Origin of the sequence: Neoalteromonas flava, from assembly GCF_002807685.1 — a bacterium.
GTDB lineage: Bacteria > Pseudomonadota > Gammaproteobacteria > Enterobacterales > Alteromonadaceae > Alteromonas_E > Alteromonas_E flava.
Genome location: NZ_PEAX01000003.1, coordinates 576,715 through 634,385, shown reverse-complemented (window position 1 = coordinate 634,385; position 57,671 = coordinate 576,715). Strand labels below are relative to the sequence as shown.

Below are 57,671 nucleotides of genomic sequence, written 5' to 3'. Positions count from 1 at the left end.
CCAGTTTTCGCCGTTAATTTGCACTGGTCAGAGTTGCTTCGTTGCTGTTAAAATAAAACCGCTGAACTGTCAGTACACTCAAACCTAAACTCCCATTTTGGTACACACACAATGAAACAAATGAACAAAGCTCGACTAGCGCTCGCAGTATGCTGTGCGCTCGGTACGTCAAGTGTTGTCGCTCAGACCGCAGAAGAAAAAGAGAATGCGGTACTTGAAAAAATTACCGTAACAGCACAAAAACGTACTCAATCCATCCAAGAAGTTCCTATTTCCATAGCAACCCTTAACGGTGAGCGCTTTGAATCATTATTTTCTGGCGGTGAAGATATCTTAGCACTGGCAGTAAGAGTTCCAGGACTTTATGCCGAGTCATCAAACGGTCGAGTAGCACCGCGTTTCTATATGCGTGGCCTCGGGAATACCGACTTTGACCTTGCTGCATCACAACCAGTATCCATCGTAATGGATGATGTAGTAATGGAAAACGTTGTACTAAAAAGCTTCCCATTGTTCGATATGCAACAAGTAGAAGTGATCCGTGGCCCTCAAGGGACCTTGTTCGGACGTAACACAACTGCAGGTATCGTAAAGTTTGATACGGTTAAACCAACGCAAGATTTTGATGGTTACACGAAACTAGGTTTCGGCTCTTATGGCACGATTAATTTTGAAGCGGCTGTCGGTGGCGGATTAACTGACGACCTATCTGGACGTATTTCTGTATTATCGCAAGACCGCGATGATTACATTGATAACGCATATACCAATCAAAAAGACGCGCTGGGTGGCTTCGATGAAAAAGCCTATCGCGCACAATTACTTTACTCACCTAACGATGACTTTTCTGCTCTTCTCAACGTCCATGGACGCAATCTTGAGGGGACTGCATCGATTTTCAGAGCCAACATCTTTACTAAAGGCTCAAACGATTTAAACCAAAATTATGATCGTGACGTGGTCTGGTACAACGGTGATCTGACCGGTGATGGCACTGACAATAACCCACAAGAGTATCGTAACTTTGGTACATCATTAAAACTGGATTACGACTTTGGTGATTTCACTGTGACTTCGATTACTGCACTTGAGACCGCTGAAGGCTACAGCCTTGGTGATATTGATGGCGGCGTTGCGTTGTTTGCACCAGCCGATATCAATGGTGATGGCAGCGAAGAGTTAAGTTATCCGGGCTTTATCCCCTTTGACGCGGTTACCCAAGATGATCTAAATGATCTGGAACAGATGACCCAAGAAATTCGCTTTGCTAGTGATACCTCTGATGCACTAAGTTGGCAAGCCGGTTTGTTCTTGTTTGATTCATCATTTAGCGTTACCAGTACTGATGGCTACTTTGGTGCCACTACAGTAACGCATGAAAACACAACATGGGCGGTGTTTGCACAAACCTCTTACCAAGTTAACGAAAAGCTAAATATTACTGGTGGTGTGCGATATACACACGATGAAAAATCACTATTTATTGGCGCGCAAAACGTCAATGGTTTTGCCTTAGTTACCGGTGACGCTACCATACAAGATTATGACGACATTAATGTTGACGATGGACAAATGAGTTTTGAGCTTAGTGCGAACTATAACGTAACTGACAACACGTCTGTGTTTGCGCGTTTAGCTAATGGTTTCAGAGCACAAACAATCCAAGGCCGCGATGTTGCCTTTGAAGGTGCTCCAAGTGTTGCAGATGCAGAAACCATCAATTCAATTGAAGCAGGTTTTAAGTCAGACTTATTGGATGACTCGCTGCGTTTAAATGTTGCCACTTTCTACTATGAAATTGATGATATGCAATTGTCTGCCATCGGCGGTGGAAACAACTTTACTGCATTGGTGAATGCTGACAAAGGGGTTGGTTATGGTTTTGAAATCGACGCCCAATGGTTAGCCACAGAAGCGCTTACCCTAACTGCCGGATACAGCTATAATCACACCGAAATTCAAGATGATACGCTAACAGTAATGCCGTGCGGTGCAAATCCAGCATTTGGTGCTACAGGCAACTGTACGGTCTTTGATCCGCGTCCTGATGGTTTCAGTGCGTCGATCGACGGAAATCCATTCCCACAAGCACCAGAAACCATCTTCAACTTTACCGCTCGCTATGCGATCCCATTCGGTGATGATGGAGAATTCTTTGCTTACACCGATTGGGCTTTCCAAGGTGAAACAAGTTTATTCTTGTATGATTCCATTGAATTCACGACGGATGACAATTTCGAAGGCGGTTTACGCATTGGTTATGAAAACTATGCTGAAGGCTATCAAATCGTGCTATTCGGACGTAACATTACCGACGAAGACAATGTGAAAGCTGCGGTAGACTTCAACAACCTAACGGGTATCGTAAATGAGCCTCGTGTATGGGGTGTTGAAGTGAAGTATAGTTTTTACTAAACACTATCGGGTCATGCTCAAGCTACGCTTGGGCGTTGACTGTTCATATTGCTTGAAGCCTCAGCATCTTGTCTGGGGCTTTTTTTTGTAAAGCTCCTACCCATATCATTTTTCCTACAGCATCATAACCTGCCTCTAAGGGGGGGCGTTCAGTACCTTGTGTTAATCAATGAATTCAAACAAAAAAACCAGTCATCTTGCGGATAACTGGTCTTTTTAAAAATAGAGTGCGGGCATTATTATTAATAGCTTGCCCTAGTCCTTATTTGGCAATCGCGGCCGTTTGATCATCACTCGGAGGTAATGGCTTCTTGCGTGTCAGGATACGTTTTAAGTCATCCAAAATCAGGTAAAGCGCTGGCACCAGCAGTAAAGTGATAACCGTGGCAAACAAAATACCAAATGCCAATGAGATCGCCATTGGAATAACTACTTGGGCCTGTAAACTACGCTCGAAAATAATCGGCAACAGCCCCATGAACGTTGTTAATGAGGTGAGAATAATTGCTCTAAAGCGCTGCGCGCCAGCCTCAATGGCAGCATTCACTAATGAGTGCCCTTCTTTTCGTGCGCGGTTTACAAAGTCGACCATAATCAGACTGTCGTTTACCACAACTCCGGATAACGCAATGATCCCACAAATCGATAAAACGCTAACCGCTTGCCCCAACAATAAGTGGCCCACAATCGCTCCAACGATACCGAAAGGGATCACCGACATAATGATTAATGGCTGTGAGTAGCTACGCAATGGGATTGCCAACAACGCGTATATCGCAAACATGGCGAACAACATTCCCTTCAACAATGAGAAAGTTGCTTCTTGCTGCTCGCGAGAATTACCTTGCAGTTTAAAATCGACATGCGGATAACGCTGCAACAAATCAGGGATTACATCACTGGTAACCTCGTTAACGACTTCACCCGGCTCTAAAATTGCTTTATCGACTTTGGCACTTACCGTCACAGAGCGGAAGCCATCAACCCGTATAATTGAATCAAAACCCTGACCCAACTCAATGTCCGCAACTTGGCGGAATGGTACTTCTTCACCCGTTGGGGTGCGAACCCGCATATTCTCCAAATGACCTACTGACGTCCGCTCTTCTTTTGGATAACGCACCATTACCCGAACTTCTTCATCGTCACGTTGAACGCGTTGCGCTTCAGCGCCATAAAAGCCAAAACGAACTTGCTGTGCTAATTGCTGCAAGGTGATCCCTAGTGCTTGAGCCTCTGAACGAATATCCAGCTTAATTTCATCAGCCCCGCCACTAAACGTATCATTAATGTCAGTGACGCCGTTGTAACCTTCAAGATAGCTTTTCAAGTCCTGACTTATTGCACGCAATTCATCTATATTCGATGAATTAAACTCGAAACTTAAATCAGAACCCCCACCAGGGCCACCCGGCGCTCCCACACTAAAGGTTTTTACGCCAGCAATTTCAGGAATGTACTTACGCCACAATTCATGAATTTCGAAATCAGTTAAATCGCGAGTTTCCCCCTTGGTTAACTCAACGAATATCTGACCAGCAAGAGGGCCATTATCAAAGGCGATTGAGTGTTTAACTACACCTTCACCGTACTCTTCTTCCACCTCTGCATCCATTTTATGCATGGCAACCAACATTTCATCTATCGCTGCGTCGCGGGAAGCCAGAGATGAACCTGGTTGCAATTCGATAGATGCCATCATGAAGTCGCTAGGAATATTCGGGAAAAATACAAAACGCACGAAACCACCACCAAATAAACCGATCGTTAAAATCAGCATGGCAAAGAAAGTGGCCAAGGTGGTGTACCTATTTTTGACCGCTTTTTTTAGGAATGGAGTGTAGGTATTCTTAACGAAATCTTTGATCCCCTCGCTGAAAAAGTCACGGAAACGCTGAAAGCGATTCGCTTTGCTGGGATCGTAGGGTTTTAATTTCATATGCACCAAGTGAGCGGGTAATATCAGCTTGGACTCAATCAATGAAAACGCTAAGCAAATGATTACAACTAACCCAATGGTTTTCCAGATGATGCCAAAAACTCCTGTAACCATGAGCATTGGAGTAAACGCAGCAATCGTCGTCAATACTCCAAACGTAGCCGGCATCGCGACCTTTTTGACACCTGCAATCACATTTTCAGCATTATGCCCTTTCTTATCTATTTCACTGTAAGCCGATTCACCCATGATAATGGCATCGTCAACCACAATTCCCAACACCAGTATAAAGGCGAACAAGCTAAGCATATTGATAGACACGTTAACGGCATCCAGTGACATCACTAATAGAGTGCCTAAGAAGCACACAGGTAAGCCAACAATTACCCAGAACGCGAGCTTAATTTTTAAAAATAGTGATAAAACGATGAAAACTAAAATGGCTCCCATCAACATGTTTTCCAACATCATGTTTAAACGGTCGGCGAGGTAAAAAGAGCTATCCCCCCATGAATCGGCTTGTATGTTAGCGGGGAAATTCGCGCGGTTTTTATCTAAAAAGCGATTAACTTCTTCTGAGATTTGTAATGCATTTTGTTCACCCACCGCGCGCACACGAATGCTGACCGCTGGTTTGCCATCAAATAACGCATACTGATTATTTTCCACAAAACCATCGTCAATAGTGGCAATATCGCCAAGCAGCAACCGTGTACCATCTGCTCGTGTGGATAAAACGATTTGGGCAAAATCCCAACCGTTATAAGCCTGACCATTAGTGCGCAATAAAATATCGCCATTTTCTGACTTAATTGCACCACCTGGCAAATCAATGGAAGACTGTCGCACTGCTGTTACAACATCACTAAAAGTAAGTTGGTATTCTTGTAAGCGTTGCTCTGACAATTCAATCGCAATTTCGTAATCGCGATCGCCAACAACCTGAACGTTTGAGATACCAGGTAAGTTAGCAATTTGATCACGTAAATCTTTGGCAAATTCTTTGAGCTCTCGTTCATTCGCGTCGCCATAAACCGATACCCAAATAACGTCTTGCTGCGCTTTTAGACGATAGACCACTGGCTTTTCAGTATTTGCCGGGAAACTGGGGATTGCGTCAACTTGGGCTTTGACTTCATCCAGTAAAATCTGAGTATCGTACTCGTCCTCTACCTCAATATTGACGTTTGCCATGCCCTCGGTTGCTGTAGACGTGATCTTTTTGATACCGTCGAGGTCTTTTATAGCCTCTTCAATTTTGAGGATTACCCCCTCTTCAACCTCTTGCGGCGCAGCACCAAGATAAGGCACACGAACTTGTACAATGTTTAACTCAAAATTTGGAAAAACCTGCTTTTGGATTGCGTAAGCGCCAAAAAAACCGCCGACAATCAAGATAAACATGAGTAGGTTCGCGGCAACGCTATTGCGCGCGAACCAAGCGATTACACCTGAATGTGTATCTATACGTGACATTATTCATCACCTCGTTTGGCTATCGCGTCACTGTCTTCACTGATATCTTGTTCGGACTTTGACGGTTCGTCCTCTTCTCCAGAAAGTCTTACCGGCATTCCATCGTATGGATTAGGGATGGCACTATAAGCGACCAAATCAGATGCTTGCAGACCACCACTTATGTAAACATGCTCTTCATCTGCCCGCATTACCTCGACATTCCGAATCGCTAACTCTCGTTCTGGAGTTATTACAACGACAGTGCCATCAAGACGCAGTGTATGGCGCGGCAAAACTACAAGGTTTTCGGCGGAGTTCCCACTTATTGAAGCATTAACAAATTGACCAAACCGAATGGGCAAACCATTGCGTTCCCCCTTGACCAAATACGGATCATCAATCTGCACAATTGCATAAACAACTCGTGAACGTTGATCCAAAACGCCCTCGCTGCGCACTACTTTACCTTGCCATGTAGTCATCTTGCCGGCCACAACGGCTGACAAAGTTGCTGAAATTTGATGATTGTTTAAATCGATGAACGCCAGATCACTATCTGTCAGTGGTAAACGCACTTCAGCGGTGTCAGTGGAATATATCTCGCCCAAATTTGCTGCGGTGGTAATGAATTGACCCAAATCCACATTGCGCGAAACTACCATACCAGCATATGGCGCACGTATTTGAGTTCTTGCCAAGTTGCGCTTAGCTCGCTCTAGCTGCGCTTCTGCAGCTTTCACGTTGGCTTGTTCACGCGCAAGTTGCGGTTTTCTTAAACCAAGTTCTGGCGGCGTAGTTTTATTAACTGAACGCCATTCTTGTTCAGCAACCCGACCACGCGCTATTTCTTCTTGCAACGCTGCTTGACTGCGTGCGAGCTCTGCTTCAGCTAACTTGACGTCAGTAACAAAGTCATCAGACTCTAATTCAACTAACACATCACCTTGACGGAAAAAGCCACCTTCAACAAAATTCTCAGCAATATTCACCACTTTGCCAGAAACCTGCGCAGTTAACGCGGTTTGGTTCTTAGGTACGACATTTCCTTGCGTCAACACTTCAAAGGTTACATTCTCGAATTGGATTGGTTGAGCATCAACCAATAACGCCTGAACCTCGACGGGCTTTTTCTCAGGAGGTTTACGTGACATTACCATACCGCCGGCAACAACAACTGCGATGATAATGATGATAATCGGGATCCCGGTTTTACGAAGTGAAGAACTCATTTTTATCCTTATGTGTGGTCACACGTGTAGTTTACCGCAGTTACTTGACCTAAGTTTAATTTAGTTTGTTAATAATTATTTCAAATTGTTGCAGTAATCCTTGGCTTATTTACACGGATAAAAGCGGTGTTGTAGGACTGTGCACTTGTAACATAGTCAACGCCGAATGGTATTTATTACAAAAAAGTTAATAAAAAGTTCATAACCCCCCAAATGTGAAATTCACCAACATTAATTTCACTAAAATTTAACTAAAAAAACCTTGTTTTGCTCATTTTTTGCTCGTATTTTGTAATTAAATTACAGATAGCCGATAGGATAAAAATCATGAGTCTAAAGAAGCAATACCTTAAATCAAAACCTGTTTGTAAAGTGACTTTCAAAATTGCCAAGGAAGAAGCAAAAGCCGCTGATACAGTTCGATTGGTGGGTGAATTTAATGATTGGGATACGAGTGTAGCTCCAATGAAAAAACTTAAAGATGGAAGTTTTACTCAAACACTCAATTTGGAAGCAAATAAAGCTCATCAGTTTAGGTATTTACTCAACGATGCGGAATGGGAAAATGATTGGCAAGCAGATGGATACGTACCAACACAGTACGGGTTTGATGAGAACTCCGTGGTAGAAGTGTAATTAATAAAAAGGCGGCCTAATCAAGCCGCCTTTATCACTTAGAGATGCTCGCTTTTACAAGGCTTGTTCAAGCTCTGGCAATACCTCAAAAAGATCGCCTACCAAGCCATAATCAGCTACTTGGAAAATCGGCGCTTCTTCGTCTTTGTTGATCGCAACAATAACTTTTGAATCCTTCATCCCTGCAAGATGCTGAATCGCACCAGAAATACCTACCGCAATATACAATTGAGGCGCTACAATTTTACCAGTCTGACCTACCTGCATGTCGTTAGGAACAAAACCGGCATCAACTGCTGCACGTGAAGCCCCAATAGCCGCGCCGAGTTTATCTGCGATGCCATTGAGCAATGCAAAGTTATCGCCATTCTGCATACCTCGGCCACCAGAAATAACCACATCAGCAGCAGTTAATTCTGGTCGCTCAGACTCAGTTAGTTCGGCTGACACAAATTCAGAGTTGGATAGTTCTACAACTTCTTCAACTGCAGTAACACTCGCTGAACCTTCAGTACCCGCCGCATCAAAAGCAGACGCACGCACAGTAACAACTTTAACCGTATCACTTGATTGCACGGTAGCGATAGCGTTACCCGCGTATATAGGACGCACAAATGTATCTGCCGATTCAATATCGATAACATCAGAAATTTGAGCCACATCCAGAAGTGCAGCAACACGCGGCATGAAATTCTTACCGGTAGTGGTGGCAGCCGCAATGATGTGTGTGTAACCAGCAGCTAACTTAACCACCAAATCAGCAACGTTTTCAGCGAGTTGATGTTCATAGGCTGCGTTATCAGCTAAATGAACTTTAGCAACTCCAGTAATTTTGGCAGCTTCATCGGCAACACCCTGACAATTCGCACCGACCACCAAAATTTCAATAGCGTCACCAAGCTTACTTGCGGCATGAACGAGCTTGTGAGTCTCTGTCTTTAGGCTTTGGTTATCGTGTTCTGCATATACAAGAATACTCATGAGATCACCTTTGCTTCGTTCTTTAGTTTGTCGACAAGTTCTGCAACGTCTGCCACTTTAACGCCACCTTCTCGCACCGGTGGCGGAGTTACCTTTAAGGTCTTAACATTGGATTGCAAATTCACTCCTAGCTCATCAGCATTAATAACATCCAGCGGCTTGCGTTTTGCCTTCATAATGTTAGGCAATGACGCATAGCGTGGTTCGTTAAGACGCAGATCAGTAGTAACTACCGCTGGTAGCGCTAGCTTCACTGTTTGCAAGCCGCCATCAATTTCACGCGTAACACTCACCTTATCACCATCGATAGCCACCTCTGACGCGAAAGTGCCCTGTGGCATACTGGTTAATGCTGCCAGCATTTGCCCGGTTTGGTTATTATCTGAATCGATGGACTGCTTACCTAAAATAACCAGCTGTGGAGCTTCTTTTTCTACAACTTTTTGCAGTAGTTTAGCGACCTGCAGTGAATCCAAAGATTCAGCAGTCTCAATTTGGATGCCGCGATCTGCACCTAATGCAAGTGCTGTCCTAATTTGCTCCTGACAAGCTTTATCACCAATCGATACGACCACAATTTCAGAAGCTACGCCCTTCTCTTTCAGTCGGACAGCCTCTTCAACGGCAATTTCACAGAATGGATTGATAGACATCTTCGCGTTGGTTAGGTCCACCGCGCTATTATCGGGCTTAACCCGAACTTTGACGTTGTAATCGATAGCGCGTTTTACCGCTACTAATACTTTCATTTTCACCTCGATAGATGGGCTAACACGTGCCCTGCTTCGTAGTAGACGCATGCAGGAATGAAAATTGGCGTCAATGTACTTACTGTTGACGTAAACGTCAACCGCATTTACCCTGCAACGCAGTGCGTAATTTACCTGTTTTTAACAACGCAAATTATTTGTTTAATCAATAATTCACTATAAAGGCCTTTGAGACTAACATAAACAGGTCGTGTAACTGTGAATATTTAACGCCCATATCTTTAAGGAGTGCGTCGTGGAAAGAGAATCGATGGAGTTTGATGTAGTAGTAGTCGGTGCTGGCCCAGCAGGGCTTTCTGCGGCTTGTCGGATCATGCAATTAGCGCAAGAAGCTGAACAAGAGCTACTGGTCTGCGTGGTAGAAAAAGGCAGTGAAGTCGGCGCACATATTCTCTCAGGAGCCGTATTTGAACCACGTGCACTAAACGAGCTTTTTCCTGACTGGAAGGAACGTGGCGCACCTTTGAATACTCCGGTGACGGAAGACCACATTTATTTACTCAAAAGTGAAGAAAAAGCCTCTCGCCTGCCCAACATGGTGACACCAAAAACCATGCATAATCAGGGTAATTACATCGTTAGTATGGGCAACGTGTGCCGCTGGTTGGCAGAGCAAGCCGAACAACTTGGAGTTGAAGTTTTTCCCGGCTTTGCTGCCGCTGAAGTGCTTTATAACGAAGATGGCAGTGTCGGCGGTGTGATCACGGGCGACATGGGAGTGGGTGAAAATGGCGAACAAAAAGATGGTTACATGCCTGGTATGGAGCTACGCGCAAAGTACACCGTATTTGCTGAAGGCTGTCGTGGCCATCTTGGCAAAGAGTTAATCGCTAAATTCGATCTCGATAAAAACGCCTCACCACAACACTATGCCATTGGTTTCAAAGAGATTTGGGATGTTCCGGCTGACAATCACCAGGAAGGCTTGGTGGTACACACCGCGGGATGGCCCCTTAATGACGCTACCGGCGGCAGTTATCTATACCACGCGGAAAATAATCAGATTTTAGTTGGCTTGATTGTTGATCTGAATTACAGCAATCCACACTTAAGCCCTTTCGATGAATTCCAACGCCTTAAGCATCACCCAGTCGTTGCCCAATACTTAAAGGATGGCAAGCGAGTTTCATATGGTGCCAGAGCCATTGCAAAAGGTGGTTACAACAGTTTACCTAAAATGACGTTTCCTGGCGGACTCCTCGTTGGGTGTGAGGCTGGCACGTTAAATTTTGCTAAAATTAAAGGTAACCACACGGCAATGAAATCGGGCATGCTCGCCGCGGAAACCATTGTTGCGGCGCTAAAAGCTGATCAGGCTCATACAGAACTCAGTGATTTCACTCAGCATTTTGAGCAAAGCTGGTTGTATGACGAGCTCTATCGATCACGTAATTTTGGTCCCGCTATCCACAACTACGGTACCTTCTGGGGAGGTGTTTTTAACACCCTCGACCAAAATATTTTTGGTGGCAAGATTTTTGTGAATTTAACGGACGATAGCCAAGATTATGCGCAAATGCGGCCGGCCGCCGATGCGAACAAGATTGACTACCCAAAACCTGACGGCGTCCTTAGCTTCGATAAATTATCATCGGTATTTTTATCAAATACCAACCATGAAGAAGATCAGCCCTGTCATTTGCAATTGAAAGACGCAGCAATCCCTATTCAGGTTAACTTAGCCAAGTTTGATGAGCCTGCACAGCGTTACTGCCCTGCTGGAGTTTACGAGGTAGTAAAAGATGACAATGGAGACAACAAGTTCCAAATCAACGCACAAAACTGTGTGCATTGTAAAACCTGTGACATCAAGGATCCGTCGCAAAATATTCGTTGGGTAGTGCCAGAGGGTGCCGGTGGCCCGAATTACCCAAATATGTAACGTGAGTTTAATACACGCTAAACCCTAATTGATAGTGTTATGCTTAATTACCAAATAAGAAACAGTCAAAATCCTTCCAGCACTACGTGGGTAGTACTGATCCATGGTTTATTTGGTAGCCTCGATAACCTCAATAGCGTTGCTAGAGGTCTGCAGGACCACGCAAATTGCGTATTGGTCGATTTACCCAACCATGGCTTATCTGCCAAAGTAGATGATCTGGATTATGCTACTCTCAGCGCGGCCTTAGCCGCAATGTTAGACGAACTAGAGTTACCGTCTGCGCATTTTCTAGGTCATTCATTAGGGGGAAAGGCAGCAATGCATCTGGCCCTGCATTATCAAGACAGAGTCGAGTCTCTGATTGTCGCTGATATCGCTCCTGTGGCCTACCCGCACCGGCACCAAGCGGTATTTGAGGGATTGCGTAATGTTGATTTAACAGCAATAAGCACACGCCGCGAAGCACTTAAGCAACTCGGTGAGCACGTAAAAGAGCCGCCTACTCAACAGTTTTTATTAAAAAGCTTATACCAACATGAAGATGAATGGCGCTGGCGGTTTAATGTCGATGAAATTATTGCCAGTTACCCAACACTGATCGACTGGCCTGAGGTTAACGAGACTTTTAACAATCCCGTTTTGTTTATCATCGGTGGTGACTCAGATTATGTCGCGCCCGACCATCAAACTGTTATCCGCAGTTTATTCCCAAAAGTTAGCGCCAAGGTTATTCAAGGCACGGGACACTGGTTACACGCTGAAAAGCCCACGGCGTTTAACAAAATCGTCAACGACTTCATACAAGCCAATAGTTAAATAACCCGTTTGCGGGATTCATCCAGAGTTAAGTTTCTGGTATATTCACGCGCAAATTCACCCAATACGCTTTTTGCACCGAATGATTGCAGAAAACTACGAGCTCATAGAAGCCATTGTGTTAAATATTTCGTTGCTGGCCTTGTTCCTTTTGATGGCTTATGCCGTGCACGATGTGTTATCTAAAAATGATGTCCCGAAGGTGGGTCGCTATGTTGTGTATGCGGTTTTATTTTTCGGCGCTGTCGGCTTTATGGCTAAAGGGATTATTCAAATCTTTTTTACCAGTAACGGCGTATCGGGTTAAGTATTGTTTTAAATCTGAGGTGAAGTAAATGGCAAGCGTTGGCCTATTTTTTGGCAGCGATACCGGCAACACAGAGCACGTTGCCAAGATGATCCAGAAAGAACTGGGTAAGCAATTGATCGATGTTAAAGACATCGCCAAAAGTACCAAAGAACAGATCGCAGAATATGACCTGCTCATTTTTGGTATACCTACCTGGTATTATGGCGAGCCCCAATGTGACTGGGATGATTTTTTCCCAGAATTAGAAGAAATAGATTTCGAAGATAAGTTAGTTGCGATCTTTGGCTGTGGTGATCAAGAGGATTACGCAGAGTACTTCCTTGATGCTATGGGTATGATCCGTGACATTGTCGAACCGAAAGGCGCAATCTTAGTCGGCCAATGGCCAACTGAAGGTTATGACTTTGAGGCCTCAAAGGGCATGGCAGATGACGATCACTTTGTGGGCCTAGGCATCGATGAGGATCGTCAGCCAGAACTGACTGAGCAGCGCGTGAAAGCCTGGTGTAAACAGTTGCATGATGAATTGTGTTTAGCAGAATTAGCTTAACTCGTTTATCCTACTTTTACTGCATAGCTAACCCTAAAGCCCATAATCAAAAAAGCCCACTTGTGTGGGCTTTGTTGAAAAAGGTATTTATCTATCAATCCAGCTCTTCGCAATGACGAAAAGGAATTGATTGAGGCAGCTAAACCTTAAATTGTTCTACCGCCTGTTTCAGGCTATTCATTTGCGCTTCTATCTCACCTGTCACTTCTGAGGATTTGTGCGTACTCGCTGCGGCTTGTTCAGCAAGCTTAACGATTTCTTCCAAGCTCATTGCTGCCTGTTCGAGCAATACATCTTGCTCTTTGGTATCACTAACAATTTGGTCATTGATTTTAGCTACTTGCATTACTAAGCGGGTTATTTCACCGACCTGCTCGTTAACCAACTGAGTAACCTGTACACTTTCGTTTGCCCGATTTTTGCCCTCACTGATGGCTTTAACCGCTTGATTAGCATCTTCTTGCAGCGAGCCAATCATTTTTTCAATCTCTTCTGTAGAATCATGTGTCCGATTAGCAAGCGTTCTTACTTCATCGGCCACAACAGCGAACCCTCGCCCTTGTTCGCCAGCACGAGCGGCCTCAATTGCCGCATTCAAAGCGAGCAAATTCGTTTGTTCAGCAATCGTTTTGATCACATCCAGAATACTTCCAATATTGCGACTATTTTCGTCTAAGCGGGCAATGATACGTTCAGACTGCTCTGCTTGTTGTGCCTGCGATGTTACTTGCTGACGACTCTCATCCAACAATTTAATCACTCTGTGGCTCTGTTCACTGGCCATCTTAAGTTGCGTTAGTGAATCTTCGACTTGCAGCAAATTGCTTTGGCTTTTATGCCTGACTTCCGCTGTATTATGACTGGTCGCCTGGATTTTGCTGCGTTGCTGATCAACTTGTTTGAGGCTTTGGCGTGACATTTCACTGCTGCGTCGGGTGACATCGTCCAGTGCCACCTCTTGTTCCAAAATGTTTCCCACCAAAGTACGCAGACTACCAGAAAGCTCATTCACCTTACTGGCTAATTTATCGAACTCACTGTGCCCCGCGTCATCAAGTTTAGTGGTTAAGTCGCCCTCGATAAGTTTATTCAAGCCAATATTGATGTTCTTCAGTGGTACTGAAATACTGCGCGTCGCTAACACAGCTAAAACAATGACTGCGCCTAATCCAACAAGGCTGATAACCACACTCTTAGTTACATTAAATCCTACATTATCAAGAATATCATTCTGTCCACGTAACGTATCCGAGTTGATATCCGCAAATAATGCTTCAATGCTCAATAACCCTTTATCCAGCGCACTGCGAGCGTCGTCAAAGGCCTTTTGCGCTTCAGCGATTGCTGCCAATTTTTCACGCTGCTTAGCAAATAAGCCATCTTCACCTTCCAACGCGGGCTTCAAACTTTCAAACTGTTCATTAAACAGTTCCACTAGCCCTTCGTCATCAATCGTCTCAGCTAAGCGATTGATATAATCCTTGTCCACTTGAATATTGCTAATTGAATATTCAAGATCCCCAATGATCCGCTCACTGACTTCAGGGTCGTTCGAATTCACCAACTCCTTAATCGCTCCAAGCATTGTCGCAAGTTTGTTGTCAATACCAGTACCAGCACCAATCAGCGTCGGTAAGCCAGGATCATTGCCACTTAAATAGGACAAATCGAGCATAAGTGCGCTCGCTTCGTCAGCATAGGCTAATACTTCATCGCCAAGGGCAACAATCTCGTTACGCAACTGCAAATGCCGACTACGCGCTTCATACATATGTTCGCTGTGTTGCAAGAAAGTTGAGTTGGCGGCTAAGGACTGTGCCTCGCTATCACTCAAAAGTGCCGTGAGCTCTGTGAAAACTGAATCAAACTGTGATTTGCTTTGCACAAACGTATTATTATTCTGCGCCAATGCCGCAAGGGAGCTTTCATGGAAGGCATTAGTGGTAATATTCGCTAACTTAAGCGTACTCGCTTGGATCTCAATTACTTTAGCCTGTACGGGCATTTTTTCTTTGACCACAGATTCAGCTGACCGACTGATATCCAATAGCCCTAAATAGCTCAGAAAACTAGTAAGCAACAACAAGATCCCCAAGGCTAGGAAACCCAGTACAATTTTATGAATAACCGTTAACTTCATTGTGCAATATTCTATTTATTATTCAGGCAACTTACTGCGCCAAGCGTTACATAATTGACATTGCTATGCAATTGTCATCGTACCAGTCTAAGCATCTTCCTTTAGTGTAGTTCATTCATTTTCAACCGCATAAAAAATGTCTACCTATCAATTTATCGTTTAATACTTTTAAAACTTGATAACTCCCCTATAATGACGCTCATTCAAAAGCGCAAAAAAAGAACGATGGATCAAAATAAAGAACTGAAAAAAGCTGGATTGAAAGTCACCTTACCGCGCTTAAAGATCTTAGAAATTCTGCAAGGGCCCGATAATCAGCACATCAGTGCAGAGGACGTATACAAGATCCTGATCGAACAAGGTGAAGAGATTGGATTAGCAACCGTCTACCGGGTACTTAACCAATTCGACGATGCAGGTATTTTAAACCGCCATCATTTCGAAGGCGGTAAGTCGGTATTTGAAATCAGTCACAAGAAACACCACGACCATCTAGTTTGCCTACGGTGTGGAAAAGTGGTGGAATTTGAAGACGACATCATTGAAAAACGCCAAGAAGAAGTCGCTAAACAGAATAATATGTCCCTCACCCACCACAGTCTATACCTGTATGGTGAGTGCAATGACCCTAATTGTGACTCCAGTAGCGACTAAACTATAAAGCGAACTTGTGGGCGTGATAGCATGTTAACGCGCGCTCCCACATACCTCCAACCTTGCCATTACCGACAGGTTTCCCCTCAATTTCAATTACAGGCGCAATTTCTTTGCTTGAGCTGGTTAACCAAACTTCACTGGCATTGAGTAACTCGTCACGCTGGATAGGCCGTTCATGCACCTGAATACCCTCTGCTGTTAAACTGGTGATAACCAAATGACGCGTGATCCCCGGCAAAAGTTGGTTATCTAGCGGAGGGGTAACGACTTCATTATTTATTACAGCAAACACATTGCATACACTAGCTTCGGTGATATATCCCTGTTGATTAAACAATATTGTTTCGTTAACGCCGCCTTCCTGACTTTGCTGAAAATGCATAACATTGCCTAACAGTGAAGTAGATTTGATGTGACAGCGGCGCCAGCGTAAATCTTCTTGCAGCATCACCTTAAGCCCTTGCGTCTGGGTTCTATCAGCCGGCTTTGATGCTGCAATTTCAAATGCAAAAGCAAAAACCGTTGGTGTTACGTTCGCTGGATAGGCGTGAAAACGTTTAATATCCGCTCCACGACTGACGTGCAGGTATACACCAATGTTGCCAGACGGGAACGTATTTTGGTTCTTTTCCAATAGCGACTGAACTATCGTTAGCCACTCATTATCAGGTGCTGAAACGGTTATTCCAATCGCTTCTAATCCGTTTTCCAAACGCTCCTTGTGCAAACGACCACCTACAATCCTGCCGGCATAACTAGGGATCACCTCATAAATCCCGTCACCAAATAAAAACCCGCGGTCTAAAGGAGATATTCGCGCGTCTTCCAGGGGTAAATAAGTTCCATTTAAATAGGCAATACTCATGCAGGCTCTCAATTTATTTAAGGTTGTTGTTAGTTCGGGGCGGTGATTTCCGCTAGCTGATTCAATATACGGTGATAATTAAAAGATGCAATTGCCGGATCGACCTCGGTGAAAGAAATCGACTCGTTAGTTGCAGATTGCGCCACTAACGGTAAATCACTGCGCACAATTTGCGCTATTTTCGGGTAACCGCCCAGGGTTTGATGATCAGCCATCATAACTATGGGTTGACCATCAGCCGGTACTTGGATCGTCCCCATAATAAGTGGCTCAGACCGCATGGCATAATTGCTAGCGCAGATTAGGGGCCCGCTTATACGATATCCCATGCGGCTACGTTGTCCACTTACCGCATACTCACCGGTTAAAAAACGTAACCATTCACAGCGTGAAAATCGGTTTCTTTGGGGTCCAGCGGTGACCCCAATAGACCGCTTAGCATAGATTTGTTGACATAATTGTTGTAACCGTCCTAACTTCAACGGTTCAAGTGGATTTGGACTGGTTTTGAGTGCCTGCCAATGCAATTCGTCTCCCACCGCCAATGCACTTCCACTACCATCAATTCCGCCCGCGTGTTCTCGCACCACACATGACTGGCTACCATACGCAAAGCAACACTTAATAACGCCAGAAAGGGCGAAATAAGCGATACGTGTCGGGGATTCCACAGTGATAACATCACCTTGTTTGACCCTATGCGCTTGCAGGCAAGCACTAGGCTGTTGGTTTATTGTTAATGAGGCTTCTTTACCTGCTGCGCAAATCCAAGTATCGGAGGTGACAATGGCGCTAAATCTGCCCTGATGCAACTCAATCTGAGTTGTTTTATGGGGTAATCTAAGTAGGCATCGATTAACCTCGAAGGCGAACCAATCCATTGGGCCGCTGACGGTTGCTCCAAGGTGCTGTTGACGCCTGCGGCCAGCATCGATCAATAGCGCTTGCAACGGTACTTCAGTAATTTGCAGGGCCATAGAACGTTTAACTCTCAATGCTATCTGGATAAAACTGCACGCTATCACCAACCTGAAGTTTTAACTGTTGAAACTCAGCTAAATCTGCAACTTGCCCGAGTAAATTCCAGCCTCCGGGAGAAACCGCAGGATACACAGCAGAATAACTGTCAGCGATAGCGACTGCTCCTGCGGGCACGTGAGTGCGCGGCGAGGGGCGTCGGCTAACTTGGAGATTGTCAGGAAGCTCACCTAAATAGGCGAAGCCTGGAGCAAAGCCAATTGCATAAACTCGCAAAGGTTGAGCACAATGTAGTTCAACAATACGTTGCGGCAAAACGTTAAGGGATTTTGCCAATTCAGTTAGATCATAGTCCGGTGCCAAAGAGTATTTCACTGCAACCTGATACTCCCGTTTTGTAGTTTCGACTGAGCCTTGTTGCTGAGTTCTGCACAGTAACTGCAGCGCTGCATAATGATCAGCATAAGCAGTATCGAAAACCACCAATAAGCTATCAAAACTCGGCACTAAATCTGTTACCCAATCCGGGACGTTTTTGCTTAAGAAGTGAAAGCATTGAGTAACATGGGTATTTTGTTTAGCTAAACTTGCGCCGGCAAAATACAACAGCAAACCGTTTTCGCCGCAAAATTGATAATTACGAATGTTCCAACTGGCATCTAGGTTTAGCACGGTGCCCCCCAATGACTAGAGCATATGCCGCACAGCACTGGCAAGCGCCGTACTTTCTGGATTATCACCATGAATACAAAGACTGGTTACCGGCACATCTATGGACTTCGAATTGCTGGTTACGACCCGATGTTGCTCAATTAACAACTTAGCCTGCTCTAACGCTTCATCAAAGGATAACACTGCGCCAGGCTGTGACCGTGGGGTAAGCGTTCCGTCTGGCTGATAGCGGCGATCAATGAACCCTTCAAAAATAAGCGAGAGTCCAAATTCGTGACTTTCACGAGTGAAAGTTTGTTGTCGTTCTCCACCCGTTCCCTGCACCATTAAGCGCAATGTGCCAAAAGCGCTCACTGCCTCCATAGTGGCTCTGCGCACATTCGCATCCACCGTAAAATCATTGTACAAAGCACCGTGAGGTTTAACATACGTAAGCTCAGTTCCCGCTAATCGGCACATTGACTGTAATGCAGCCACTTGATATTGGATCATGGCGACAAGTTCCGCGTGTGCCACCTTCATGCTTCTACGTCCAAAACCAAGTCGATCTGGATACGACGGATGTGCGCCAATAGCAACCTTGTGGGCTAATGCTTGCTGAATTGTACGCTTGATAACTAAGGGATCACCAGCGTGGAAACCACAAGCAATATTGGCTTGATCAATATATTGCATGATCTGCTCATCAACGGGCATTTTCCACGCACCATAATCTTCCCCAAGATCACAATTTAAATGCATATCGATGAATATCCTCTAAATACAGTTCTGCTTTACTGCGACTATGCGTACAATACTATGATGACACATTCAAAACAGTTAAAGAATGATCCAGATCGGCAAAACTAATCGCTTAACCGTTACTGACATAATGCCATTTGCATATGTTTTAGCACACCAAGAAGATGATCAAGAGGTAATGCTTCCCACGGTATGCACTCCGCAAAAGTTAAAAGAAGGTGATGAAGTTACCGTCTTTGTTGCCCCAGATGAAAACGGCCAGTTATCTGCTAATACGCAAATTCCCAAGGTTTGTGTGGGTGATATCGCGCTATTGACCACAAGGGGCGTGACCGAGTTTGGCGCATTCTTTGATTGGGGACTTGAACGTGATCTACTCGTTCTTAAAAAAGACCAAGAGCGCCCAATTGCAGAGGGAATGCAGTATTTAGTCTATGTCTATTATGACGATAAGAGTCAACGTGTATTGGGAAGCACTCGATTGCATTACTTTTATCCAGAAAAGCTACGTGAACAGGATAAATTCACACCGCAACAGGCAGTGTCTGCAATTGTTTACGCTAAAACCGACCTCGGTTATAAAGTTCTGATTAATAATACTTTCCTTGGTTTATTGTTTCATTCAGACGCGGTCAAAAAGCTCCACACGGGAGATACGATCAACGCATTTATTAAACAAATTCGCAGTGATGGTAAAGTCGATATCACCATGCTCAGTGATAGTAAACAAGGGCGTATTTCTCTTGAGCAGCAAATATTGGATGAATTGAAAAATTTTGGTGGTCTTTTAACCGTTACCGATAAAAGTAGCCCAGAGGAAATTTACGCCCTCTTTGGCGTAAGCAAGGGCGCTTACAAAAAGGTTATTGGCAAACTATATAAAGAGAAACGAATTTTGCTCAGTAAAGACAGCATTAAACTAGTGGAGTAATAGGATGAAAGCAACGGTTACCTGGCAAGGGGGACTTTCTTTTAAAGGCAAAACCGATTCAGGTTATGAAGTAGTCATGGATGGTGATAAGCAGGCTATATCACCGATGGAGTCAGTCCTGGTTGCTGCGGGAGCATGTTCGTCTGTTGATGTGGTCGAGATTTTACGTAAAGCTCGACAAGACATTGACGAGTGCTACTGCGAGTTATCTGCACAACGCGCTGCAAATCCTCCGCGCGTGTTTGAAACTATTCATGCGCATTACGTAGTAAGCGGCAATGACATTAAAGAAAAACAGCTTGCACGTGCAGTGCAATTATCCGCTGAGAAATATTGTAGCGTTATGCTCATGCTTGATGGTGCAGTAAACATTACAACTAGCTTTGAAATTAAGCATCCTAGCGCATAGCTTTGTTATTTAAGCCAAATAATAGTGGTGATTTTCATGATTTAGTGAAAATCGCCACCATTACTTGTTTAGTTATTCACCACTCTGACCAATTAAATGCTATGTGATTGTATTTATTGGATTTTATTTCCACCTGCAGAACTGGCATAGCTGATGCTCTACAGTGAGTAAAACCTAATGGACACTCACTTATGAACGCTAAAACATTCTTTACTCCGCTTAAAACCTCTGCACTATTGTGCGCCATTGCTCTCTCTGTAGGTCCACTGACTGGCTGTGGTGATGCTGGTGCAAGCGCTCCTACTGATATTACTGCTGAAGAAACCGTAGTTGCCATACCAGTTGAGGCTGCGCATGCTGGAGCTGGTGATATCAGCTCACATTACGCGACGACGGCTGTGCTTGAAGCCAAGGAGGAAGCCTTCGTAGTTGCTCGAGCATCAGGCATCATCGACGCTATTTATGTTGAGGAAGGCGACTTTGTTGAAAAGGGTCAAGTTTTAGCGCGCTTGGATGCGCAACGTTACGAATTGAACCTTCAAAAAGCGCAAGCTGAGTTACAAGGTATTGAAAAAGAGCTCGCCAAAATCAACAAAGTTTATTCGCAAAAGCTAGTCAGTGATGATGTCTACGATAAATTAACAGCTCAACATGCATCTGCGAAGGCTTCTCTGGCTATCGCCGAACTTGATCTGAAAGAAGCCACTATCGTTGCTCCAATCAGTGGCTTCATTGCGGAAAGAAACGCCAAGGTAGGTAACTTAACCGAGAGTTTTCAACGTGAACGTATGTTCCATATCGTGCAACAGCGTGAATTACAAGGTGTTGTTCACTTGCCGGAAAAAGAGTTAGCCAACATTAAAGTTAATCAACCCGCGGCACTGACTATTGCAGCTATTGGTGACCGTGCGGTTAACGCATTTGTCGAGCGTGTCAGTCCAGTGATCGATGCGAAAACCGGAACGTTTAAAGTTACTCTGCGGGTTCCTAACCCAGACAACATTCTGCTTGCCGGCATGTTTGCTGAAGTTGAACTCGAATACGCCACCCACAACGATACCACGCTGATCCCTCGCCGCGCTTTATTGTCAATTGACAATAAAGACAGTGTGTTTGTTATTGCCGATGGTATTGCTAAGAAAGTCGCTGTGACTACAGGTTTTCAGAATTCAGAATATGTCGAAATTTTGGAAGGACTAGAAGGTAATGAACAAGTGGTTACCGCCGGCCATCATAATCTTAAGGACCAGTCACCTGTAGAAGTGATTGCTGACGATTTGGGTTAAGTACCAAGTATTAAGGAACGATTATGAAAATTGTAGATCTAGCGGTAAAACGCCCAGTTGCAATCAGCATGTTCACATTCGCCATATTACTTTTCGGTATGGTGTCGTTATCCCGATTGTCAGTGAGTTTGTTACCCGAATTATCCTACCCCACTCTAACAGTTAGAACTGACTATGATGGTGCGGCGCCGGTAGAAGTAGAACAGTTAGTATCCAAACCCATTGAAGAAAGTATTGGTGTAGTGAAAGGGATCCGCAAAATTACCAGTACGTCGAGACCAGAGCAATCAGATGTCGTGATTGAGTTTAACTGGGGTACAGACATGGACTTCGCAAGCCTTGAAGTGCGCGAAAAACTGGATGTCTTGTTACTTCCCTTAGACGTGGATAAACCACGTTTGTTGCGCTTCAACCCTACCCTTGACCCGATTGTTAAGCTTGGCCTCGGATTTCAACAAGCGGGTCAGCAAACCACTACGGACCAACTCAAGCAACTGAGGATCTACGCGGAAGAACAAATTAAACGTCGCTTAGAATCTATAGAAGGGGTTGCCAGTGTGCGCATTGGCGGTGGTTTAGAAGATGAAATTCATATTCAGGTGGATCAAACTCGCGCTAGTCAATTAGACATTCCATTGAGCACCGTTGTTGATCGCTTAAAACGTGAAAACGTAAATACTGCCGGTGGCCGTATTAATGATGGCGCTCAAGCGTTTTTGGTGCGTACAGTCAATCAATTTGAATCGATCGACGATATTGCGGAACTGTTTATCGCCACCCGCAATGGCAGGAATATTCGCCTTAGTGATATCGCAACTGTGCGCCAAGCATACAAAGAACAGGATTCAGCCACCCGCTTTAATGGCTTACAAGGCAGTGAAATTGCGATTTACAAAGAAGGTGATGCCAATAGCGTTGCCGTTGCAGAACGCATCCAACAAGCACTTGGCTCTATTCAACAACAATTACCTGCAAGCTACTCGTTGGATAAAATCTATGACCAGAGTGAATTCATTTCGCAAGCCATTAGCGACGTAAAATCCGCAGGCTTAGTTGGTGGTCTGTTGGCCATGGTCATCATTTATTTATTCTTACGCTCGTTCTGGCCAACCTTAATCATTTCAATATCAATACCTGTTTCAATCATTGCCACTTTTAATCTGATGTACGGTAATGACATATCACTGAACATAATGAGTCTTGGTGGTATTGCGCTTGCCATAGGTTTGTTGGTCGACAATAGTATTGTCGTGCTGGAAAACATTGACCGTGAAAAGCAGCAAGGTGCTAATGCTCAAGATGCAGCAAAACATGGTACTAAACAGGTCGCCAGTGCGATAACTGCCTCTACACTAACCACAATGGCAGTCTTCTTTCCGCTGGTCTTTGTTGAAGGTATTGCCGGGCAATTGTTTCGCGACCAAGCCTTAACTGTGACTTTTGCTCTACTTGCCTCATTAATTGTTGCACTCACCTTGATCCCGATGCTTGCTAGTCGTTCCAGTGGCAAGAACATCGCTTTTGAACAAGATTTCTCAGCCCCTGAAGAACCACAACCCGCGCCACGCGGATGGCGCAAAATCGTTGGGTTCCTTGGGCTACCCTTCAAACTTGTTGGTAAGATGTGCTTTGTTGTAATACCTGGCGCCATTATGGTGGCACTGGTTTTTGTCTGGCGCTTGTTGAGCAAAGGACTTTATTGGTGTTTCAAGCCATTTGTCATGCTCTTTAATGGGGTTTTTACAGGCTTACAGTCAATGTATACCCATATACTTTCCATGGCCTTGCAAGCACGTGTGGCTACGTTTGCGGTAATCGTAAGCGTGGCACTTGCCGCAGTTCTACTGGTACCGCGCTTAGGTATGGAGTTAATCCCACGCATGGCGCAAAATGAGTTTTTTGTTGAAATAAACCTCCCTGCAGGTACCCAACTGGCGAAAACCGATGCAACTTTGACGAATATAGCTACCTTTGCGCAATCATTAGCATCTGTGGAGCGCACCTACTCACTTGCAGGAACCGGCAGCTTAGTGTCAGCCGCACCATCTCAAGGCGGCGATCACTGGGGCAAAGTAAACATTGTAATGACTGCTGGTAGCGAGCAAAGCGATGTTGATGCGGCTATGGAGGCAATCAGAGCGCATGCGAGTAAATTACCGGGTGTGACAACAAATTTTGCTTATCCTGAATTGTTTAGTTTTGCAGCACCAATTCAAGTTGAATTAAACGGCTATGATTTAGCGACACTGCAACGGCATGCGCAAGCATTGATTGAGCAGTTTAATGCAGAATCGCGCTTTACCGATATCAACACATCGTTACGGCCGGGCAATCCGGAGTTAGCGATTGATTTTAATCATTCTCAACTGAACCAATTGGGGTTAGACGCGGCCTCGGTAGCGCAATTGATTGCAGCTAAAGTCGGTGGTGATATTGCAACCCAGTTTTCCATCGACGATCGCAAGGTTGATGTGTTAGTACGCACAGCCGAACAGCAGCGCGACAACTTAACCGATATTGGCAACATTATCGTTAACCCGAACGCAGCACAGCCTTTACCATTAAGTGCAGTAGCTAACCTAAACATGGAAACCGGCCCCAGCGAGATTACCCGGATTGGTCAACAACGCGTTGCCGTTATTAGCGCTAACCTAGCCTTCGGTGATATTAAACAAGGGGTAGTTGCGGCTCAAGCGATCGTCGATCAATATCAGCTACCAGTAGGTATTACCGCTCGTATCGCGGGGCAAAATGAAGATATGCAAGCCAGTTTCACTAGTTTGCAACTCGCATTGGCATTGGCTGTGTTTCTCGTTTACTTAGTCATGGCGTGTCAGTTTGAATCTTTGTTCCAACCGCTTCTTATCTTGATGGCCGTTCCTTTAGCAGGAGCTGGATCAATCTACGGACTATGGATGACAGGAACGACCGTCAGCGTGGTCGTGTTTATTGGCTTAATCATGCTCGCTGGTATCGTCGTAAATAACGCAATAGTGCTTATTGATCGGATCAATCAATTGCGTGAAGAGGGTCAAGAGAAAACCGCTGCTATCAAAGCTGCAGCGTTGCAACGTTTGCGCCCAATTGTGATGACAACATTGACTACAATCCTTGGTTTGCTACCCATGGCTTTAGGTATGGGTGAAGGTGCTGAAGTGCGCACCCCAATGGCAATAACCGTTATTTTTGGCCTGTTGTTCTCGTCTGTACTGACGTTAGTTCTACTCCCCGTTATGTACAGTCTGTTTGAACGCAAGCAGTTTACGCCAAAGTCGGCGGATCAACTGACCAGTTCAACTCAGCCTGAGGAGCCAGTGTATGGATAAGTTTGAAGTTGCAGGAGCAGCGCTGGCCCGTTTCGCCATGCGCCGCCCAGTTACCGTATGCATGGTTTTCGTGACGTTACTGATTTTTGGAGCGATTGCGGGCCGCTTACTGCCATTGGAAAAATTCCCTGGAATTGATATTCCGCAAATGGTTATTCAAATCCCCTATCGTGACTCAACACCAGCAGAAACCGAGCGCATGATAACGCGGCCAGTGGAAGAAGCAGTAGCAACCATGTCGGGTATAAAACGGATGTTTGCGAATAGCTTTGAAGATCGCGCTGAGATTTTCATGGAGTTTGCTTGGGATGAAAACATCAAAGCAAAAAGCATCGAGGCGCGCGAAAAAATCGACGCTATTCGCCATTTATTGCCTAATGACGTGGACCGGATCCTAGTATTTAAATTTAATACTAACGATATGCCAATTTTCCAATTACGGGTATCCAGTGAGCGCGACCTATCAAATGCTTACGACCTTCTTGATCGTAACCTAAAACGCCCCATTGAGCGTGTTCCTGGCGTGTCTAAAGTTGAACTGTACGGTGTGCTTAAAAAACATATTGTCGTACGCATTGACCCGGAACGCGTTGCTGCATTAAATGTAGACGCCAATCAACTATCTGAAGCGTTGCGCAACGCTAACTTTTCGATTAATGCAGGCTACTTCTACGATCAAGGGCAAAAAATCACATTAATGCCGCAAGGCGACTTTAGGAGTCTCGATGATATTCGTGATTTGATGGTGCAAAACAGCGTCCGTTTGAGCGATATCGCTACGGTTGGCTACGAGACACCTGAGCGCAATGAAGGTCGACATTTGGACCGCACCTACGCGGTTGGCTTCAACATTTATCGAGAATCAGGCAGTAACCTTGTTGAAGTATCAGAGCGCGTCATGCAGGTAATTGATCAAGCAAAAACTGATCCTGCATTCAATGGTATAAGTCTTTTTGTTATGGATGACATTGCTGCAAGCGTAACCGAATCACTCAGTGATTTGATTGCCGCTGGGCTACTGGGAGCCGCTTTATCCATCGCAATCTTGTTTGTGTTCTTGCGGCAAATTACCACGACATTGGTTGTCGTATTGTCGGTCCCCTTCTCTATTTGCATAACGCTTGGCATGATGTATTTGTTTGGTTATTCACTGAATATTCTATCGCTGATGGGGTTGATGTTAGCGGTCGGTATGCTTGTTGATAACGCCGTAGTGGTGACAGAGAGTATTTTTCAAGAAAAAGAAACTGAGAAAGATACTAATAAAGCCACAGAAAAAGGCGTGGGTAAAGTAAGCCTAGCTGTCATTGCCGGCACAGCCACAACTGCAATCGTCTTTTTACCCAATATTGTGGGCGTTAAAATTGACGTTACCGTGTTCTTAGAGCACGTCGCGATTGCGATTTGTATTTCCTTATTTGCCTCTCTGTTGATCGCACAAACCTTGATCCCGTTACTGGCTAGTAAAATAAAGCAGCCAGCGAAAAAGCCTACACAGCAAGGTTCTGGTAAAGCACTGGCATTTTATCGTAAGAGCCTGCAATGGACCTTGGGCAATCCAGGTAAAGCCTCATTGATTGCCGTGATGATTTTAGTCAGTACAGCGATTCCAATGCAGTTTGTCACCCAAGATGGCGATGGTAACAATAATCAAGAGCGTATTTGGTTGAATTATCATATGCAAACCAATTACCGCCTTGAAGAGGTTGAGAAAACAGTGAATAAAATGGAAGAGTACTTGTATGCCAATCAAGAGCGCTTCCATATTAAACAAGTCTATACCTACTATAATCCGGGGCATGCCGTATCGGGTATCACCCTGAATGAGGATTTACCAATCTCCGTTGCTGATTTAAAGAAAATGATCAGAGATGAAATGCCTTCATTCGTGCGTGCTCGCCCCTCATTCCAATGGGATACCGACAATGGTGGTGGGGTCAGACTAACGTTATTGGGAGAGTCTTCCGAGCGCCTCCTCTCGCTTTCTGAACAAGTAGTTCCGGTACTTGCATCGATTGACGGACTATCTGACGTGCGAGCTGATACCGGCTCGATGCGTGAAGAACTACAAGTTAGAGTGGACCGCGATCAAGCCTTTAAAGCAGGACTAAGTACTGCAGATGTCGCTGATATCGTGGGTACCGCTCTGCGAGGGTCGCCACTGCGCACTTTCCGCCATGACCCATCGGGTGAGATAGATATCCGCATGATGTACGGCGAAGACTTACAAAGTTCGTTGGCGAAACTGAAAGGTTTAGTGATCCGTCGAAATGGTACTCAACAGGTTACCTTGGATCAGGTCGCTGATATTACCGTGCAGCGCCAACAGTCGCAAATTAGCCGTAGCTACCGGCAAACGGCCATTACGATTGGTGCTAATCTTGATGAAGGGTTAACTCTCGAGCAGGCGCGCGAGCGGATCACCAGTGTTATGTCTCATCTAGAGTTTCCTACCGGTTATCAATGGACCTTTGATGGCAGCTTTAACCGCCAAGACGAAGCAGCAGCGGTGATGCAAATGAATATGCTTTTGGCTGTATGCATGATCTACGTGGTTATGGCAGCTCTGTTTGAGTCTCTGCTGCTACCTACAGCGGTCATTACCTCACTATTGTTTTCATTCACAGGTGTATTTTGGGCGTTCTTCTTCACCGGTACACCGATGTCGGTGATGGGTATGATTGGCATGCTGATCCTTATGGGAATTGTCGTCAACAACGGCATTGTATTGGTGGATAGGATAAACCAGCTCATTAACCAAGGAGCAAGCTTAATTGATGCGGTAGTCGAAGGCTGTAGCTCGCGAGTTAGACCGATCCTGATGACTGTAGCAACGACCGTATTGGGTCTGGTGCCTCTAGCGATGGGAACAACGCGGATTGGTGGTGATGGACCGCCCTATTCACCAATGGCCATCGCAATCATTGGAGGCCTGATATTCTCAACGCTCACCAGCTTGGTATTGGTTCCGCTTGCGTATGTACTGCTGCTGAAGATGCGTTTCCACTACGCAAAATTGTGGCGACAGTGCCGTCAGTGGGTCGGCCGTTGGGTTACCGCGTAACATAAAAGGCCTGAGTGCGATAGACTATCGCACTCAGGCCTTCACTTCTTGTATGCAGGGGTTTTTCTTTATTAAATCGCTAAAAAATTAGGTTATTCGTATTTACGTTCTACTTTTGTTTCTATAGCGTCAATATAGGCATGCCAACTGGCATAACCAATGAGCGGCATTAGGAAAATGAACCCGACGAAACCAGTCACAAAGCCTAAAGCAACGGCAGAAAAGATAATTCCGCCCCAAATAAACATGGGAACTTTATTCACCCAAACTGCATTCATACTGGTCAGTACAGCAGTAGCAATATCGACTTTACGTTCCATCAATATAGGCTGAGTAAATGCACTAATGAAAAACACCAGCATGGTAAATCCGGCGCCAACCACGGTACCAAGCGCCAAAAACGGCAGCAAGTTCTCTAATGTTGGGTCGAGATAAGACGGATACAGCGCGTGAATTAATGCTGCCACACGTAACCAAAAGATCATTAGCACCATGAGTAAAATCCCAAAGCCCCATTCATTGACCGCATTTCGTGTGATTGCGCGCAATGAATGACGCAATGAAGGTTTATGCCCTTTTTCCAACTCCCAGCTCACATCGTAAAGACCAGCGGCAAGGAAAGGGCCAATCAACATAAAGCACACAATCGCCGGTAAAATCACTAAGTGCCAACCGGTTAATTGCACTAAATAGGCGATAAACCACGGTATGAGCGCAAATAAAACACCATAAAACACGCTTAGACCTGGTGTTCTAAAGAAATCTCTTAACCCTAGCGATAACCATTTTATCGGGTCACCAACATCGAGTTCTTTGCACGGAATAACTCGCGCAATCTTGCTCTCGGTAATGGCGTTCTGCGGGGTTTCTTTAAAGTGTTGCGACATAGTAGATTCCTTATGAATGCTATCTAACAGTGTAAGCAGGATCACTGTTGATCACTGGCACTAATAAAAGATACGCACTAAAACCTCAGTTTAGTTCACATCTTTTTTACAAAGTATAGTTAACATTCAATGATTTGCTATGTGCTAGCCTATTTTTTTAGCGATTAGAACCATGCCGATGCATAACGACAATCGATATTAATTTAGCCTCTGAATCTAGCTAAAATTGGTAAGTATGAAGTCTATTTTTGGCTTTAGTATGTTGCAGGCTGCCAATACAGCGCAGAACCGTATTGTTCGCTCAAAATGCGATTAAGGTCGGCAAAACGAGTAACGGGATGGTCGACGCCTACCACACAAGCACAGGTAAAGCGGTGACAGTTATTCTCCAGTAGATCGTATTCAGAATAGTCGAACACTCGGGATAGCGCGCGCTGCGCAGCGTCATCAGAGGCAAACGGCTGGTGGGATTGATTACAGGCGACGTATATGCGGTTGCCGCTGCGCTCGTGCAAAAAACGCTCAGGTGAGATCGCACGGATCAGACCATTGCCGCGTAATTCGACAATTTGGCCGTCAACCCAAATACCTGTGTGTTGAAATAGTTCATAGATACCACAGCACACTACTGCGCCATTAGCCGGAGCCACTGGCACAGCGCATTCACCGGGGAAGTGATTGATATGCCCCTGTGACTTTTGCATTTCCCGACTAATCTTTGAGCCCGCTAACAATGCCGCGGCGCCAGCTCCGAGCCAAACCAGTGGTAATGGCATACTTCAACCTCAATAACCGTGCCCAAGTTACAGTGTAGTGCTGCACAAAAACTATACAAGCAAGAAAATGTAACGTTTTTTTACCGTCGATACCGAATAATCGCTTAACAGCAACTACCCGCCTGTATTACCCTAGATGCCTTGGTTCAAGGTGGCAGTTTAATGAATAAAGTTGGCAAATCGCGGAAGTTAGATAATGTCTGTTATGACATTCGTGGTCCGATCGCCGAGCGGGCGCGCAAGTTGGAAGATGAAGGACATCGGATCCTTAAGTTGAATATTGGCAACCCTGCCCCGTTTGGTTTCGAAGCGCCCGACGATATTCTAAAGGACGTCATCCGTAATTTACCCAATGCACAAGGTTACTCTGACTCCACCGGTATTTATGCGGCCCGAGTGGCTGTCATGCAGTACTACCAATCCAAAGGCGTGAAAAACACAGCAATTGAGGACGTTTTTATTGGGAATGGCGTCAGTGAAATGATCATGATGTCTATGCAAGCCCTACTAAATACCGGCGATGAAGTGCTGTTGCCAGCGCCCGATTATCCCTTATGGACAGCCGCAGTTAGCTTGTCATCAGGTACACCTGTACATTATCGCTGTGATGAAGCCCAAGATTGGTTCCCTGACCTTGTTGATATCGAAAGCAAGCTCACTGAGCGCACCAAGGCCATAGTGCTTATTAATCCAAATAATCCTACTGGTGCGGTTTACAGTAAAGAGCTTTTGAGCGAAATCATTGCATTGGCTCGCAAATACAACTTGGTCATTTTCAGTGACGAAATCTACGACAAGATTCTCTATGATGACGCACAGCACCACTGTATTGCTGCGATGGCTGATGATCTAGTCATTTGTACGTTTAGTGGACTTTCGAAAAATTATCGCGTAGCAGGATTTCGCGCGGGGTGGTTGATCGTTAGTGGCAATAAGCTCGCTGCTCGAGAATATATTGAAGGGTTAACCATTCTTTCATCCATGCGGATGTGTGCGAATGTACCGTGTCAACATGCAATTCAAACCGCCCTAGGCGGTTACCAGAGCATTAATGAATTAATCCATGATACAGGCCGCCTAAAATTGCAGCGCGACCTCGCCGCACAAAAATTAAATGCCATCGACGGTATTAGCTGCGTAGTGCCTAAAGGAGCAATGTATTGTTTTGCTAAAGTGGATGCGAAGAAATTTAATATCACCTATGATGAACAGATGATTATGGATCTCTTGGATAACGAAAAGATCCTGTTGGTTCACGGGCGTGCATTTAATCTTAATGATGGGATTTACTTTCGATTAGTATTCTTGCCGCATTTGGATGAGCTCAATACAGCTCTGGACCGCCTGGCGCATTTCTTTAGTTATTACAAACAAGGTTAACGTTAAGTGAAACAAAGTACTTTTCTCGCTTGGATCTTGCGCATGCCGCTTATCAAGCGCTGGGCATTAATGCATTCAGTAAAAAATGAAAACGTAGCCGAGCACTCCCATCAAGTGGCGGTAATCACCCACTTGCTGGCGGTGATCAAAAACCATTATTTCAACGGACAAATCAGTGCGGAAAAAGCGGTAACCGTAGCACTGTATCACGAGATTTCAGAAACCAAACTGCAAGACATTAATCATGTCACTAAATATCACAATCCAGAGTTAACTAAAGAATTCAAGAAGTTAGAAGAGATTGCTGAACTGGAGTGTTTGGAAACCTTACCTGAAGAGTTACAAGCTCAGTTTAAACCGCTGATCGTTCAATCAGCCGTAGATCCTGAGTACAAACGCATTGTTAAAGCCGCAGATCTAATCGCTGCCTATCTCAAAGCGTGTGACGAAATTGCCTTTGGAAATCGTGAGTTTCATCACGTCAAACAGCGTCTCGAGTTGATGTTAGCAGACTATGTAGAGACGATGCCTGAAGTCGAGTTCTTCTTGTCGACCTTTAAAGACAAATGCCTCGTTAGCGTTGATGAACTATCCGAATAAACCAATACAAGCTTGTCCATGTGGCTCTGGCCGGAGCCACAGCTCTTGCTGCGGACCACTGATTGAGGGCAAGTCAACTGCCTCTTCGCCGCAAGCCTTAATGCGATCGCGCTATACCGCCTACGCGATAAAAGCGTTTGACTATGTGCTCGATACCTACGCAACTCAATCACGACCGAGTATTTCCGCTTCAGACCTTGCCAACGACAACCAAAACACAACATGGCTGCGACTGGTTGTCCATGAATATGAGCAAGGGTTGAGCACTGGCAAGGTTTCATTTAGCGCCTTTTATAAAGACAAGCAAAATATCTATTGCCTCGCTGAAGGATCACGGTTTGTGCTTGAAAACGACGAGTGGAGATATCTTGATGGAGAATTATTACCAGCAACAGGTAAGCTCAAGGTTGGCCGCAATGACCCTTGCCCTTGTGGCAGCACACAGAAAGCTAAGAAGTGTTGTTTGCGCTGATCGAGGCAATTAACCGTTGCTGCACAATATTCACTCTATTATCCTTTGCTTGTCCGGTAACGCGAAAACCAAGGAATTTCTGTGACCCATAGTTGCACTGCTGATAGTTCACAATGGCATGAACGCCGTTTACCACGAGTCGAAAACCGTGATGGCGATCATCGCAGTCCATATCAACGTGATAAAGCGCGCATATTGCATTCTGCTGCTTTTCGCCGGTTACAAGCGAAAACCCAAGTACTAGGGGTTGGACTCAGTGATTTCTACCGAACCCGCTTAACCCATTCGCTTGAGGCTGCCCAAATCGGGGTCGGTATATGCGCCCAACTTCAGGTCAAATACCCAGCCGAGTCTGAACAATTAGGGCTTGATAGTAATCTTATTGAAGCACTGTGTTTAGCCCACGATATTGGTCACCCGCCTTTCGGGCATGGCGGTGAAATAGCACTAAATTTTATGATGGATTCACATGGCGGATTCGAAGGAAATGGACAAACATTCCGCATAGTCACGCAATTGGAGCCCTACACCGAATGGCACGGCATGAATCTGTCACGCCGCACTATACTTGGGCTAGTGAAATACCCGCACTTCATTTCAAGGTTACGCGTAACGAAAAATATAGCGCCAAACGACAAATTAGCGCTAAGAACTGTTAAAGCTCGCGATTGGCACCCACCTAAAGGGTTGTTTGATTGTGATAAGGCCATTTTTGACTGGCTACTACAGCCTCTTTCTAGTGCGGATAAAAATCAATTAATGCAAGTTCAAGAGAAACCCAATCAACACGCAAAAACCATCCATAAATCCCTTGATTGTTCGATCATGGAATTGGCTGATGATATTGCATATGGCGTTCATGATTTGGAAGACGCCATTGTCATGGGTATGGTTAATCAGCTCGATTTCACTAATTTTATGCGAGCAAAAATAGAAGCGTTAGATATACCCGGTTTATCAAACCAATTTGATGAACTAACCCTCAAACTCTTTAGCCGTCAACACTTTGAACGTAAAAATGCGATTGGCGCGCTAGTTAACTTATTTATAACTGCAATATCACTTACCAGTAAAGGTTGCTTCAGTTCTGAATTACTCGATTATAATGCCATTATGCCAACGCAGCATGCCGAAGCATTGGGCTTGTTTAAGCAGTTCGTTTATTTAAAAGTTATTCAAAAACCAGAAGTTCAACTTTTGGAATACAAGGGGCAACAAACCGTCATGGAGCTGTTTCAAGCATTTGCTTCTGATCCCGAACGACTGTTGCCAGACAATACCCGTCAGCGCTGGCGTGAGGCGGAAGAAAACGGGCTTGGGCACCGTGTTCTTGCTGACTATATCAGTGGCATGACCGATGAATTCGCATCCCGCTTGTACTCCAATATGTTTGTTCCTAAACGTGGCGGAACCCACGATACCTTGTCTCTATAATCAGTAGAGCGCTGGTTTATTGAAAGATAAACAATCGAAATAAGGTCTTATAGCGTATCTATGATTTTGAGTGGACGCTGTCGATATGTTAATCAAAAAGCCCAAACAGTATGCACTCAGTGAGAATGTCGTCACTGATGAAGCTGTTTATAAATCCCGCAGAACCTTATTAAAACAAATGGGATTTGTTGGTGCTGGTGCACTGTTAAGTCAGTCTGCACAAGCGATCAATTGGTTTTCTGATGATGAAGACAGAAAATTTAAACAACGCGCTCTCTCCTTTACTGCAAATGAAAATTACCGTAGTGCAGAAGAGTTAACGCCGGAAAGCAAGGCGACCAGTTACAATAACTTTTATGAGTTTGGCACGGGAAAAGACGATCCCGTCGAGAACGCACAACATTTTAAGGTCGACCCTTGGTCATTAACAATCGACGGACTAGTAGAAAAACCAATCACCCTAAGTTACGACGATCTATTTAAGCGATATGCCTTAGAAGAACGTATTTACCGACTGCGTTGTGTAGAAGCCTGGTCAATGGTGATCCCCTGGATAGGCTTTGAATTGGGCAAAATTATCCAACAAGCCCAGCCTTTAAGTTCAGCTAAATTTGTCGCATTTCAAACATTACATGATCCAGAGCAAATGCCAGGACAACGGAATCGTTTCGTCGGAGGTGGGATCGACTACCCATATGTTGAGGGCCTGCGCTTAGATGAAGCACTCCATCCATTAACATTATTGTCCGTCGGCGTTTACGGTAAAACCCTGCCCCCACAAAATGGTGCGCCTATTCGCTTAGTAGTGCCATGGAAGTACGGATTTAAAAGTATAAAGTCGATAGTACGTATTCAATTAACTGATTATATGCCCCCTACTACGTGGAATCGCCTTGCGCCGCAGGAGTATGGTTTTTACGCTAACGTTAATCCTAATGTTGATCACCCACGCTGGAGCCAAGCCCGCGAGCGCCGTATTACACGTGGCGGCTTATTCTCGCAAACACGTATCGATACCCTACCATTCAATGGTTACACCGAAGTCAGTGATTTGTATAGCGGAATGGATCTGAGCAAGTTTTATTGATGAGTATTCCAATTAAAGCGCTAAATAAGCGCACGCCAATTCGGTTAAGTCCAGTTCACATCCTAGTACTCAAATTGGTTATTCACGGTATATGTTTAGGCATGTTGGGCAATATATTATATCTTGCCATTTACGATAAGATCCCTGGTGATCCAGTCGACGCGCTTTTACATTTTAGCGGTATCTCGGCAGTTAATATGTTGCTATTTAGTTTACTACTATCGCCAGTGGCTAAAGGGTTAAAAATGGGGATGCTGATAAGCTTGCGTCGTGTGAGTGGTTTGTATGCGCTTTTCTTTGCCACGCTACACATTATTACTTTTGTAGCTTTTGAACTGCAATTTGAATGGACATTAATTGGTAGAGAGATTATCGAGCGTCCTTTTATTACTGTAGGTTTGGTTGCTTGGCTTTTGTTAATTCTGTTAGCTGTTACTTCAGTCAACACACTCAAGCGCAAAATGGGTAGAACTTGGCAACAGTTACACAACTGGGTCTATCTTGCTGCTCTGTTAGCCGTCATCCACTATTATTGGTCGGTAAAGTCAGGATTTACCGAACCCTTATTATACATTGTAGCCGTGGCAGCCCTTTTGTATCTGCGTAGGGAAAAGCTACTTAAGCATCTACGGCGTTAACCTACCTTAAGTACATATATCATGCCTGCACCCCGCACAACCTGTTGAATTTAAGGGATTTTACAACCACGATCTCAAAACTTAATTTTTCAGATATATTCATATATTTGCGATCATCCATATTGCTAAATAAAAACACCTCAAATTGATTGTGAGTAAAAAACATTCAATTTTTTAAATTTTTGCTTGCATGTTTTTTTATACAGCACTACTGTATACCTATACACTGTATAAATATCAGGTAAACACATGAACACAGCAACCCCTATACAAAGCAGTAATATTGTTCCTTTAAACCACCCACGTGCGCAACGTGGCTGGCACTATTTAATTGCTAATAATGTGGTGTTTGAAAAAGCGTTTTACCAGCAGCATGGCCATGGTATTCGGATCCAAAAGCCACACGATTCGCAGGTGCCAAAATGGATTAAACGGTTAATTACATCAGGCAAATGTGAAGCCATCTATGTTGAAGATTTAAGTCTTGCAGAAGAAGAAAAGCTCATGATCCAAGCATTGTGCACGCAGTACTCAGTTTCGTTAGTCGGTTTATCCGTTAATGACAGCCATATCGACAATGTCGTTCAAGGGCCTTGGTAAATCCTTTGAGCTAAAACAGTCAGGGAATGACTGGAGTTGCACGCCAACGGGTTCTTGTCTTTTGATAAATCACGCGATCCTGAGGATTACCCTTAAGATTTAAGTAATCCACATTTCTAACTGAGATTAAGAGTAAACCAAAGTGTGTTGGAACAGGTTCAAACTTAGATTTATCCGCGACTAAGTTGTCATTGTTTTGGCGTGGTGTTTTAGGAACTCCCCATAAGAATTGCTTTTTAGCCGCAGTGGATAGTTGGTCCCAATAACGACCGCGTAAGTTGATTTCATCGTGTTTAGGATCTAGCAGTAGTTCACAATGTCCACTTAACCGATACTGCTCACGCGTCGTGGCAAAGTACCAACATAACGCGACACGTTTACAATGCTGTAGTTCCTTCCATTTTTCCGTTCGAGCATCAGTGATAATCAATAGGCGATGTTGTTCATCAAACCCACGGAAAACCACGGTTCTATTTTGGGGGTACCCTTCACGATCAATTGATGCTAGCTGCAAATAACGGCATTCAGGAACGTTTTTTGTCTTATATAAACTACGTGCGAGTGGTTGGCGCCATAAGGGAAGCTCAGATACCGCATTCTGATCGTTCATATACAGTGCCTAATTTCTCACCGAAGGTTGACTGCGAGTAGCGCGATCGAATAATTGGTAAAAATTTTCAGTTGTTGCTGTAGCAATCGTTTCAACAGAAACTCCGCGTAGTTTGGCAATACATTCAGCGACTTCAACCACATAGCCTGGTTGATTTTGCTTTCCACGGTGAGGCACCGGTGCTAACCAAGGAGAATCGGTTTCTATCAGCATGCGTTCCAACGGAATTTGCTTTGCGACTTCGCGTAGCTCCTTGGCGCTATTAAAGGTAACAATGCCAGAGAAAGAAATGTAAAAACCAAGATCTATTGCTGCTAAGGCCATTTCAAGCGATTCAGTGAAGCAATGCAAAACACCCTTAGTATCTGGCTTCAAATGGGTACGTAAAATCTCTAAAGTGTCTTTTCGTGCATCACGCGTATGGATAATCAGTGGTTTTTTAACGTTATTAGCAACCTTGATATGATCTATGAAGGATTGTTTCTGTACGTCTCGGGTATCTTCGCTGTAATAATAATCCAGTCCTGTTTCACCCACCGCAACCACCTTTGGGTCGGCACAAACAGCAAGCAACTCATCAAAACTGCAGCTATCTTCTTGATGCAGCGGATGCACACCACAAGACACTGATACATCGGCATAATCTTGTACGACTTCGAGCATAGGCGCATAGTCTTTTACTGACACCGAGACACAAAGAAAATGTTGCACTCCGCGTTGACGCGCAAAGTTTAGCGTCTCATCTAGCGCTTTTTTCCCCATATTTAAGCGATCGAGATGACAATGCGAATCAATATACATACCTGTCTAAAAATCCTCTAACAATTTGAATGTTTCAACCAGTAACAATACTTTATTCACCCCAGGATGCCTTGCGGTTTCAGCTAGCTGCTGAAGCTTATTAACGACATCCCAATTATTCTGGTCCATCGAATATTGCTCTGTTTTTATCAGACTATGTACCCATCGCTGAGACCAATTGATCACATCCGCACTTTTCTGTTGCCACTTTTCTGCAGCAGCTAGAATATTTTCTTGTTTAGCACGCAATGCCTCAGCAAGGTGTAGAAAATCGTCATAAGCCAATTCGTCGTTTTCTTCCAAACTGCGCAAAACCGCAAGCGGCGCATTACCATAGCCTTGCATCAATTCAGGCGTGATTGAATGCACTGTTTCTGCTTTCAGTTGCGTTCTAACCCAATCAATACTGACGTCTAATTGTGGTGTCGGCAGAACGCATTTTTCGCATCTCGACATTATCGTAGGTAATAACCGATGCGGTTGGTCAGTGACCAGCAATAAATAAGTCGATTGTGTGGGTTCTTCCAGTGTCTTTAACAGCGCGTTCGCTGCAGACTCACTCATCAAATGCGCATCGGCGATAATTAACACTTTATTGTGGCTCAGCTGCGCGGTTTTACTTAATGACTGGATGGCTGAACGAATAAGATCGACACCAATCTGCGACTTATCGGTTGCTACCCAATAATAGTCTGGATGACTTTTTGCGTTAAACAATTGACAAGACTGGCATTGATTACAACTTTCGCTATTAACTAGTGCTTTACAAAGCAAGCCCTTGGCTAAGCTTTCAGCATACCAGTGTTTACCAATATCTTTTGCGCCACACAGCAAAAGTGCATGGTGTAGGCGCTTTTGTTCTGCCCGCTGCAAATGCTGTTGCAGTGTTTCATTAAACCAGGGAATACTGCTCATGCTTCAAATACATTATTTAGTTGTGCAACGACTGCAGAATGCACCTCTGGCATTGACTGCATTGCATCGATCACTATCACTGAGTCGTCTGCGTTAGCTTCCTGTAGATATGCATTGCGTACACGGTGAAAAAATTCAACATCTTCCTGCTCAATACGATCCAGCTCGCCACGCCCGCGTGCACGCGCGAGACCCACTTCAGGTTCAACATCGAGGTATAAGGTTAAATCAGGCTTGAAACCACGTAATGTCACGCCACGGATAACATCAATTAATTCTCGAGCAACCCCTCTGCCTCCCCCTTGGTAAGCCAAGGAAGATAAGTCATGACGATCACCCACTACCCACTGACCCGCGTGTAATGCTGGTGCGATAACATTGGCAATCAACTGTGATCGTGCGGCATACATTAACATCAGTTCCGTTTCCGTCGTCACTGTTTCCTGCCATGTTTGCTTCACACATTCCCGCAACGCCTCTGCCAAGGGCGTTCCACCGGGTTCACGTGTTTGCTTTACCTGAAATCCTTGTTGACGAATTTGCTCGACGATTGTCGCAATCACTGAGCTTTTCCCTGCGCCTTCAAGGCCTTCAACAACGATAAATTTTCCTGAATTTAACTGCACGCGAACCTACCGACAAAATTGCGATTATTTTTTCAGTTGGTATTGTCGCACAGCTTGATTGTGTTGTTCGAGTGTTGCAGAGAAAAAATGCGTACCGTCACCTTTAGACACAAAATACAAGTCTTCAGTGAGCAGTGGATTGAAGGCTGCTTCCAATGCAGCAGCACTAGGCATAGCGATGGGCGTTGGCGGTAACCCTTTTATTACATACGTGTTGTAGGGTGTTGGCGTGCGTAAATGCTGGCGCGTGATATTGCCATCAAAACTGTCGCCAATACCATAAATGACGGTTGGGTCAGTTTGTAATCGCATATTTAAGTTTAACCGGTTCACAAATACGCCTGCGATATGCTCACGCTCATGGGCTACACCGGTTTCTTTTTCAATAATTGAAGCGAGGATCAATGCGTCATAAGCTGATTCATAGGGTAACCCTGAATATCTACCCTCCCATAATCCGTTAAGTTTGGTTTGCATTGCGACATGTGCACGCTGCATAACATCAAACACAGTTGTACCTGCAGTAAACGCGTAAGTATCAGGAAGTAACCATCCCTCAGCCGAAGCCCCGGGTAAACTATTCGCCCATGCAGTAATCTCAGCTGGTGTTTTGCCGGCCCGGAGCCAAGGGTGAGCATTGAGTTGTTGATACCACTGTTTAAAGGTTAAACCTTCCACTAAAGTGATTGAAAATTGTTTTTCTTCGCCACGATAGATCCGCTGTAATGTATCTGGAAGTGGTTCATTGGCTGTTATTTCGTATGTACCCGCCTTAATCGTAGCGACATTTGCCTGAAGCTTTAATGCGAGCTTAAGCCAATCACTCTGCTGATAAATCCCTTGCTGATCAAATTGGAATAATAATTGATAAAGGCTGGTACCCGGCTCAAGCGTAAAAAGCACAGCTTCTTTATTCTGAGACTGTTGATTAAGTGCTGTGTTTGCTTGGTGTAATACCCACAGCCCGGTAACAATAGCTATCGCGCAAATAATCGCGAGTAATGGCAATAGTCGTTTCATTTTATTTGCAACCCGGCTGCCAAAACCGCATCGCTTACATCCGCGACCGGTTGTATATTAAACTGCGTGGTTACTCCAGAATGAGTATGCAGTGTATGTACAGGCACAATACCCATTACCGCATTGCACACCAGTACAGCCTCAGCATCTATTAAATCATCGAGCAAAAATTCATTTTCATTCAATACGTTACCGTTTTCTTGTAAAACGTACGATAGCCGTTGACGCATAACGCCCTTGACACCACAGTGAGTTAATAAAGGAGTACACCAGTGCCCTGCTTGATTGCGCCAAAACAAGTTGCCCGCTGACGCTTCAATCACCCAGTCGCGTTCATCCATCACCACAACATCGTCGATATGCTCTTGAAGCGCTAGTTGCTGTTTGATTAAAACCTGTTCCAGACGATTGAGATGCTTTATCCCGGCTAATAGCGGTTGGCGACCCAAGCGGACTGATGATATTCCTAAAGCAATACCCTGTTGTTGCCAATTATCATAATGATCAGGAAAGCGATGTTCTGTAACAATAAAAACTGGCGAAGAGCTTTGTTCAGGCGCGTAGCCCCGACCGCCATGCCCGCGACTCAATAAAACTTTAATTACGCCTCGAGAATGAGCTGATTGCGCTATCAGTTTGTGGATGACATGCTGTAACGGTCTTGACCAATCCTCAGTAGTAATTTGGATCGGATCAGAATTTAATTGTGGAGTTAAAACACAGGAATCTCGAAACGAGATTCCTAATGCAGCAGCATCGTGCGATAAACGAGCGACATGATAATTTAGTAGCTGCGCCTCACCAACCTTAAAAGCGATGGTTGTAAAACAACCATCGCCGTAATTCAACGCTCGATCATCATGCCTGTAGGGCAAATTAGGTACACTCAAAGCCATCAATTCGTTTAGTCGTGAAAACTGCAGTTTAATCAGCTAAACGTTTAAACACCAGTGAACCGTTAGTCCCACCAAAACCAAATGAATTACACAGCGCATATTCTTGAGTAAATGGCTTTGCCTTATTCGGCACCAAATCCAAATCACACTCATCATCGGGGTCTTGCAGATTAATGGTAGGAGGGGCAATTTTGTCGCGCAATGCAAGTAAGGTAAAAATAGCCTCTACTGAACCGGCTGCACCTAACAGGTGACCAATCATCGACTTGGTTGAGCTTACCATTACTGCACTATCCGCACCGAACACACTTTTAACTGCCCGCAACTCAGCAATATCACCAGCAGGTGTTGAAGTACCATGTGCATTGACATAACCGATAACATCAGCGTTGATACCCGCGTCATTGATCGCGTTTTGCATCGACATTGCGGCACCCTCACCATTTTCCGGTGGTGATGTCATATGATAGGCGTCGCCACTCATACCAAAGCCGACCAGCTCGCCATAGATGTGAGCACCACGAGCTTGTGCATGTTCCAATGATTCAAGCACAACTACGCCAGCCCCCTCGCCCATAACAAAGCCATCACGCCCTTTATCCCAAGGTCTGCTGGCTTGCTGTGGTTCGTCATTACGTGAGCTTAACGCTCGTGCTGCAGCAAATCCAGCCATTCCTAATGGCGTGATGGATGCTTCTGCCCCGCCTGCGATCATGACATCCGCGTCATGATAAGCAATCGTACGTGCAGCGATACCGATGTTGTGCACACCTGTCGTACAGGCCGTAACAACATTTAAGTTAGGTCCTTTTAAACCTTCCATGATCGACAAAAAACCAGAAATCATATTAGTAATGGTGGATGGTACAAAGAAAGGCGAAACCCGCTTAGGACCGCTCTTTTGCATTTTGATGTGGTTTTCTTCAATCATCTTTAAACCACCAATCCCTGAGCCTATGGCAACGCCAATACGATGCGCATTCGAATCATCGACCATTAATTTTGAATCAGTTAAGGCTTGTTTTGCCGCAGCAATCCCTAACTGAATAAAACGGTCCATTTTCTTTACATCTTTAGCCGGAATATATTGCGCAGGGTCGAAATCTTTTACCTCGCCAGCGAAGCGTGTGGATAATTCTTCAGGATTGAAATGCGTAATGGGACCGATCCCACTTTTGCCTGCAAGCAGAGCACTCCAGGTTTCATCTACGGTATTGCCAAGCGGTGAAAGCATGCCCATACCGGTTACAACAACGCGCCGTTTGGTCACTTTGCCCCCGATATATAAGATATGAATAGGTTTAAACAAAAAACGGCTCTGAGCAGAGCCGTTTTAGAAGATAATGACTTAAGCGTCTTTGTTCGCGTTGATGTAATCAATCGCTGATTGAACAGTTGTGATTTTCTCAGCTTCTTCATCTGGAATTTCAGTGTCGAATTCTTCTTCCAACGCCATAACCAGTTCAACAGTGTCAAGCGAGTCAGCACCAAGGTCGTCAACAAAAGAGGCTTCAGATTTTACTTCTTCTTCTTTTACGCCAAGTTGTTCAACGATGATTTTCTTAACGCGTTCTTCAATGTTACTCATAATTCTAGATTTCCCTTAACGTCACTAGATAAAAATTGCGGCTAGTTTATTCAGCCTAAAGACACCTTGCAAGCTTCAATCGCTCAAATCGGTGAGGTCGAACCAGCTAACCAAGAAAGTGTATCAACAAAATGTTAACAATCAAGTCGGTGATCGCAGAAATCAACGACTATTGCATAAACATTCCACCATTTACGTGCAAAGTTTCGCCAGTTATGTAGGCCGCAGCATCACTGGCCAAAAAAGCAACAGCCGCAGCGACTTCAGCAGGTTGACCTAAACGGTTGGCTGGAATATCAGCAAAAATCGCGGCTTTTTGGTCATCCGTAAGTGCTTGTGTCATATCGGTATCAATAAAGCCCGGTGCAACAACGTTCACGGTGATCCCTCGGCTGGCAACTTCTCGCGCCATGGATTTTGAAAAGCCAATCACCCCGGCTTTTGCAGCGGCGTAATTAGCTTGACCTGCATTACCTGCACTTCCAACCACCGAACCAATCGAGATAATACGGCCTTGTCGCTTCTTCATCATACCGCGCATCACAGCTTTGGAAAGTGTGAATATAGACTTCAGATTAGTATTAATGATGTCATCCCATTCACTGTCCTTCATCCGCATTAACAGATTGTCTCGCGTAATCCCTGCGTTATTGACTAATACATCAACCGCACCGTATTGCTCAGTAATAGCGGCAATAACACTATTGACAGAATCAGCATCCGTCACGTTTAAGCACATCCCTACGCCATTCTTACCTAGGTATGCCGATATTGCTTCCGCACCTGCGTCACTGGTCGCGGTGCCAATAACAAAATGATCAGTAATTAGCGCTTCGGCGATGGCTTTACCAATACCTCGACTGGCACCAGTCACTAACGCTACTTTTTTATTTTCCATAGTTTAACCTTTGCCTAATTAAAGTGTTCTGGCTCATTCATTGGTGTCGCAGAAAGTGATTTATCGATCCGCTTTATCAAACCTGTCAATACCTTACCCGGGCCCACTTCAAATATATCAGTCACGTTTTGCTGCGCGAGGAATTCGATGGATTCCGTCCACCGCACAGGGCAATACAACTGGCGGACTAATGCGTCTTTAATTTTTGCTGGGTCATCGTTGATGGCAACATCAACATTATTAACCACAGGTAATGAAGGTCGATTAATCGTTATGCTTTCCAATAAACCGGCGAGCTGTTCAGCCGCAGGCTGCATTAACGCACAATGCGATGGCACACTTACAGCAAGTGGCAACGCGCGTTTAGCTCCGGCTTCCTTACACGCATCAGCGGCAGCCGCAGCCGCGGCGCTTGTACCAGCAATGACTACTTGTCCTGGCGAATTATAATTTACCGGGGCTACCACTTGACCTAGGCTACTTGCTGCCTGTTCGCAACAGCTTATAATCGCTGCGTCATCAAGCCCGATAATTGCGTACATAGCACCTTCACCGGCAGGCACTGCTTGTTGCATAAACCGCCCTCGCGCCTCAACCAAGGCAACGGCGTCACTCAAGGACAATGCATCAGCGCAAACCAATGCCGAGTATTCGCCCAAGCTATGACCAGCAAGATAATCGATCTTTGCCAATTTTTCCTTGGCAACTTGCCACAAGGCAACACTGGCCGTCAGTAACGCCGGTTGGGTCACATCAGTTTGATTTAAGCGATTATCTGGGTCAGATTGGACTAAACTCCAAAGATCATAACCGAGTCGCTCTGACGCAACTGCGAAAGTCTGTTGAATTTGTGGATAAGCCTCGGCCATAGCCGCAAGCATTCCAACGCTTTGTGACCCCTGACCAGGGAACACGCAAGCAATTGCTGACATAGTATTTCCTACTTTAGACTAATATTTGACGAGTGCAGAAGCCCAAGCGAAACCACCGCCAAACGCTTCTAACAGTAAATTTTGACCACGCTGGATACGCCCATCGCGAATTGCCGTATCCAATGCCGTTGGCACGGTTGCCGCGGATGTGTTGCCATATTTTTCAAGTGTGAGAACCACTTGATCAAGACTCATGTCCAATTTCTTCGCTGTGGCTTTTATGATTCTAAAATTGGCTTGATGCGGGACTAACCAATCTAGATCGGACTTTTGCATATTATTTGCAGCAAGCGTTTGCTCAACCACTTCGCTCAGCTTTGTTACCGCTACCTTAAAAACCTCGTTGCCTTTCATTACTCCCCAATTCTCGTGCACGGACTGTTCATCACCACGTGTTGGGTTGCCAACGTATAACAAATCGCCATAGCTACCTGCCGCATTGATATGCGTAGATAAGATACCAGGCTCTTCGCTAGCCTCAATGAGTGTAGCGCCGGCTGCATCGCCAAATAGAATTACCATGCTGCGATCCGCAGGATCCACCAATCGGCTCAAACAATCTGTACCTATCACCAAGATACGCTTGGCCATACCAGACTTAATATATTGGTCGGCGACACTTAACGCGTAGCAATAACCCGCACAGGCTGCAGCAACGTCAAAAGCTGGAATACCATCTAGCTCTAATAAGCGTTGGATTTCACAAGCTGTCGATGGCAGTGAGTAGCGACCGCTAGTGGTAGCACATACAATCATATCGATAGTTTTGGAGTCAATATCTGCTGCTTCTATGGCTTTTAGACTTGCCTCATACCCCATTGTCGCGGCTGTTTCATTAGCGCCAATGATGCGGCGCTCTTTAATCCCAGTGCGGTCTGTAATCCAGTCATCTGAAGTATCTACCATCAGCTCCAGATCAGCGTTACTACGGACTTCCTGCGGATAATAGCTGCCCGTTCCAATAAATCTTGAATACATGCTTAATGATGCTCCAACAATACCTGTTCTATTTTGTTTTTTATTCTCTCAGGAACTTGCATCTTCGCTTCATTAATGGCTTGTACAATAGCGTAGTAAAAGGCATCTGCGGAGGCGTTCCCGTGGCTCTTAACCACAATTCCGCGCAATCCTAACAGACTCGCGCCGTTATACTGGTCGGGGTTCACACGATTATAAATAGTTTTTAGTAGTGGTAGAGCAAGTTTAGCGACTAAGCGCGTATACCAGCTTTGTGAGGATAGCCGTTTAACTTCATTTATAATCAGTTTTGCCAATCCTTCACTGCTCTTGAGTGCTACGTTGCCAGTAAACCCATCGGTTACAACCACATCCGCCACATCGGTAAATATATCGTCACCTTCAACGTACCCAATGTAGTTAATACTAGCAGCATTTCGAAATAATTCGTCGGCGTACTTTACCTGCGCATTACCCTTAATATCTTCTTCACCAACATTGAGTAGTGCTATACGTGGTGAAGCGATTCCGGCGCACTGCTGCGCCAGCACGGTGCCCATGACACCATATTGAAATAGCGTTTCAGAATTACAATTTACGTTGGCGCCCAAGTCGAGTAAAAACACCCGATGGTGGCTGGCTGTTGGCATCGCTGTAACCAACGCAGGCCGATCGATACCGGGCAGTGTTTTTAGCACATAAAATGCCATTGCCATCAAGGCCCCGGTGTTGCCTGCGCTAACACAGGCGTGCGCTTGCCCACTTTCAACACATTCGAGGATGCGCCGCATCGACGATTGCTTTTTAGCACGCAGTGCCTGTGTGGGCTTTTCGTCCATAGCAACAATTTGATCGCAATGCTGTACGGTTACCCGAGCGAGTTCATCGTTGGTTAACGCAGATAACTTTGGTTTGATGATGGATTCATCACCACACAATATGAAATGACACTGAGGATGCTGCGTGATCGCACGAATAGCGGCAGCTAGAATAACTGGGGGGCCATGATCGCCCCCCATAATATCTAACGCAATGGTTAGCTGTGACAAGATAATAGTCCTGCGTTATGCAGTTATCTTATGCACCAACAACTTTTTTACCACGGTAGTAACCGTCAGCGGTTACATGGTGGCGGCGATGTGTTTCACCAGATGTTGAATCGACAGACAAAGTCGCGCCTGTCAATGCATCGTGTGAGCGACGCATACCACGTTTAGAACGTGTCTTACGATTTTGTTGTACTGCCATAAATTACTCCTGATCTCGCTTAAGTTCTTTCAAAACCGCAAATGGGTTTTCGCGCGCCGGTTCCTCTACTATCTGACCAAAGGTTAAGTCATCGGCTTTTACTGCACACTGCTCCTCTGCATGAAGCGGCACCAGTGGAAGGCCTAAAATTAACTCGTCTTCTAGTAACTGAAATAAATCAACTTCTCCGTAGTCGTTTACTTCAATCGGTTCGTACGCTTCGGGTATCTCGTCTGCCTGCTCTAACCCCTGCACTGGGCTATAACAAAACGACAAATCAAGAGAGTGAGCAAGCTCACCGTTACACCGTTGACAGCTAAGTGTGACCTCAACGCTGATACTGCCGTGGAAGATGACCAGACCCTGCGCGTCTTTTTCAAACTTCACTTGTACGTCAGCATACTCATCGCATCGATTAACTGCATCCAATAATCGAACCATATCCTTCGTCGCGATAACACCGACATAGTCGGAGCGTTTCATCGCGCTTTTAGTAGGATCAATGTTATGGGGCAGTTTCACTTTCTGCATAGCGCGCGCATAATATAGAGAATACGCACTAGAGTCAAAGGTTTAATTGATAAAGCATGCATACTTACCCGCCTAATAATAGAGAGTTGCGACTGATCCTCGCCTCAACTTCACGTTACCGAGCCTCCTTATTAAAAAGGCTGGGACTGAACTTTGAATGCATCGCCCCCAAAACTGATGAAAGCCCATTTGAGAATGAAACGCCAAAAGCGCTAGCTGAACGCTTGGCAATAGCCAAGGCTAGCGCCGTTGCTCAACAGCATAATGGTTTAGTCATTGGTTCAGATCAAGTTGCAGCGGTGGTCTCGGACGATGACAAACCATTACTATTAGGAAAGCCCGGAACCCGCGACAATGCAATTGCTCAATTAACATTATGTAATGACCGCACTGTAACCTTTTATACCGCTGTTGCGCTAGTTGATAGTCAGCATCTGCGGGTATCTAGTCATATCGAAATAGTGAATGTCGATTTTAGGCGCTTAAACGCACAACAAATAGCGGCGTATGTCGACAAAGAGCAACCTTTTGACTGTGCCGGCAGTTTTAAGTCTGAGGGTCTTGGGGTGCGTTTATTCAAGCGCATTCAAAGTAACGACCCAAATTGTATTATTGGATTGCCAATGATCGGACTGGTGGACTTGTTATTGGAACGTGGTATCGATCCACTTTATTCTGCTTAATCCGCCTGCAATAAAAATTGGTGCAGTTCAGCCACACTCTCTGCGATAAAAACGGGGTTATGTACTTGCAGCTTGTGTCGTTCATGCACGCCGTAGTCAACAGCTATTCTATCCATGCCAAGCGTTTCTGCCATTTGCATATCATAAGTAGTGTCACCAATCATGACTGCATCCTGCACGGCAAAGCCACTAACTTCCAGAATTTGCTTAAGCATATCTGGAGACGGTTTAGATTCTGCCTCATCAGCACAACGCGAAAAGCGAAAAAACTCACCGGTATTGGTTTGTGACCAGGCTCGGTTTAAGCCGCGTCGCGCCTTGCCTGTGGCAACAGCAAGTGTACAGTCGGCATCATGCAATGCCGAAAACAAAGGTAAGATGCCAGGGAATAAAGGACAAGGCGTGCTGTCTTCCTGCACGTAATGATGCTTATATCGCTCTACAATTTGTTGAGTCAATTCAATATCTTCAAGAGCGAAAAGCCTTTGGATGGCTGGAGCTAACGTAATCCCGATAATATTCTCAACCGCTGATTTTGTCGGCACATCCAATCCACAATCGATAGCAGCAAGCTGCATACACTTTACGATTTTGGCAGCGGAATCCATTACCGTGCCGTCCCAGTCAAATATCACTAACCGATACTTCATTGTCGACCTTCCAGTCCTTTTAACAAGTGTGTCAATGAATCATCCAATGGCGCTTCAAAGCGAACCTGCTGTTCAGTGTGCGGGTGTAGGAAGGCAATTGAACGTGCATGTAAGAATAATCGATTCAGCCCGATGGCCTTTAGCTGTTCATCAAAATTCGCATTACCGTATTTTGGATCACCTGCTATAACGTGACCTGCATGTTGACAGTGAACCCTTATTTGATGTGTGCGACCGGTGATCGGACTTGCTTCAACTAAAGTACAGTCGGTAAACTTTTGTAAAACCCGAAAACGAGTTTCCGAGGGCTTGCCCTGCGGATTCACGAATACCATACGTTCGCCCGATTGCATGACATTCTTATGCAGTGGTGCTTTTACCTTGAACCGATTGTCCGGCCAATGACCCTCAACCAACGCCCAGTATCGTTTATCAACTTGTTTTTCGCGTAATTGCTCATGCAAATGTTTCAGCGCCGAGCGTTTCTTAGCAATCAAAATACAACCTGAGGTTTCACGATCCAAGCGATGCACTAGCTCCATGAACTTAGCTTCAGGACGCAGGGCTCGTAATCCCTCAATGAGACCAAAGCTGAGTCCACTGCCACCGTGCACAGCAATACCGTTAGGTTTATTAATGACTAATAGGCGATCATCTTCAAATAAAATAAAACTTTCTAGATTAGCAACTTTATCTAGTTTTACTGAAGGTAACGCGTTCGGCTCCGCTTGGCGTACCGGTGGGATCCTCAACGTATCGCCAGCCTGCAACTTATATTCAGGTTTGACGCGTTTCTTATTAACCCTCACCTCACCTTTGCGCAAGATCCGATAAACCAAACTCTTAGGGACACCCTTGAGTTTCGCATGCAGATAGTTATCCACGCGTTGGCCTTGATGCTCTGCATCAATTTCGTGGATTTGTACTTTTAAATGGCTTTGGGAAGTTTGCATGGCGCGCAGTGTAACCCATTTCGATTCCATTCCGAATAGTATTTTGTTTACTTGCTAGTTCACAGAAAAAAAGTGATAATACGCCGTCCGAAGAGAGCGTTATGACATTCGCTAACACTTCAAACGGATCATGTATCGTCGCGCCAACGAACGCGCAAACTAGATACAATTTTAGCAAATGATGAAATTAACCCCCTTGCCTACATTTGGAACCGGGGTCATTTGCAAAGCGATAAACATTAAAATCGCCGATAAATACAAATACAGAATTGGATAATATTAAGCGGGTAAACAACGCTTAATAAAAAGAAAAAGTAAATGTTAGGGTTTTGCCTTCCCGACACTCGGAAACACAATAAACTCCTGAGAAAGAAGGAGATTATTAATAAGAGTTAATTGGCTTCTCTCGCGCTAGCGCTCGTCGTGATGACGTCCCGTACAGTCGTGCGGTCCTGCTGTGTGTCTTTATCGGTGTAAAACTGAGAAAGATAAAATGAAAAGAATGCTGATCAATGCGACTCAACAAGAAGAGTTGCGGGTCGCCCTTGTAGACGGGCAAAAACTCTACGATTTAGATATTGAAAGCCCTGGACACGAACAAAAAAAGGCAAACATCTATAAAGGTACAATTACCCGCGTAGAGCCAAGTCTTGAAGCTGCATTTGTTGATTATGGTGCTGAGCGCCATGGTTTCCTCCCTCTTAAAGAAATTGCCAAAACCTACTTCCCTGACGGCTATAGATTCGAAGGTCGCCCTAGTATTAAGGACGTGATCAAGGAAGGTCAGGAAGTTATCGTTCAAATTGATAAAGAAGAACGTGGCCAAAAAGGTGCGGCGCTAACGACCTTCATTTCACTTGCTGGAAGCTATTTGGTATTAATGCCAAATAACCCTCGCGCTGGCGGTATCTCACGTCGTATTGAAGGTGATGAACGTACAGAATTAAAGCAAGCCTTAAATCAGCTCGATCTGCCTACTGGAATGGGCTTGATTGTTCGCACTGCTGGAGTTGGCAAATCCTACGAAGAACTCGCGTGGGACTTAAGCGTTCTGATTACCCATTGGGATGCTATCAGTAAAGTCGCTGAAGAGCGCCCCGCACCGTTTCTCATTCACCAAGAAAGCAATGTTATCGTGCGCGCCATCCGCGATTACTTAAGACGTGACATCGGTGAAATACTCATCGATAAGCAGTCTATTTATGAGCAGGCGTTGCAGCACATCCAATTAGTGCGTCCCGATTTTGTTAATCGAGTAAAACTGTATAAGGGTGAAGTCCCCTTATTCAGTCATTATCAAATTGAGAGTCAAATCGAATCCGCGTTTCAACGTGAAGTTCGTTTGCCTTCAGGCGGTTCAATTGTCATTGACCCAACCGAAGCATTAACCTCTATCGATATTAACTCCGCCCGCGCTACTAAAGGGGGCGACATTGAAGAAACTGCACTAAACACCAATTTAGAGGCAGCGGACGAAATTGCGCGTCAGTTACGTTTACGTGACCTCGGTGGTCTGGTAGTGATTGACTTTATCGACATGACCCCTGTACGTAATCAGCGTGAAGTTGAAAACCGTATGCAAAATGCAGTTGGCCCTGATCGCGCTCGCGTCCAAATAGGTCGTATTTCACGCTTTGGTTTGCTTGAAATGTCGCGACAACGTCTGCGTCCTTCGCTCGGTGACTCCGCCTATAACGTATGCCCGCGCTGCAGTGGTCACGGTACGGTGCGAGGAACAGAATCTCTTGCATTATCCATTTTAAGGATTTTGGAAGAAGAGAGTATCAAAGAGAACACACATCAATTAGAAGCGCAATTACCGGTTAGTGTTGCGACTTACTTACTCAATGAAAAACGTAAAGCGGTTCAGTCAATCGAGAAACGCCACAACGTTCAACTTGTGTTGTTGCCTAACCCAAATTTAGAAACCCCGCATTACAAAATTGAACGTCGTCGCGTTGATGAGCAGATCACTGACGCAAGCTACACGGTTGAGCTTGTAGATGTTGGCAATGAAATAGACGACAAGCATGCAGCGCCTGCGGTTAAGCGAGAAGAACCAGCCTTGCAAGGTCTAGTTGCTCCACCACAACCAGCACCGAGCCCTGCTCCTCAAGCAGCCAAAGAGCCTGGTGTTGTGAGTAAACTTGTCAGCTGGGTCAAAGCACTATTTGCAGAAGAAGAACAACCCAAGAAACAAACTAAGCGTAAAGATGGCCGCCAGCAAAACAAACGCAATAACCGTTCACGCAATGCTAAGTCAAATCAACGTCGTAATAATGATAATCGTAAAGCTGTAAAGCGCGACAATGAAGAATCTACCGCAGCGAGAAAAGAAGGCCAAGGAGACGAAAAGCAGCGTCGCAATCAGAATGATAAGCGTACTCGCGGTCGTAATCGTCGAAATACTGCTGCTGAAGGAAATGTTGAGACAAACGCCGAAACTGACACTGCTACCGAGCAAGTGAAAGAGCGTCGTAGTCGTCGCAATAATCGTAAGAGCGTACGTGCTGATAAAGCGTCTGACAATAATACGCTAGACCAGCAAGCGTCAGCGCTAGATCAAGCACAAGCTAAAACTGACAATGACGCGGTAACTGCGGAGAGCAAGCCACCCAAAGCGTCTAAACCAAAACGCCAGGCACCCAAAGCTGAAACACAAGCGCCAGCGGCAGACGTTCAACCAGAAGAGGTGTCAGCCACCGCTGGTGAAGCTCCTGATGAAACTAGTACAGCAAACGATGGCGACGAAAAATCGCTCAATAATAGCCGCAATCGTCGCTCACCTCGTCATACTAGAGCTGCAGGACAGAAACGCAAGAAGCAGGCAAATGACGCAGAAGTGACGCAAGATGAGTTAAACTTCGACGCTCCAGTGGCTGTTGAAAACGACAAATTAACTAACGAAAAAACTAGCAAAGAAGTTCTTCAATCCGAGCCATCGTCTGAGACTTCTCCATCAGATGTTGCTGCGAATACTGCTGTCGAGGCAGATAACCCTGCTACATCAGAGCCAGTTAGTGAAGTAAGTCCAGTTGAAAAGCCGGTAGAAACAGCCCCAGTGGTGAAAGATTTGTTTGCACAACCAACTGTCGCGGATAAACCGGTGACAATTAAAGTTATGCGTGCAAGTCACCCAATGGCGAAGCCGCAACCTGTTGACTACGAATTTGGTGAATTGACCATAACTGAATTGGCTCAGGAGCAACGCCCAGAGCTGATCACCTCTGGTAAGTTTGCGGCAATGGCGTCGGTGAAGTCTTCAGCTAAAGCGCCGATGGCTTCTCCAGCAAGCGTCGATTAACGCAAATCAGCAAGCACATCTTAAAAAGTCCGGTTTTCCGGACTTTTTTTTGCGCAAGCAAACTAAATCTTTTAGCACCACGACTTTTTAGCACATATTCTTGGTTTAGCGGCCCTACTCTTCTTTACATATATAGGAGCCAATGAAGTGCAAGCTCCAAAATATGCTGATGTGGAATTAAGTCCTTTCAATAATGTAAAAGTGTGTGTTGGCATTGACGTTTATTAGCGCCAGTATGATAAGCAAGACAATTTTGTAATAGTGGTTGTTAGCTTTCCAGAAAGTGTCAAAGTTATGCAAGCGGGAGAATACCTATCGCTTAGCTTTGATGGAGACTTCAAGAGGGCAAAGACAAAGCTTACGCGTTAAACTCGCCAGCAATGCCAGCGGTAACAAATTTTGCTAAACGTTCAGTTAACGGATGAAAACTAGGCGATGCATTAAAATCTGCCTCAGCAATTTCTAACAATGCCTGGCTGGAGGACATCGAAAACACAAAACTCCCCAACGCAAAATGTAGTCGCCAAAACAACTCTTCGTTACTTACTTTGGGTAAGCTGCGCCTAAACTGCGCCATCAACGCTGATAAGGTTTCACCATAGGTACCGAGGATAAAACTACGCAAGTGCCCCTGAGTTTCACTGTAGCCCCGTCCCAATAACTGAACAAATGTTGCAGTTCCCAGTGGACGATAATTTTCAATGCTTTCTAATGGTTCAACAATACACCTGATAACGTCTTCAACCTTTGCCGCATCCATGCTTGCGAGTTGTTTTAAGTGTACGTCCATCTGTGGAATAACCAAATCGAGATAAAACTTAAACACTGCTTGTATAAGGTTCTTTTTACTGCCGAAATGATAATTCACGGCAGCAAGATTTACCCCTGCTTGTTCGGTTATCATGCGCATAGAGGTATGCGTAAAACCCTGCTTGGCAAATAACACCTCAGCGGTCGCGAGGATTTTCGCTTTGGTTTTTTGACTCATTTAAACAGCGACTGGGAACGCTCCCACATTTTCATAAACAATTGCTCTGCACCATTAGCAACACTCAGCCCAAGCTTCTCAGCCATAGATTTCTTGCTCGTATAAGCAACCTTAAATACTTTCTTTTCTTTATTTGCGGCAAGAATGAAGTCATCAGATGTTTGAATATCATCAACTAGCCCCAGTGTTTGCGCACGTTCGCCATACCAATACTCACCAGTTGCTACGGTATCAATATCCAACTCCGGTCGATTATTCTTCACAAAACCTTTGAACATACCATGCACATCTTCAAGCTCTTCACGGAATTTTTGACGACCAGCTTCGTTGTTTTCACCGAACATGGTCAACGTCCGCTTGTATTCACCCGCGGTATGTTGCTCAAATTCAATATCATTCTTTTTTAGGATCTTGTTGAAGTTTGGTAGCTGTGCAATAACGCCTATCGAGCCAATTATCGCAAATCGCGATGCAATGATACGGTTAGCTACACAAGCCATCATGTAACCGCCACTCGCTGCCACCTTATCTACCGCTACCGTTAAATCTAACCCGTGGTCGCGCAACCGTTGTAACTGTGATGCCGCTAAACCATACCCATGTACAACGCCACCACCACTCTCAACATTAACTAACACCTGGTCTTTTTCATCAGCGATGCTGATAATTGCAGTGACTTCTTTACGTAAATTCTCTACCTCATGCGCATCCATAGACCCTTTAAAATCAATGACGAAGAGATGGGTTTTCTTGGCATCGTCTTTGGTTGCCTTCTTATCTTTCTTCTGGGCTTTTTTTAACGCCTTTAACTGCTCTTTGGTCAACAGTTTGTGTTGCGCATGCTCAATCAGTGAATCCAGTTTTTCCGATAAGGACTCAATTAATAACTCCCCACCTTCCTTAGTTTGTTTACCAGCCTGGGCTGCGATACTGGCGATGATAATTACAATAGCGATAACGATGGTGACTGCTTTGGCGAGAAAAACGCCATACTCGTATAGAAATTCCAATGTAACCTCGATGATAAAAACGAAAATTAGTCACTGAAAGCCACGCGTGCTTTCAATAAAATGGTAGTTCATATGGTACTGTGAAGAGCACGCTAACTCCATGACTTTATGACCAAACAAATATCATTTCAGGTTAAAGGTTAAGCTCGAACTACACCGTTATCTCCCCAGCTATTATAAGATGTTAGTCAAACGTTTTTCCCCGAACTGTTGTTAAATTCATCAAGATTAAGTAAGAATTAATAGCTAGCAGCCTTGTTCGTTTGACAAAGTTGCAGAGCACTTTGATGCTTTTTCAAGCAAACATAGTAAAACCAGCTCGCTTTAACCTACGGCATAAAAAAAGCCGGCATATGCCGGCCTTTTTATGATGTAGTTATTATTAGTTAGCAATAACGGCTTCGTTAGTAATTGGCAGTAAACGGGCCTTACTCGCGATAAAACCAGCAACTTGACGTTGCATTTCAGTCGTAACCGCTGGGCTTGATGCAGGGTTTAAGCTCGATGCGTGTGCACCTTCGTTAAACCATACGTGGCCGCTTAATGGTTCTGTACTTGTGATCGTTGATACCACTTGCTCAAGACCAATTTGACGTGCCAATGGGATCTGGCCAGCTAATGGTAAAGCTGTAGAAATTGGGATCACTTGGTCTGGCAGATTATCACCACCATCGCCCACAACTGACATCATGTGCACCGGTGTATTTGAGCCCAAACGAGCACCGTATGTGATTGGGTCCGCGGCATCCAAGACAGTTTGTGCAGCGAAAGCAAATTGCGCAAATACGGCATTTACACTGGCTGCTTGCTCTGGCGTCAACGCACCTTCAAATGCACTTACGGCAGCAGTTAACTGTGCCTCAGACACATCGGTTGTACCGTATAGTTGCATCAGCAAACCTTGGAACTCTGGTGAAGACTGGCTCAATAACAGACCTCGGATCAAGCCACCAAAAGCACCACTTTCAAGCAGGAACCCAGCTAAACCGCCACCTGGAGATTCAAGCGAGGCCGCTTGAATAGCGAAGAAATTATCGATTAAAGGGTTGCCTAGAGAAGTGTTGGCAATGGCTGCAAAATTACCGCCAGTGATAGCACCTAATGAAACACCCATTACCGATACATCAAACGCATTAATGTCACCAATTTGGCTGGCTGACGTATCAACGAAAGCATTCAAACCAAGACGCAAACCCAACAAATCAGATACTGACTGGCGTAAATTGTCTCGTGCTGTTGGTAAACTCGCTAGGTTCATGTAAACCGTTGCAGAGTTACCCGGATAGGCTTCGTCATCGTTGGTTGTGTTAAGTAAGGCCGGAATGCCAAATTCACTTAAGTCAAAGCCGCGACTTCCGTGCAGTGGCTGGTCGATAGCAACGGTTGCGTAACCCGCCAGAGAAAGCGCGCCAGTAATGGCCAACATATCTTCTTTTTTCGACGTAATACCGTGCGCCAAAATCACTACCGGCCATCCAGCTTCAGGCTTTTCAATTGGGAAACCCAATGCGGTTGCAAGCGCAGGGTTAGGAATAGTAATCTGAACGTCTAATACTTCGTCACCCATGTTGCTGCCTTTGGGCTGCGGTACCGGGTTAAACTTCGTAATATTTCGCGCTGGATCCAACTTCTGGCCATTGATACGCAAATCAGCTAAACCGACTTGCTGACAAAACGCCGCATTAGGCCCAGGAGTCGCTGCTGCAAGCACTTCTTGCGGAGCGCCGGCTAACACAATTCCGCTATCACAAGCCGCTTCCCAAAACTCATTGATTGGAGCGAACGGATTTTCTGCACTTGGAAGCGCAGAGTAATATGGTAAAGATATTGTACCTTCCATGCGCGTTGCTGCACAGAAAGGACCAGCTTGCTGCAGAATACCGGTTGATACTGCGACAGCAAAATCATTCACCGCACCCCATACCGGTGCAAGTTGACCGCCAACTGTACCAAATAAGCCATTACAGGTTTGTAAGGCTGAGAAATCAGTCGCTTCAATTAGTGGGATTAATGGCGCTGCTTCCGGCGGTAACTGGCTAATACCTAGCTGAACAGCTCCAGCAACGGCTTGTGCTGAAACCAACCCCAATGTTTCCATAACATTCTGCGGTCCAGTAGCATCGGTCACTACTATTGCGGGTAATGCTTCACCCGCGGCAGGGTCACCAGCTTGCGCGCGCGCGGCGAACTCAGCAATCATGACTTGCTTCAATGTTTCCATCGTAGAAAGCGTTGATTGTGTAGTAAATGCAGACACATACGTAATCTCATCACGCGAGAAGCCCACACTTGATAAAGCAAGAATGTGTGAGTTGATTAGGTTCTGTAACGATAACTGCGAAGGGCTGGATAATGGTAAGACGTTAGGATCTTGTGCGACCAGCTCCCACGTGGTCGAGCCTGCGACCGATTTACCTGTGGTATCTTTCAGGGCATTAGTCATTACCAATACGTGTCCTGAACCTGCTTTTAATGGATTCAATGGAACAACATTGATGGTATTTGGGCCGCTGAGACTCATCACAAAGTCTTGACCGAATACTAATTTATCGCCCACTTTACAGCCTGCACTCGGCACGCGAATCGCTGCACAATCAGGATCTGACTGATCAAGTCCGAGTGTCGCTTCGAAAATATGTACACCAGCCGATAGAGTAGTTTCATCAAGCGCAACACCGTCTGGTGTTTCCACATTAATGACAAATGGATGACTGGTTGCCCAACCATCAAGTACATTTAAAGCGTTCTGCGGGTCACCAAAGTTCGTTGGATCGGCAACAGGAATATTCAGTGTGTAATCGAAGAACCCATCGCTGCCAGGCAACATGAGTAAGTCGTTAGGGATGTTGAGCTCACCAGCACCTGGATCAAAAACGATCCTTGATTGTGGTTGCTCTACCGGCACTTCAGCTTCGATGTCAGCGATTGTCTCGCCACCACCACAACCCGCCAAGCCTAGCGCCATGGCGATGCTGCTGCTGATTAATAGTTTTCTCATTTCGACTCCCTACAATTCTATTGTTATTCTTGTTCATGGATAGAGACTGTGCGTACTTGACGTGCACTGTTCACATGAATGAACAAATATTAAACAAGTAAGACCAGTTAACTTTAGCGTAATATTATGGG

General features: G+C 45.0%; 52 protein-coding genes (1 of these 52 running past the window's edge). 22 read left to right on the top strand and 30 right to left on the bottom strand.

What is annotated here, in order from left to right; genetic code table 11:
- Positions 1 to 17, top strand: the end of a protein-coding gene (locus tag CSH92_RS08800) for a GlxA family transcriptional regulator (RefSeq protein WP_100657229.1). 988 nt of this gene lie to the left of the window's left edge; 17 of the gene's 1,005 nt are visible here — the last part of the coding sequence; its start codon lies beyond the left edge, outside the window; it ends in the stop codon at positions 15 to 17.
- A 94-nt stretch (positions 18 to 111) separates the two neighbouring features.
- Positions 112 to 2,415, top strand: coding sequence for a TonB-dependent receptor (locus CSH92_RS08795; RefSeq protein WP_100657228.1), 2,304 nt, complete (start codon positions 112 to 114; stop codon positions 2,413 to 2,415).
- 262 nt (positions 2,416 to 2,677) lie between these two features.
- On the opposite strand, the gene CSH92_RS08790 is transcribed toward CSH92_RS08795, so the two are convergent.
- Positions 2,678 to 5,830 (bottom strand): efflux RND transporter permease subunit, encoded by a 3,153-nt coding sequence (locus CSH92_RS08790; RefSeq protein ID WP_100657227.1) that lies wholly within the window; start codon positions 5,828 to 5,830, stop codon positions 2,678 to 2,680.
- On the bottom strand, positions 5,830 to 7,041 hold the full coding sequence (locus CSH92_RS08785) for an efflux RND transporter periplasmic adaptor subunit (RefSeq protein WP_100657226.1): 1,212 nt from the start codon (positions 7,039 to 7,041) through the stop codon (positions 5,830 to 5,832). The genes CSH92_RS08790 and CSH92_RS08785 overlap by 1 nt, the downstream gene beginning before the upstream one ends.
- 327 nt (positions 7,042 to 7,368) lie before the next feature.
- On the opposite strand from CSH92_RS08785, the gene CSH92_RS08780 reads away from it, so the two are divergent.
- On the top strand, positions 7,369 to 7,677 hold the full coding sequence (locus CSH92_RS08780; RefSeq protein ID WP_100657225.1) for an isoamylase early set domain-containing protein: 309 nt from the start codon (positions 7,369 to 7,371) through the stop codon (positions 7,675 to 7,677).
- Between the two features lie 54 nt (positions 7,678 to 7,731).
- Here the strand turns inward: CSH92_RS08780 and CSH92_RS08775 are convergent, their stop codons facing one another.
- Both CSH92_RS08775 and CSH92_RS08770 read right to left on the bottom strand, forming a co-directional pair.
- Positions 7,732 to 8,658 carry an electron transfer flavoprotein subunit alpha/FixB family protein gene (locus tag CSH92_RS08775; RefSeq protein ID WP_100657224.1) on the bottom strand — a complete coding sequence of 309 codons (927 nt, stop codon included), beginning with the start codon at positions 8,656 to 8,658 and terminating at the stop codon, positions 7,732 to 7,734.
- Positions 8,655 to 9,407: an electron transfer flavoprotein subunit beta/FixA family protein gene (locus CSH92_RS08770; protein ID WP_100657223.1), complete on the bottom strand. Its 753-nt coding sequence runs from the start codon at positions 9,405 to 9,407 to the stop codon at positions 8,655 to 8,657. Before CSH92_RS08770 ends, CSH92_RS08775 begins: the two co-directional genes overlap by 4 nt.
- A 256-nt stretch (positions 9,408 to 9,663) precedes the next feature.
- Between CSH92_RS08770 and CSH92_RS08765 the strand changes: the two genes are divergently transcribed.
- The 4 genes from CSH92_RS08765 to fldA all read left to right on the top strand — a co-directional run bounded on the left by CSH92_RS08765 (position 9,664) and on the right by fldA (position 12,989).
- Positions 9,664 to 11,310 carry an electron transfer flavoprotein-ubiquinone oxidoreductase gene (locus CSH92_RS08765; protein WP_100657222.1) on the top strand — a complete coding sequence of 549 codons (1,647 nt, stop codon included), beginning with the start codon at positions 9,664 to 9,666 and terminating at the stop codon, positions 11,308 to 11,310.
- 39 nt (positions 11,311 to 11,349) lie between these two features.
- Positions 11,350 to 12,129, top strand: coding sequence for an alpha/beta fold hydrolase (locus CSH92_RS08760; protein ID WP_100657221.1), 780 nt, complete (start codon positions 11,350 to 11,352; stop codon positions 12,127 to 12,129).
- 82 nt (positions 12,130 to 12,211) lie between these two features.
- Positions 12,212 to 12,436: a DUF2788 domain-containing protein gene (locus tag CSH92_RS08755; protein WP_100657220.1), complete on the top strand. Its 225-nt coding sequence runs from the start codon at positions 12,212 to 12,214 to the stop codon at positions 12,434 to 12,436.
- Between the two features lie 28 nt (positions 12,437 to 12,464).
- A complete protein-coding gene (gene fldA / locus CSH92_RS08750; RefSeq protein ID WP_100657219.1) occupies positions 12,465 to 12,989 on the top strand; it encodes a flavodoxin FldA in 525 nt (174 codons plus the stop codon).
- Between the two features lie 139 nt (positions 12,990 to 13,128).
- Here fldA and CSH92_RS08745 read toward each other — a convergent pair whose 3' ends face one another.
- The gene (locus CSH92_RS08745; protein ID WP_100657218.1) at positions 13,129 to 15,129 is read right to left on the bottom strand and encodes a methyl-accepting chemotaxis protein; all 2,001 of its coding nucleotides are present in this window, start codon (positions 15,127 to 15,129) and stop codon (positions 13,129 to 13,131) included.
- Positions 15,130 to 15,354: 225 nt separating this feature from the next.
- Here CSH92_RS08745 and fur point away from each other — a divergent pair, with 225 nt between their 5' ends.
- Entirely contained in the window at positions 15,355 to 15,783 is a 429-nt protein-coding gene (gene fur / locus CSH92_RS08740) for a ferric iron uptake transcriptional regulator (protein ID WP_100657217.1), read from the top strand.
- 1 nt (position 15,784) lies between these two features.
- On the opposite strand, the gene CSH92_RS08735 is transcribed toward fur, so the two are convergent.
- From CSH92_RS08735 to CSH92_RS08720, 4 genes are read right to left on the bottom strand one after another with little or no spacing between them, the layout of a single operon-like run.
- The gene (locus tag CSH92_RS08735; protein ID WP_100657216.1) at positions 15,785 to 16,651 is read right to left on the bottom strand and encodes an aminotransferase class IV; all 867 of its coding nucleotides are present in this window, start codon (positions 16,649 to 16,651) and stop codon (positions 15,785 to 15,787) included.
- A 29-nt stretch (positions 16,652 to 16,680) separates the two neighbouring features.
- Positions 16,681 to 17,628, bottom strand: coding sequence for a 5-oxoprolinase subunit C family protein (locus CSH92_RS08730; RefSeq protein WP_100657215.1), 948 nt, complete (start codon positions 17,626 to 17,628; stop codon positions 16,681 to 16,683).
- Positions 17,629 to 17,635: 7 nt separating this feature from the next.
- Positions 17,636 to 18,301: a 5-oxoprolinase subunit B family protein gene (locus CSH92_RS08725; protein WP_164084697.1), complete on the bottom strand. Its 666-nt coding sequence runs from the start codon at positions 18,299 to 18,301 to the stop codon at positions 17,636 to 17,638.
- Between the two features lie 15 nt (positions 18,302 to 18,316).
- On the bottom strand, positions 18,317 to 19,042 hold the full coding sequence (locus CSH92_RS08720; protein WP_100657213.1) for a 5-oxoprolinase subunit PxpA: 726 nt from the start codon (positions 19,040 to 19,042) through the stop codon (positions 18,317 to 18,319).
- A gap of 85 nt (positions 19,043 to 19,127) precedes the next feature.
- On the opposite strand from CSH92_RS08720, the gene CSH92_RS08715 reads away from it, so the two are divergent.
- The 5 genes from CSH92_RS08715 to CSH92_RS08695 all read left to right on the top strand — a co-directional run bounded on the left by CSH92_RS08715 (position 19,128) and on the right by CSH92_RS08695 (position 28,058).
- Positions 19,128 to 19,973 carry a CvfB family protein gene (locus CSH92_RS08715; RefSeq protein ID WP_100657212.1) on the top strand — a complete coding sequence of 282 codons (846 nt, stop codon included), beginning with the start codon at positions 19,128 to 19,130 and terminating at the stop codon, positions 19,971 to 19,973.
- A gap of 4 nt (positions 19,974 to 19,977) precedes the next feature.
- Positions 19,978 to 20,382: an OsmC family protein gene (locus tag CSH92_RS08710; RefSeq protein ID WP_100657211.1), complete on the top strand. Its 405-nt coding sequence runs from the start codon at positions 19,978 to 19,980 to the stop codon at positions 20,380 to 20,382.
- 191 nt (positions 20,383 to 20,573) lie between these two features.
- Positions 20,574 to 21,668: an efflux RND transporter periplasmic adaptor subunit gene (locus tag CSH92_RS08705; protein WP_100657210.1), complete on the top strand. Its 1,095-nt coding sequence runs from the start codon at positions 20,574 to 20,576 to the stop codon at positions 21,666 to 21,668.
- 23 nt (positions 21,669 to 21,691) lie between these two features.
- Positions 21,692 to 24,994 carry an efflux RND transporter permease subunit gene (locus CSH92_RS08700; protein WP_100657209.1) on the top strand — a complete coding sequence of 1,101 codons (3,303 nt, stop codon included), beginning with the start codon at positions 21,692 to 21,694 and terminating at the stop codon, positions 24,992 to 24,994.
- Positions 24,987 to 28,058, top strand: coding sequence for an efflux RND transporter permease subunit (locus CSH92_RS08695; RefSeq protein ID WP_100657208.1), 3,072 nt, complete (start codon positions 24,987 to 24,989; stop codon positions 28,056 to 28,058). The genes CSH92_RS08700 and CSH92_RS08695 overlap by 8 nt, the downstream gene beginning before the upstream one ends.
- Positions 28,059 to 28,150: 92 nt before the next feature.
- On the opposite strand, the gene CSH92_RS08690 is transcribed toward CSH92_RS08695, so the two are convergent.
- Complete coding sequence (locus CSH92_RS08690) at positions 28,151 to 28,945, bottom strand: DUF2189 domain-containing protein (RefSeq protein ID WP_100657207.1); 795 nt, start codon at positions 28,943 to 28,945, stop codon at positions 28,151 to 28,153.
- A gap of 254 nt (positions 28,946 to 29,199) precedes the next feature.
- A complete protein-coding gene (locus CSH92_RS08685) occupies positions 29,200 to 29,721 on the bottom strand; it encodes a C40 family peptidase (protein ID WP_100657206.1) in 522 nt (173 codons plus the stop codon).
- Between the two features lie 162 nt (positions 29,722 to 29,883).
- On the opposite strand from CSH92_RS08685, the gene CSH92_RS08680 reads away from it, so the two are divergent.
- From CSH92_RS08680 to CSH92_RS08650, 7 genes are all read left to right on the top strand, one after another.
- Positions 29,884 to 31,101 (top strand): pyridoxal phosphate-dependent aminotransferase, encoded by a 1,218-nt coding sequence (locus tag CSH92_RS08680; RefSeq protein ID WP_100657205.1) that lies wholly within the window; start codon positions 29,884 to 29,886, stop codon positions 31,099 to 31,101.
- Positions 31,102 to 31,107: 6 nt separating this feature from the next.
- A complete protein-coding gene (gene yfbR, locus CSH92_RS08675) occupies positions 31,108 to 31,701 on the top strand; it encodes a 5'-deoxynucleotidase (RefSeq protein WP_100657204.1) in 594 nt (197 codons plus the stop codon).
- Positions 31,685 to 32,173, top strand: a complete 489-nt coding sequence (locus CSH92_RS08670; RefSeq protein ID WP_276307862.1) for a YchJ family protein — start codon at positions 31,685 to 31,687, stop codon at positions 32,171 to 32,173. The genes yfbR and CSH92_RS08670 overlap by 17 nt, the downstream gene beginning before the upstream one ends.
- An 81-nt stretch (positions 32,174 to 32,254) precedes the next feature.
- Positions 32,255 to 33,607 (top strand): anti-phage deoxyguanosine triphosphatase, encoded by a 1,353-nt coding sequence (locus CSH92_RS08665; protein ID WP_100657203.1) that lies wholly within the window; start codon positions 32,255 to 32,257, stop codon positions 33,605 to 33,607.
- A gap of 85 nt (positions 33,608 to 33,692) precedes the next feature.
- Positions 33,693 to 34,694 (top strand): protein-methionine-sulfoxide reductase catalytic subunit MsrP, encoded by a 1,002-nt coding sequence (gene msrP, locus CSH92_RS08660; protein WP_100657202.1) that lies wholly within the window; start codon positions 33,693 to 33,695, stop codon positions 34,692 to 34,694.
- Positions 34,694 to 35,332: a protein-methionine-sulfoxide reductase heme-binding subunit MsrQ gene (locus CSH92_RS08655; protein WP_100657201.1), complete on the top strand. Its 639-nt coding sequence runs from the start codon at positions 34,694 to 34,696 to the stop codon at positions 35,330 to 35,332. The genes msrP and CSH92_RS08655 overlap by 1 nt, the downstream gene beginning before the upstream one ends.
- A 249-nt stretch (positions 35,333 to 35,581) precedes the next feature.
- Positions 35,582 to 35,932 carry a hypothetical protein gene (locus tag CSH92_RS08650; RefSeq protein WP_100657200.1) on the top strand — a complete coding sequence of 117 codons (351 nt, stop codon included), beginning with the start codon at positions 35,582 to 35,584 and terminating at the stop codon, positions 35,930 to 35,932.
- 19 nt (positions 35,933 to 35,951) lie between these two features.
- Here the strand turns inward: CSH92_RS08650 and CSH92_RS08645 are convergent, their stop codons facing one another.
- The 14 genes from CSH92_RS08645 to yceD form a co-directional block, all read right to left on the bottom strand.
- Positions 35,952 to 36,542 (bottom strand): pyridoxamine 5'-phosphate oxidase family protein, encoded by a 591-nt coding sequence (locus CSH92_RS08645; RefSeq protein WP_100657199.1) that lies wholly within the window; start codon positions 36,540 to 36,542, stop codon positions 35,952 to 35,954.
- A gap of 9 nt (positions 36,543 to 36,551) precedes the next feature.
- Complete coding sequence (locus tag CSH92_RS08640) at positions 36,552 to 37,343, bottom strand: TatD family hydrolase (RefSeq protein ID WP_100657198.1); 792 nt, start codon at positions 37,341 to 37,343, stop codon at positions 36,552 to 36,554.
- Between the two features lie 6 nt (positions 37,344 to 37,349).
- Positions 37,350 to 38,258 (bottom strand): DNA polymerase III subunit delta', encoded by a 909-nt coding sequence (gene holB / locus CSH92_RS08635; RefSeq protein ID WP_100657197.1) that lies wholly within the window; start codon positions 38,256 to 38,258, stop codon positions 37,350 to 37,352.
- Positions 38,255 to 38,884: a dTMP kinase gene (tmk, locus tag CSH92_RS08630; RefSeq protein ID WP_100657196.1), complete on the bottom strand. Its 630-nt coding sequence runs from the start codon at positions 38,882 to 38,884 to the stop codon at positions 38,255 to 38,257. Before tmk ends, holB begins: the two co-directional genes overlap by 4 nt.
- Positions 38,885 to 38,908: 24 nt before the next feature.
- Entirely contained in the window at positions 38,909 to 39,904 is a 996-nt protein-coding gene (gene mltG, locus CSH92_RS08625; protein WP_100657195.1) for an endolytic transglycosylase MltG, read from the bottom strand.
- The gene (gene pabC / locus CSH92_RS08620) at positions 39,901 to 40,800 is read right to left on the bottom strand and encodes an aminodeoxychorismate lyase (RefSeq protein WP_100657194.1); all 900 of its coding nucleotides are present in this window, start codon (positions 40,798 to 40,800) and stop codon (positions 39,901 to 39,903) included. The genes mltG and pabC overlap by 4 nt, the downstream gene beginning before the upstream one ends.
- A 28-nt stretch (positions 40,801 to 40,828) precedes the next feature.
- Positions 40,829 to 42,070: a beta-ketoacyl-ACP synthase II gene (gene fabF / locus CSH92_RS08615; RefSeq protein WP_100657494.1), complete on the bottom strand. Its 1,242-nt coding sequence runs from the start codon at positions 42,068 to 42,070 to the stop codon at positions 40,829 to 40,831.
- 78 nt (positions 42,071 to 42,148) lie between these two features.
- Complete coding sequence (gene acpP / locus CSH92_RS08610) at positions 42,149 to 42,388, bottom strand: acyl carrier protein (RefSeq protein WP_018981476.1); 240 nt, start codon at positions 42,386 to 42,388, stop codon at positions 42,149 to 42,151.
- 169 nt (positions 42,389 to 42,557) lie between these two features.
- Positions 42,558 to 43,286: a 3-oxoacyl-ACP reductase FabG gene (fabG, locus tag CSH92_RS08605; RefSeq protein WP_100657193.1), complete on the bottom strand. Its 729-nt coding sequence runs from the start codon at positions 43,284 to 43,286 to the stop codon at positions 42,558 to 42,560.
- Positions 43,287 to 43,300: 14 nt separating this feature from the next.
- A complete protein-coding gene (fabD, locus tag CSH92_RS08600) occupies positions 43,301 to 44,218 on the bottom strand; it encodes an ACP S-malonyltransferase (RefSeq protein WP_100657192.1) in 918 nt (305 codons plus the stop codon).
- An 18-nt stretch (positions 44,219 to 44,236) separates the two neighbouring features.
- A complete protein-coding gene (locus CSH92_RS08595; RefSeq protein ID WP_100657191.1) occupies positions 44,237 to 45,196 on the bottom strand; it encodes a beta-ketoacyl-ACP synthase III in 960 nt (319 codons plus the stop codon).
- Positions 45,197 to 45,198: 2 nt separating this feature from the next.
- Positions 45,199 to 46,224 carry a phosphate acyltransferase PlsX gene (plsX, locus tag CSH92_RS08590; RefSeq protein ID WP_100657190.1) on the bottom strand — a complete coding sequence of 342 codons (1,026 nt, stop codon included), beginning with the start codon at positions 46,222 to 46,224 and terminating at the stop codon, positions 45,199 to 45,201.
- 28 nt (positions 46,225 to 46,252) lie between these two features.
- Entirely contained in the window at positions 46,253 to 46,423 is a 171-nt protein-coding gene (gene rpmF, locus CSH92_RS08585; RefSeq protein ID WP_100641102.1) for a 50S ribosomal protein L32, read from the bottom strand.
- A 3-nt stretch (positions 46,424 to 46,426) separates the two neighbouring features.
- Complete coding sequence (yceD, locus tag CSH92_RS08580) at positions 46,427 to 46,954, bottom strand: 23S rRNA accumulation protein YceD (RefSeq protein ID WP_100657189.1); 528 nt, start codon at positions 46,952 to 46,954, stop codon at positions 46,427 to 46,429.
- Positions 46,955 to 47,010: 56 nt separating this feature from the next.
- Between yceD and CSH92_RS08575 the strand changes: the two genes are divergently transcribed.
- Positions 47,011 to 47,637: a Maf family protein gene (locus CSH92_RS08575; protein ID WP_100657188.1), complete on the top strand. Its 627-nt coding sequence runs from the start codon at positions 47,011 to 47,013 to the stop codon at positions 47,635 to 47,637.
- Here CSH92_RS08575 and CSH92_RS08570 read toward each other — a convergent pair.
- Together CSH92_RS08570 and rluC are read right to left on the bottom strand one after the other, a co-directional pair.
- On the bottom strand, positions 47,634 to 48,287 hold the full coding sequence (locus CSH92_RS08570; protein ID WP_100657187.1) for an HAD family hydrolase: 654 nt from the start codon (positions 48,285 to 48,287) through the stop codon (positions 47,634 to 47,636). The genes CSH92_RS08575 and CSH92_RS08570 overlap by 4 nt on opposite strands.
- The gene (rluC, locus tag CSH92_RS08565; protein ID WP_100657493.1) at positions 48,284 to 49,240 is read right to left on the bottom strand and encodes a 23S rRNA pseudouridine(955/2504/2580) synthase RluC; all 957 of its coding nucleotides are present in this window, start codon (positions 49,238 to 49,240) and stop codon (positions 48,284 to 48,286) included. The genes CSH92_RS08570 and rluC overlap by 4 nt, the downstream gene beginning before the upstream one ends.
- A 493-nt stretch (positions 49,241 to 49,733) precedes the next feature.
- Here rluC and rne point away from each other — a divergent pair, with 493 nt between their 5' ends.
- The gene (gene rne / locus CSH92_RS08560; protein ID WP_100657186.1) at positions 49,734 to 52,544 is read left to right on the top strand and encodes a ribonuclease E; all 2,811 of its coding nucleotides are present in this window, start codon (positions 49,734 to 49,736) and stop codon (positions 52,542 to 52,544) included.
- Between the two features lie 358 nt (positions 52,545 to 52,902).
- Here the strand turns inward: rne and CSH92_RS08555 are convergent, their stop codons facing one another.
- The 3 genes from CSH92_RS08555 to CSH92_RS08545 all read right to left on the bottom strand — a co-directional run bounded on the left by CSH92_RS08555 (position 52,903) and on the right by CSH92_RS08545 (position 57,540).
- Complete coding sequence (locus CSH92_RS08555) at positions 52,903 to 53,532, bottom strand: TetR/AcrR family transcriptional regulator (protein ID WP_100657185.1); 630 nt, start codon at positions 53,530 to 53,532, stop codon at positions 52,903 to 52,905.
- Positions 53,529 to 54,542: a protease SohB gene (gene sohB / locus CSH92_RS08550; RefSeq protein ID WP_100657184.1), complete on the bottom strand. Its 1,014-nt coding sequence runs from the start codon at positions 54,540 to 54,542 to the stop codon at positions 53,529 to 53,531. Before sohB ends, CSH92_RS08555 begins: the two co-directional genes overlap by 4 nt.
- A 382-nt stretch (positions 54,543 to 54,924) precedes the next feature.
- A complete protein-coding gene (locus tag CSH92_RS08545) occupies positions 54,925 to 57,540 on the bottom strand; it encodes a VolA/Pla-1 family phospholipase (protein ID WP_100657183.1) in 2,616 nt (871 codons plus the stop codon).
- Positions 57,541 to 57,671 lie beyond the last annotated feature (131 nt).

Bases quoted from the DNA above. Each gene is read 5' to 3' on its own strand.
- CSH92_RS08700 (WP_100657209.1), top strand. From the start codon at position 21,692: ATGAAAATTGTAGATCTAGCGGTAAAACGCCCAGTTGCAATCAGCATG.
- CSH92_RS08785 (WP_100657226.1), bottom strand. From the start codon at position 7,041: ATGAGTTCTTCACTTCGTAAAACCGGGATCCCGATTATCATCATTATC.
- CSH92_RS08650 (WP_100657200.1), top strand. From the start codon at position 35,582: ATGAACACAGCAACCCCTATACAAAGCAGTAATATTGTTCCTTTAAAC.
- CSH92_RS08570 (WP_100657187.1), bottom strand. From the start codon at position 48,287: ATGAAGTATCGGTTAGTGATATTTGACTGGGACGGCACGGTAATGGAT.
- rluC (WP_100657493.1), bottom strand. From the start codon at position 49,240: ATGCAAACTTCCCAAAGCCATTTAAAAGTACAAATCCACGAAATTGAT.
- mltG (WP_100657195.1), bottom strand. From the start codon at position 39,904: ATGAAACGACTATTGCCATTACTCGCGATTATTTGCGCGATAGCTATT.
- CSH92_RS08670 (WP_276307862.1), top strand. From the start codon at position 31,685: ATGAACTATCCGAATAAACCAATACAAGCTTGTCCATGTGGCTCTGGC.
- fldA (WP_100657219.1), top strand. From the start codon at position 12,465: ATGGCAAGCGTTGGCCTATTTTTTGGCAGCGATACCGGCAACACAGAG.
- CSH92_RS08595 (WP_100657191.1), bottom strand. From the start codon at position 45,196: ATGTATTCAAGATTTATTGGAACGGGCAGCTATTATCCGCAGGAAGTC.
- pabC (WP_100657194.1), bottom strand. From the start codon at position 40,800: ATGGCTTTGAGTGTACCTAATTTGCCCTACAGGCATGATGATCGAGCG.
- CSH92_RS08640 (WP_100657198.1), bottom strand. From the start codon at position 37,343: ATGTATATTGATTCGCATTGTCATCTCGATCGCTTAAATATGGGGAAA.
- CSH92_RS08730 (WP_100657215.1), bottom strand. From the start codon at position 17,628: ATGGCCCTGCAAATTACTGAAGTACCGTTGCAAGCGCTATTGATCGAT.
- CSH92_RS08760 (WP_100657221.1), top strand. From the start codon at position 11,350: ATGCTTAATTACCAAATAAGAAACAGTCAAAATCCTTCCAGCACTACG.
- fabG (WP_100657193.1), bottom strand. From the start codon at position 43,286: ATGGAAAATAAAAAAGTAGCGTTAGTGACTGGTGCCAGTCGAGGTATT.
- CSH92_RS08745 (WP_100657218.1), bottom strand. From the start codon at position 15,129: ATGAAGTTAACGGTTATTCATAAAATTGTACTGGGTTTCCTAGCCTTG.
- CSH92_RS08655 (WP_100657201.1), top strand. From the start codon at position 34,694: ATGAGTATTCCAATTAAAGCGCTAAATAAGCGCACGCCAATTCGGTTA.
- CSH92_RS08695 (WP_100657208.1), top strand. From the start codon at position 24,987: ATGGATAAGTTTGAAGTTGCAGGAGCAGCGCTGGCCCGTTTCGCCATG.
- rpmF (WP_100641102.1), bottom strand. From the start codon at position 46,423: ATGGCAGTACAACAAAATCGTAAGACACGTTCTAAACGTGGTATGCGT.
- CSH92_RS08790 (WP_100657227.1), bottom strand. From the start codon at position 5,830: ATGTCACGTATAGATACACATTCAGGTGTAATCGCTTGGTTCGCGCGC.
- CSH92_RS08690 (WP_100657207.1), bottom strand. From the start codon at position 28,945: ATGTCGCAACACTTTAAAGAAACCCCGCAGAACGCCATTACCGAGAGC.
- CSH92_RS08770 (WP_100657223.1), bottom strand. From the start codon at position 9,407: ATGAAAGTATTAGTAGCGGTAAAACGCGCTATCGATTACAACGTCAAA.
- CSH92_RS08680 (WP_100657205.1), top strand. From the start codon at position 29,884: ATGAATAAAGTTGGCAAATCGCGGAAGTTAGATAATGTCTGTTATGAC.
- CSH92_RS08720 (WP_100657213.1), bottom strand. From the start codon at position 19,042: ATGCATTTAAATTGTGATCTTGGGGAAGATTATGGTGCGTGGAAAATG.
- CSH92_RS08555 (WP_100657185.1), bottom strand. From the start codon at position 53,532: ATGAGTCAAAAAACCAAAGCGAAAATCCTCGCGACCGCTGAGGTGTTA.
- fabD (WP_100657192.1), bottom strand. From the start codon at position 44,218: ATGTCAGCAATTGCTTGCGTGTTCCCTGGTCAGGGGTCACAAAGCGTT.
- acpP (WP_018981476.1), bottom strand. From the start codon at position 42,388: ATGAGTAACATTGAAGAACGCGTTAAGAAAATCATCGTTGAACAACTT.
- CSH92_RS08735 (WP_100657216.1), bottom strand. From the start codon at position 16,651: ATGAGTATTGCCTATTTAAATGGAACTTATTTACCCCTGGAAGACGCG.
- CSH92_RS08715 (WP_100657212.1), top strand. From the start codon at position 19,128: ATGATCCAGATCGGCAAAACTAATCGCTTAACCGTTACTGACATAATG.
- CSH92_RS08775 (WP_100657224.1), bottom strand. From the start codon at position 8,658: ATGAGTATTCTTGTATATGCAGAACACGATAACCAAAGCCTAAAGACA.
- fur (WP_100657217.1), top strand. From the start codon at position 15,355: ATGGATCAAAATAAAGAACTGAAAAAAGCTGGATTGAAAGTCACCTTA.
- CSH92_RS08575 (WP_100657188.1), top strand. From the start codon at position 47,011: ATGCATACTTACCCGCCTAATAATAGAGAGTTGCGACTGATCCTCGCC.
- CSH92_RS08710 (WP_100657211.1), top strand. From the start codon at position 19,978: ATGAAAGCAACGGTTACCTGGCAAGGGGGACTTTCTTTTAAAGGCAAA.
- CSH92_RS08755 (WP_100657220.1), top strand. From the start codon at position 12,212: ATGATTGCAGAAAACTACGAGCTCATAGAAGCCATTGTGTTAAATATT.
- msrP (WP_100657202.1), top strand. From the start codon at position 33,693: ATGTTAATCAAAAAGCCCAAACAGTATGCACTCAGTGAGAATGTCGTC.
- CSH92_RS08545 (WP_100657183.1), bottom strand. From the start codon at position 57,540: ATGAGAAAACTATTAATCAGCAGCAGCATCGCCATGGCGCTAGGCTTG.
- CSH92_RS08645 (WP_100657199.1), bottom strand. From the start codon at position 36,542: ATGAACGATCAGAATGCGGTATCTGAGCTTCCCTTATGGCGCCAACCA.
- CSH92_RS08780 (WP_100657225.1), top strand. From the start codon at position 7,369: ATGAGTCTAAAGAAGCAATACCTTAAATCAAAACCTGTTTGTAAAGTG.
- yceD (WP_100657189.1), bottom strand. From the start codon at position 46,954: ATGCAGAAAGTGAAACTGCCCCATAACATTGATCCTACTAAAAGCGCG.
- holB (WP_100657197.1), bottom strand. From the start codon at position 38,258: ATGAGCAGTATTCCCTGGTTTAATGAAACACTGCAACAGCATTTGCAG.
- CSH92_RS08795 (WP_100657228.1), top strand. From the start codon at position 112: ATGAAACAAATGAACAAAGCTCGACTAGCGCTCGCAGTATGCTGTGCG.
- CSH92_RS08685 (WP_100657206.1), bottom strand. From the start codon at position 29,721: ATGCCATTACCACTGGTTTGGCTCGGAGCTGGCGCCGCGGCATTGTTA.
- CSH92_RS08705 (WP_100657210.1), top strand. From the start codon at position 20,574: ATGAACGCTAAAACATTCTTTACTCCGCTTAAAACCTCTGCACTATTG.
- rne (WP_100657186.1), top strand. From the start codon at position 49,734: ATGAAAAGAATGCTGATCAATGCGACTCAACAAGAAGAGTTGCGGGTC.